The organism is Pantoea sp. SYBGC1 (genome assembly GCF_057197005.1).
Map to the genome: position 1 here is coordinate 57,672 of NZ_JBXUNM010000013.1, position 42,252 is coordinate 99,923.

The 42,252-nt window shown below is 56.7% G+C and carries 34 protein-coding genes (1 of these 34 cut by a window edge); 18 read left to right on the forward strand and 16 right to left on the reverse strand.

Going from position 1 to position 42,252, the window contains the following annotated elements; all coding sequences use genetic code 11:
- The 3 genes from AC2CF9_RS16905 to speA all read right to left on the reverse strand — a co-directional run.
- Positions 1–7,005 carry the start of an Ig-like domain-containing protein gene (locus AC2CF9_RS16905; RefSeq protein ID WP_484557523.1) on the reverse strand. The gene continues 7,593 nt to the left of window position 1, outside the view, so the window shows 7,005 of its 14,598 coding nt (coding positions 1–7,005); the start codon lies at positions 7,003–7,005; the stop codon falls past the left edge of the window.
- 303 nt (positions 7,006–7,308) lie between these two features.
- Positions 7,309–7,998 (reverse strand): EAL domain-containing protein, encoded by a 690-nt coding sequence (locus tag AC2CF9_RS16910; RefSeq protein ID WP_150018518.1) that lies wholly within the window; start codon positions 7,996–7,998, stop codon positions 7,309–7,311.
- Positions 7,999–8,664: 666 nt separating this feature from the next.
- On the reverse strand, positions 8,665–10,644 hold the full coding sequence (gene speA / locus AC2CF9_RS16915) for a biosynthetic arginine decarboxylase (protein ID WP_039380074.1): 1,980 nt from the start codon (positions 10,642–10,644) through the stop codon (positions 8,665–8,667).
- A gap of 785 nt (positions 10,645–11,429) precedes the next feature.
- Between speA and metK the strand changes: the two genes are divergently transcribed.
- From metK to ruvX, 8 genes are all read left to right on the forward strand, one after another.
- Positions 11,430–12,581 (forward strand): methionine adenosyltransferase, encoded by a 1,152-nt coding sequence (gene metK, locus AC2CF9_RS16920; RefSeq protein ID WP_071668584.1) that lies wholly within the window; start codon positions 11,430–11,432, stop codon positions 12,579–12,581.
- Positions 12,582–14,172: 1,591 nt separating this feature from the next.
- The gene (locus AC2CF9_RS16925) at positions 14,173–15,567 is read left to right on the forward strand and encodes a sugar porter family MFS transporter (protein WP_071668585.1); all 1,395 of its coding nucleotides are present in this window, start codon (positions 14,173–14,175) and stop codon (positions 15,565–15,567) included.
- Between the two features lie 98 nt (positions 15,568–15,665).
- Positions 15,666–16,178 carry a SprT family zinc-dependent metalloprotease gene (locus tag AC2CF9_RS16930; protein ID WP_150018549.1) on the forward strand — a complete coding sequence of 171 codons (513 nt, stop codon included), beginning with the start codon at positions 15,666–15,668 and terminating at the stop codon, positions 16,176–16,178.
- Between the two features lie 79 nt (positions 16,179–16,257).
- Positions 16,258–16,962: a deoxyribonuclease I gene (gene endA / locus AC2CF9_RS16935; RefSeq protein WP_484557524.1), complete on the forward strand. Its 705-nt coding sequence runs from the start codon at positions 16,258–16,260 to the stop codon at positions 16,960–16,962.
- Positions 16,963–17,036: 74 nt separating this feature from the next.
- On the forward strand, positions 17,037–17,768 hold the full coding sequence (gene rsmE, locus AC2CF9_RS16940; protein ID WP_039380081.1) for a 16S rRNA (uracil(1498)-N(3))-methyltransferase: 732 nt from the start codon (positions 17,037–17,039) through the stop codon (positions 17,766–17,768).
- Positions 17,769–17,864: 96 nt separating this feature from the next.
- Positions 17,865–18,809: a glutathione synthase gene (gene gshB / locus AC2CF9_RS16945; protein WP_039380084.1), complete on the forward strand. Its 945-nt coding sequence runs from the start codon at positions 17,865–17,867 to the stop codon at positions 18,807–18,809.
- 86 nt (positions 18,810–18,895) lie between these two features.
- Entirely contained in the window at positions 18,896–19,459 is a 564-nt protein-coding gene (locus AC2CF9_RS16950) for a YqgE/AlgH family protein (protein WP_150018517.1), read from the forward strand.
- The gene (gene ruvX, locus AC2CF9_RS16955) at positions 19,459–19,875 is read left to right on the forward strand and encodes a Holliday junction resolvase RuvX (protein ID WP_150018516.1); all 417 of its coding nucleotides are present in this window, start codon (positions 19,459–19,461) and stop codon (positions 19,873–19,875) included. Before AC2CF9_RS16950 ends, ruvX begins: the two co-directional genes overlap by 1 nt.
- Before the next feature lie 108 nt (positions 19,876–19,983).
- Here ruvX and AC2CF9_RS16960 read toward each other — a convergent pair whose 3' ends face one another.
- Positions 19,984–20,991, reverse strand: coding sequence for a type IV pilus twitching motility protein PilT (locus tag AC2CF9_RS16960; RefSeq protein WP_484557525.1), 1,008 nt, complete (start codon positions 20,989–20,991; stop codon positions 19,984–19,986).
- A 15-nt stretch (positions 20,992–21,006) separates the two neighbouring features.
- On the opposite strand from AC2CF9_RS16960, the gene AC2CF9_RS16965 reads away from it, so the two are divergent.
- The 4 genes from AC2CF9_RS16965 to hemW are packed head-to-tail and all read left to right on the forward strand — an operon-like array spanning position 21,007 to position 24,018.
- Positions 21,007–21,714 (forward strand): YggS family pyridoxal phosphate-dependent enzyme, encoded by a 708-nt coding sequence (locus AC2CF9_RS16965; protein WP_150018514.1) that lies wholly within the window; start codon positions 21,007–21,009, stop codon positions 21,712–21,714.
- A 12-nt stretch (positions 21,715–21,726) separates the two neighbouring features.
- A complete protein-coding gene (locus AC2CF9_RS16970) occupies positions 21,727–22,281 on the forward strand; it encodes a YggT family protein (RefSeq protein WP_039380096.1) in 555 nt (184 codons plus the stop codon).
- A 20-nt stretch (positions 22,282–22,301) separates the two neighbouring features.
- A complete protein-coding gene (locus AC2CF9_RS16975) occupies positions 22,302–22,895 on the forward strand; it encodes an XTP/dITP diphosphatase (protein ID WP_484557526.1) in 594 nt (197 codons plus the stop codon).
- Positions 22,888–24,018: a radical SAM family heme chaperone HemW gene (gene hemW / locus AC2CF9_RS16980; protein WP_484557527.1), complete on the forward strand. Its 1,131-nt coding sequence runs from the start codon at positions 22,888–22,890 to the stop codon at positions 24,016–24,018. The genes AC2CF9_RS16975 and hemW overlap by 8 nt, the downstream gene beginning before the upstream one ends.
- A gap of 31 nt (positions 24,019–24,049) precedes the next feature.
- Here the strand turns inward: hemW and AC2CF9_RS16985 are convergent, their stop codons facing one another.
- The 3 genes from AC2CF9_RS16985 to trmB all read right to left on the reverse strand — a co-directional run bounded on the left by AC2CF9_RS16985 (position 24,050) and on the right by trmB (position 26,148).
- Complete coding sequence (locus AC2CF9_RS16985) at positions 24,050–24,763, reverse strand: YggN family protein (protein WP_150018511.1); 714 nt, start codon at positions 24,761–24,763, stop codon at positions 24,050–24,052.
- 339 nt (positions 24,764–25,102) lie between these two features.
- Positions 25,103–25,429, reverse strand: coding sequence for a YggL family protein (locus tag AC2CF9_RS16990; protein ID WP_150018510.1), 327 nt, complete (start codon positions 25,427–25,429; stop codon positions 25,103–25,105).
- A complete protein-coding gene (gene trmB / locus AC2CF9_RS16995; RefSeq protein ID WP_039380104.1) occupies positions 25,429–26,148 on the reverse strand; it encodes a tRNA (guanosine(46)-N7)-methyltransferase TrmB in 720 nt (239 codons plus the stop codon). The genes AC2CF9_RS16990 and trmB overlap by 1 nt, the downstream gene beginning before the upstream one ends.
- Positions 26,149–26,302: 154 nt before the next feature.
- Between trmB and mutY the strand changes: the two genes are divergently transcribed.
- From mutY to mltC, 3 genes are read left to right on the forward strand one after another with little or no spacing between them, the layout of a single operon-like run.
- Complete coding sequence (gene mutY / locus AC2CF9_RS17000; RefSeq protein ID WP_150018509.1) at positions 26,303–27,388, forward strand: A/G-specific adenine glycosylase; 1,086 nt, start codon at positions 26,303–26,305, stop codon at positions 27,386–27,388.
- Positions 27,388–27,660: an oxidative damage protection protein gene (locus AC2CF9_RS17005; protein WP_039380106.1), complete on the forward strand. Its 273-nt coding sequence runs from the start codon at positions 27,388–27,390 to the stop codon at positions 27,658–27,660. The genes mutY and AC2CF9_RS17005 overlap by 1 nt, the downstream gene beginning before the upstream one ends.
- Positions 27,661–27,714: 54 nt before the next feature.
- Positions 27,715–28,794: a membrane-bound lytic murein transglycosylase MltC gene (gene mltC / locus AC2CF9_RS17010; RefSeq protein WP_484557528.1), complete on the forward strand. Its 1,080-nt coding sequence runs from the start codon at positions 27,715–27,717 to the stop codon at positions 28,792–28,794.
- Between the two features lie 49 nt (positions 28,795–28,843).
- Here the strand turns inward: mltC and AC2CF9_RS17015 are convergent, their stop codons facing one another.
- The gene (locus AC2CF9_RS17015) at positions 28,844–30,991 is read right to left on the reverse strand and encodes an ornithine decarboxylase (RefSeq protein ID WP_484557529.1); all 2,148 of its coding nucleotides are present in this window, start codon (positions 30,989–30,991) and stop codon (positions 28,844–28,846) included.
- Positions 30,992–31,152: 161 nt separating this feature from the next.
- Here AC2CF9_RS17015 and acuI point away from each other — a divergent pair, with 161 nt between their 5' ends.
- On the forward strand, positions 31,153–32,154 hold the full coding sequence (gene acuI, locus AC2CF9_RS17020; RefSeq protein ID WP_150018506.1) for an acrylyl-CoA reductase (NADPH): 1,002 nt from the start codon (positions 31,153–31,155) through the stop codon (positions 32,152–32,154).
- Positions 32,147–32,428 carry an Rdx family protein gene (locus AC2CF9_RS17025; RefSeq protein ID WP_039380110.1) on the forward strand — a complete coding sequence of 94 codons (282 nt, stop codon included), beginning with the start codon at positions 32,147–32,149 and terminating at the stop codon, positions 32,426–32,428. Before acuI ends, AC2CF9_RS17025 begins: the two co-directional genes overlap by 8 nt.
- Positions 32,429–32,462: 34 nt before the next feature.
- On the opposite strand, the gene AC2CF9_RS17030 is transcribed toward AC2CF9_RS17025, so the two are convergent.
- The 6 genes from AC2CF9_RS17030 to AC2CF9_RS17055 all read right to left on the reverse strand — a co-directional run bounded on the left by AC2CF9_RS17030 (position 32,463) and on the right by AC2CF9_RS17055 (position 37,465).
- Entirely contained in the window at positions 32,463–33,254 is a 792-nt protein-coding gene (locus AC2CF9_RS17030; RefSeq protein WP_484557530.1) for a siderophore-interacting protein, read from the reverse strand.
- 160 nt (positions 33,255–33,414) lie between these two features.
- Complete coding sequence (locus AC2CF9_RS17035; protein ID WP_223810722.1) at positions 33,415–33,558, reverse strand: cytochrome P450; 144 nt, start codon at positions 33,556–33,558, stop codon at positions 33,415–33,417.
- Positions 33,559–33,808: 250 nt separating this feature from the next.
- Complete coding sequence (locus AC2CF9_RS17040) at positions 33,809–34,675, reverse strand: helix-turn-helix domain-containing protein (protein ID WP_150018503.1); 867 nt, start codon at positions 34,673–34,675, stop codon at positions 33,809–33,811.
- Between the two features lie 191 nt (positions 34,676–34,866).
- The gene (locus AC2CF9_RS17045) at positions 34,867–35,013 is read right to left on the reverse strand and encodes a DUF2474 domain-containing protein (RefSeq protein WP_369826793.1); all 147 of its coding nucleotides are present in this window, start codon (positions 35,011–35,013) and stop codon (positions 34,867–34,869) included.
- 22 nt (positions 35,014–35,035) lie between these two features.
- Complete coding sequence (cydB, locus tag AC2CF9_RS17050) at positions 35,036–36,040, reverse strand: cytochrome d ubiquinol oxidase subunit II (RefSeq protein ID WP_484557531.1); 1,005 nt, start codon at positions 36,038–36,040, stop codon at positions 35,036–35,038.
- A complete protein-coding gene (locus AC2CF9_RS17055; protein ID WP_039380115.1) occupies positions 36,041–37,465 on the reverse strand; it encodes a cytochrome ubiquinol oxidase subunit I in 1,425 nt (474 codons plus the stop codon).
- A gap of 833 nt (positions 37,466–38,298) precedes the next feature.
- Between AC2CF9_RS17055 and treF the strand changes: the two genes are divergently transcribed.
- Positions 38,299–39,957, forward strand: coding sequence for an alpha,alpha-trehalase TreF (gene treF, locus AC2CF9_RS17060; RefSeq protein ID WP_484557534.1), 1,659 nt, complete (start codon positions 38,299–38,301; stop codon positions 39,955–39,957).
- Between the two features lie 46 nt (positions 39,958–40,003).
- Here treF and AC2CF9_RS17065 read toward each other — a convergent pair whose 3' ends face one another.
- Positions 40,004–40,828: an alpha/beta fold hydrolase gene (locus tag AC2CF9_RS17065; protein ID WP_484557532.1), complete on the reverse strand. Its 825-nt coding sequence runs from the start codon at positions 40,826–40,828 to the stop codon at positions 40,004–40,006.
- A 123-nt stretch (positions 40,829–40,951) separates the two neighbouring features.
- Positions 40,952–41,923: a diguanylate cyclase domain-containing protein gene (locus tag AC2CF9_RS17070; protein WP_484557533.1), complete on the reverse strand. Its 972-nt coding sequence runs from the start codon at positions 41,921–41,923 to the stop codon at positions 40,952–40,954.
- Positions 41,924–42,252: the final 329 nt, after the last annotated feature.

Here is a 42,252-nt window from a genome sequence, read left to right on the forward strand (position 1 = left end):
GATAGTAAAGTTATAAGGCGCGGATTCAGGTCCGACGTTACCGGCCGGGTCGGTGACACTGGCGGTCAGGCTGTGTGAGCCCGCTTCCAGCGCCGTTTCAGGCGCGACGCTCCAGCTGCCATTAGCGCCGACGGTAGCAGAACCGATGATGACGCCATTATCCCGCACGATCACCAGACTATTCGGTTCGGCGCTGCCGCTTAACACCGGCGTGGTGTCATTAGTCGCGCCGCCGGCAGCCACCGGTATGGCAGGATCGGCCTCATCGTTTGACAACTGCAGGCCGGCAGGTTCGGCAGGCGCTTCGGTATCCACCGTGAAATCGATGGCGGCAGAAGGCTCGCTGACATTACCTGCCGGACTGGTTACCGTCGTCGTCAGGCTGTGATCGCCCTCACTCAGCGCCGGAATCGGGAAGGTCCATGCACCGCTGCTGTCCACCAGCACAGTCCCCAGCACGGTGTCACCGTCCAGGATAGTCACGGTGCTGCCTTCCTGTGCGGTGCCGCTCAGGACTGGCGTGGTGTCATTGGTCGCGCCGCCGCTGGTCACCGGCTGGTTCGCGGTGCCGTTATCGCTAATGAGTTCCACACCACCTGCCGCTGGCGGTGTGGTCAGGTCGATAGTGAAGTTGATAGCCGTTGACGCCGGTCCGCTGTTGCCCGCGGCATCGGTCACCACGGTCGTCAGGCTATGCGCGCCCGCTTCCAGTGCCGGCTCAGGCGTAAAGGTCCAGCGACCGTCTGCATCGACCTGTGCCGTTCCAGCCAATTCATCGTTATCGTAGATAGCGACCGTGCTACCGGGTTCCGCGCTGCCGCTTAACTGTGGCGTTACGTCGTTAGTCACGCCATTGATCGGCAGTGGCGTGGTGCCATTATCATTCGTTAGCTGCAGATCGTTTGCGACTGCCGGAGCGGTAACGTCAACGTTAACCACGACTGGCTCAGAAGGAGGGCTGGTGTTGCCCGCAGGACTGGTCACGGTAGCAGTCAGGCTATGGCTGCCCTCACTGAGCCCGATCGGCGGCGTAAAGGTCCAGGTGCCAGTGTCGCCCACGCTGACCGTGCCGAGTTCAGTGGTGCCATCAAACACTGCGATCGTACTGCCTGCTGGCGCGCTGCCGCTAATCGCTGGCGTGGTGTCATTGGTAAAGCCACCTGCAGCAATCGGTACCGGCGCGGTGCCGCTATCGTTGCTCAGCGTGACCGCTGCCGGTGCCTCTGGCAAGGTAAGATCGATGTTGATCGGTAGCGCTGCTGACGGCTCGCTGCTGTTACCGGCCGCATCCGTCACCGTGACCACCAGATTATGATCGCCCGGAGAGAGTGCTGGTGAGGTAAAGCTCCAGCGGCCATCGTTACCGACCACTGCGCTACCCAGCGTGTTGTTGCCGTCGCTGATCGTCACCGTACTGCCAGGTTCGGCGCGTCCGCTAATCACCGGCGTGGTATCGTTGGTAACGCCGTTATTGATCGCGACTGGCGTGCCGCTCTGATCGGTGCTGATCAGCAGATCGCTGGCAACCGCCGGCGGCGTGGTATCAATAGTTATCACCAGCGGCGCTGATGCCGGGCCGGTATTCCCGGCAGGATCGGTTACGGTAGTGGTCAGGCTGTGATCGCCTTCGTTCAGCGCATTGTCCGGCGTAAAGCTCCAGTTACCGTCGCTGGCGACAATCGCCGTTCCCAGCTCATTCGTGCCATCTGAAACGGTGATAGTGCTGCCCGGCTCAGCGGTGCCGCTCAGCACCGGCTGCGTCACGTTGGTCACGCCACCGGCGCTAATCACATCGCCATCGCCGTTACTCAGCTGCAAGCCACCGGCTGCCGCTGGCGGCACGGTGTCAACAATCACCACCACTGGCGCAGATGGCGTGCTGATGTTGCCTGCCGCGTCACTTTGCGTCGTGATCAGGCTGTGGTTGCCCTCACTCAGCGCTGGCAGAGTAAAGCTCCAGTTGCCGGTATCATCCACCGTGACGCTGCCCAGCGGCGTGCTGCCATCAGAAATGGTCACAACGCTGCCCGCTTCCCCGCTGCCGCTTAATACCGGCGTGCGGGTGTTGGTGGTTTCACCCGACGGAATTTCTGTGCCCGCTCCGTTCTCCAGCACCAGGCCACCCGGTGCGCCCGGTGCAACGGTATCAATGGTGATAATGAGAGTGTTACTTTCCACCACGGTTCCGGCGCTATCGGTGTAGGTGGCGCGGAAGGCATAGGTGTTATCCTGCAGCGGATTCGGGGTAAAGGTCCAGAGGCCAGCACTGCCCGCAATGACGCTGCCAATCTCAACATCTCCGTTAAACAGCGTGACCAGCACACCCGCTTCAGCGCGACCGCTGAGCACTGGCGTGGTGTCCTGCGTGCTGTCGTTATTCGCCAGTACCACCAGCGTACTGCCGTTGTTATCAGCCACCACCAGCAGTTCACTGGTTGGCGGAATACCTGCATCCACCGTCAGGTTAAAGGCTGGCGATGCCGGGCCAACGTTACCGGCAGCATCGGTGACCGTGGTGGTGAGCGAATGCGCCCCGTTAGTCAGCGCAGCCGGGGTAAAGCTCCAGCTGCCGTCGTCACCTGCCGTTACTGTTCCCAGCAGCGTACTGCCATCGTAAATGCTGATGAGCGAACCGGCCTCTGCGGTGCCGCTTAGTACCGGAGTACTGTCAGCTGTGGTGGCACCGCTGCTCAGCGGAACACCAGTGCCACTGCTGTCATCGCTGACCAGCAAGTCGCTGATGACAGCAGGTGCAGTGGTATCAATGGTGAAGTTCAGCGCCGGCGTGGCCGGGCTGGCGTTGCCTGCGGCATCGGTGACCACCGTGCTCAGGCTATGACTGCCATCAGCCAGGGTTGGCAGCACAAAGCTCCAGCTACCGCTGGCGCCCACGGCCACGCTGCCCAGCAACGTGGTGCCATCCAGGATAGTAACAATGCTGCCCGCTTCCGCCTGACCGCTAAATAAGGGCGTGCTGTCATTAGTGGCGATGCTGTCGGTAATGGGTACCACCGTACTGCCCGCGTCATTGCTCAGCGTCAGCTCGCTGGCTGCTGCCGGCGCCACGGTATCGAGCGTGATGGAGAGCGCGGCGCTTTCAATGGTATTGCCGTTACCATCATCAAAGTTGGCGCGGAAGGTATGCACGCCATCCTGCAGGCTCTGCACCCGGTAGCTCCATTGACCATTAGCATCTGCAGTTACTGAGCCCAGTACCGTCGCGCCATCATACAGCGTCACCACGCTGTTTGCGCCAGCAAGACCGGTCAGCAGCGGCGTGCTATCGTTGGTAATATCACCGTTGTTTAATTGCTCCAGCGCGTTGCCGCTCTCGTCATATACTTCCAGCGACAGCGAAGCCTGCGGTGCGTCCGCGTTTATGGTCAGTGTAAAGTCAGAGCTCGCCGGACTCACGTTGCCTGCCACATCGGTGACGGTGACAGTGAGCGTATGCAGACCGTTACTCAGCGCTGGCGTCGTGAAGCTCCAGTTGCCGTTACTGTCTACGGCCACAATGCCCAGCAGTACCTCTCCGTCATACACGCTGACCTGACCATCAGGCTCTGCTGTACCGCTAAGGGTCGGGGTACGATCGTCAGTAGTATCGCCGGAGGTTAACGCGCCCTGCTGAGCGCCCACGTCGTCGCTGACCAGCAAATCAGCGATCGCCGCAGGCGGTACGGTATCGACGATGATGTTTATTGCAGGCGAGGCCGAACCGGTATTGCCTGCGGCGTCAGTTACGGTAGTAGTGAGACTGTGCGCGCCTTCGGTCAGCTCAGGCGTGGTGAAACGCCAGCTGCCATCAGCATTAACCGCTGCTGAACCCAGTATTGTATCGCCATCACTGATGGTCACTATGCTGCCAGGTTCTGCCGTTCCGCTGAGCAGCGGCGTGTTGTCATTGACGTTACCGTTAGCTGCGATCGGTACCTGCAGGCCACCGCTTTCACTACTGACGATAAGATCTGCCGCAGCGGCTGGCGGTGTAGTATCCACGCTAAAGTTAACCGGGACTGATGCCGGGCCACTATTGCCGGCAGCATCGGTGGCCGTCGCCGTCAGGCTGTGGTCACCCTCAGTCAGTACTGGCGTGGTGAAGCTCCAGCTGCCGTCTGCATTGACCGTAGCGCTACCCAGCACCGTGTCATTATCGCGCACGGTAATGATACTGTCGGGTTCCGCGCGGCCACTCAGCACTGGCGTGGTATCGTTTGTGGCTGTACCTGCGCCAATCGGTACTGCGGTTTCGCTCTGGTCATTGACAAGTTGCAGGCTGTCCGGCGCGGCAGGCACCGTACTATCGATGGTAATAGTGATGGTTGGCGTCTGCGAGATCGCCCCGTTATCGTTAATGCTGCCGTAGAAACTGTGCGGTCCATCATCCAGTGCGCCCACCTGATACACCCACTGCCCGTCTGCACCTGCGGTGACGCTGCCCAGTTCGGTCGTTCCGTCGAAGAGCGTAACGATGCTGCCCGGCGCCACAACGCCGCTCAGAATTGGCGTGTTATCGCGCGTGCTTGCACCATCAGCCAGAGTAACCAGCGTATTGCCTGAGTCGTCGGTGATCTGCAGCTCGCTGGTGGCCGGCGGCAGAGCAGCATCAACCGTAAAGTTAACGGCTGAAGACGCCTCGCTACGGTTGCCCGCTGCATCTGTGACGAAGGCGGTCAGGCTGTGTGCTCCGTTGCTCAGCGCTGGAGTGGTAAAGTTCCAGCTGCCATCCGGGTTCACAGCTGTGCTGCCCAGCAAGGTACCGCCGTCGTAGATCTGTACAATGCTGCCAGGCTCGGCCTGGCCGCTTAGTTCCGGCGAGCTGTCATCAATGGTTGCGCCGCCCGCTACCGGGCCAATTTCATCACCGACGCTGTCAGTCAGCACCAGCTGCGAGGCGGCCGCTGGCACAATGGTGTCCACTGCAAACTCAATCGGCTCAGAGGCCGGACCGGTATTGCCCGCCGTATCGGTCACGGTAGTGGTCAGGCTATGATCGCCTTCTTCCAGTGCCGGCACCGGAAAGCTCCAGCTGCCATCACTGCCCGCGGTGACGCTGCCGATAGCAGTTTCGCCATCATAGATAGTTACTGTGCTGCCCGGTTCCGCGCTGCCGCTCAGCACTGGTGAAGTATTATTGGTCGCGCCACCGCTGATGATTGGTTGCGGCGTGCTGCCGCTGTTGTTAATCAGCTGCACATCACCTGCAACAGCAGGCGGTGTGGTATCAATACCAAATTCAATTGGTGATGAAGCCGGGCCGGCATTACCGGCTGCGTCTGTAACCACGGTGGTCAGGCTATGATCGCCCTCACCCAGCGCAGGCGTAGTGAAACTCCACTCGCCGTTGTTGCCTGCAGTCACCGTTCCAAGCTCGATGTCACCATCGCGAATGGTCACGGTGCTGCCGGGTTCCGCTGTGCCGCTCAGGGTTGGCGTGGTGGTGTTGGTCACTCCGCCGGAAAGGATCGGCTCAGACGTAGTGCCCACGCCATCCGAGAGATTCAGATTGCCCGCACCTGCAGGTGGTACGGTATCAATGATGAGCGTAATGGCTGGGGTTTGCGTCACGTTACCGCTGGCATCCGTAACAGTGGCTGAGAACGTATAGCTGCCATCAACCAGTGAGTCCGGCGTAAAGCGCCACTGCCCATCCACACCCGCTACTACACTGCCTATTGGCGTTGTGCCGTTATACAGTGTGACAAGGCTGCCTGGCGTAGTTACGCCGGTGAGCGCGGGTGTCGAATCAGAGGTGCTGGTGCCATTTGGCAGCAATACCGCCGTTGCGCCACTGTCATCGTAAATTTCCAGCTCGGTAGTAGCGGGCGGCAAAGCGGTCTGTACAGTAATGTCATAAGGCGTGGAAGGTGCGCTGATATTGCCAGCCGCATCGGTCAGCGTCACGGTCAGGCTGTGGCTGCCGATACTCAGCTCTGGTGTGGTGAAGCTCCAGTTGCCGTTCGCCCCGACGACGGTGGTACCCAGCAGGGTCTGTCCGTCATAAACAGTGACGATGGTGCCCGCTTCGCCGCGACCGCTCAACACCGGTGTCCTGTCATCGGTAGCAGAACCCTCAGGAACGGGTGCAGGTGTACCGCTATTATCTGTGAGCGTTAATTCCGTAGCGGCAGCTGGCGGCAAGGTGTCAACGATAAATGTAATGCTACTACTGGCCGAACTGGTATTACCCGCAGCATCCGTGGCCGTGACGCTCAGGCTATGCTGGCCTTCGCCCAGCGTTGAGGTGGTGAAACTCCAGCTGCCATTTGCGCCTGCTGTCGTACTGCCAATCAGCGTCGTACCGTCGTAAATGCGGATAATCGCACCCGCTTCGGCGGTGCCGCTCAGCGTTGGCGTATTATCTGCGGTTGCTGTACCGTTAGTGATTGCACCCTGTTGATTGCCGGCATTGCTGATAATCTGCAGATCGGTTACGGCAGCCGGTGGCGTGTTATCGCCTCCACCGTTATCACCTCCGCCATTACCTCCGCCGTTATTGCCGCCACCTCCGCCAGGATTGTTGCCTCCGTTACCGGGATTGGTGCCGCCGCCGGAATTATCCGCATCATCGCCACCGCCGCCGCCGCCGCCGCCGCCGCCGCCGGTCGCAAACAGCGCCCCGATACCGGCCAGGGCCGCGCCACCGATACCGAAGGCGGCAATCGTGCCGTTATCCGTTACGTTTTCTGCCAGCAGACCTTCTGTACTGTCGATTGACACATACTGAAAGCCCTCTGTGCCGGGATCCTCAACCCACCAGAGCGCACCGCGGTCATCTTGCAGGACCAGATCGCTGTCGCCATTGGCGCTGTAAAAATCATGAATAACAAGTGTTTCACCTGATTTAGTTGTTACGACTAAATCGTTACCATTGCGTGTGAAAGCCTTAATGTCAGCCTGATTCAGGTTAAGTTTAACCACACTGGGTGCGGTCAGCGTAATCTGAGTACCGCTCACTTCGTTAGCAATCGTCCCACCTTTGGGCGTGATAGAGATATTGTTCATGTTATCGGGATCCCGCGCAGATATAAGTTTATGAGCGTTACTGGCACGCCCGGTATCATCAGATACCGCTTGCTATCGCAAGTAATTCAGGGAATTACTCACATCCTTCATCGGCTGCTCTTATTCCGGTAAAAGAGTAAGCGCAGCGCAGAATAGGTTTAATCGCGTATTCAGAAAGGACATCAGGCGTTATGCGGAATACAGAAGCGTTATTCATAGGTGATAATAAGCGAAGCAGGCACGCTTAATTTTCACCTGAAATCCCTTTCTGCGCAGACCATAATCGCAAAGCTGTGTGCTGAATTACGCAAATAAATCATCAAGATAAACACTCTGCCAGTGGTAACCCTGCATGCCATAAACAGGCTTATGCGCAAGCAGGTCCACATAGTGTTGATTTTCAACACCCTCAACAATGACGCCGCGGCATAATTGATTAAGGTGATTAAGCAGAATGTCAAAGGTGCGGTCTTCGCTGAATTGCCAGAAAAACGCTTTATCAATCTTGACGATCTCAAATATTCCGCTGTCAAGCATGGTCAGGCTTGAATAACCCGGACCAAAATTGTCAAGCCAGAGAGGAGCGGGCGTAATTTTTGCTACGCCTTTCAGGGTCAGCAGATCCTCGCTATTAAAACGCGAGGTAAAAAATGCAGAGATTTCGAGCCGCAATAATGCAACAGACGCCAGTTTTTTCTGAATGGTTTCATCTGCAAATATGCCGGCAACAATGTCTCTGTCTACGTTTACGCTAATAACCTGATTAAATCCCTGCTGGCTAAGCTGAATAATTTTTTCGACCTGGTGAAGGAATAGCTGCCACTTCTCATCGGCAGGAAGCAGAGAGAAAAAATGTTCTTCTCTGTCGGGATTGCATTGTGTGGTTATCGATTTTTTCTCTTTAAATCGTGTCAGCAGCTCCCACGAAGTTATCTCTCCGGTCAGACTGTGAACGGGTTCCAGCAAGAAAACCGGATTAAAACGCTCGGTCATGGCACCCTTCCTGAAGACGCTGCTGATAAAGCCCTAAAGATCAGACTTATTCATGTTATATAAAATAGAAACATCGACAAAATTTACTATAGCAACTGGAGATTAGCCTGCAATTTACATTTTGAAAAATAGTTTTCAGCTAAAAATGGTCCTGCAATGATAGCTAAAACCAATCATTTTCTGACAACCGTTCCGGTAATGCTCTATAACCGGCGCCCGGAGATAAGCCTGCGATCGTGCAAAGTGCGAGCATCAGCGCCTTATTCAGCCTTAAAATACTGATTTTAAGTCAAATTAATGTGAAAGCGCAGCATTGTTAATTTTTTATTTTAGTAATAACCGGCTATTTTTCAGGAAACCTGACATCAGTAAATGCGCCAGATGGATCATGACTAAAAACATCTCTTATTTATAAAAAACATAAATAAATTATGATTTAAGGATAAGCGAAACATAAGAAAATTTATTAATAAATAAGAAAAGGTAGAGTCAGGGTGAGCGATAATGGCAGAGGATATTGATTTTTAAGCCAAACTGACTGGGTAGTCGCTACAGAAAAAAACGAAGAAGTAGCGCTCGCGCAAAATAGTGAATTACGTCACAAACCAGAAAAAAATTTTACAGCAATAAAAAAGGGCCCCGCAGGGCCCGATACGTTATTACTGATTATTCATCTTCAAGATAGGTATAGCCATAAAGGCCGCTTTCAAACTCGGCAAGGAACTGCGATCGCAGCTCTTCATCTATATCCTGCTGCTGCTTTACCTGATCGCGGAATAGCGTCATCAGATCGTCCGGATTCAGCTGCACATATTCCAGCATGTCCGCGACGGTATCCCCTTCATCTGATAACTGCACTTCCACGCTGCCATCCTGGAAAGCAAACACATCTACTGCTTCAGTGTCGCCAAATAGATTATGCATGTTGCCGAGGATCTCCTGATAAGCGCCCACCATAAAGAAGCCCAGCATCGGCGGATTATCCACGTCATATTCAGGCATCGGCATAGTGGTTGCGATTCCGTCACCGTCAACGTAATGGTCGATTGTCCCGTCGGAATCACAGGTAATATCCAGCAGCACAGCGCGACGCTGTGGCATCTTGTTCAGACCTTCCAGCGGCATAACCGGGAAGAGCTGATCGATACCCCAGGCATCCGGCATCGACTGAAACAGAGAGAAATTAACGTAGATTTTATCTGCCATACGCTCCTGCAGCTCATCGATAATCGGGCGGTGTGCACGATTGCTCGGATCCAGATGCTGCTGGATGTAGTGACAAATGCTCAGATAAAGCTGTTCGGCCCACGCGCGCTGTCCCAGATCGTAGGTGCCGGATGAGTAGCCGGTATGGATATCAAACAGGTCCATCTGGCTGTCATGCAGCCATTCACGCAGCGAGCGGCGCACGTTGGGCTCATGCATCTCCTGCCAGGTGTCCCACAGGCTCTGAATCGGGCGCGGTGCATCCGTATCAGGCGCGACCGGCGTGCTGAATTCATTACGCTCTACGCCGATGATGTTAGAGACCAGCACGGTGTGGTGTGCCGTTACGGCGCGGCCTGACTCGGTGATCACCGTAGGATGTTCAAGGCCATGCTCTTCACAGGCGTCGCCAATTGCCCAGATAACATTATTGGCATACTCATTCAGGCCATAGTTTACCGAGCAGTCAGACTGGGAGCGGGTTCCTTCATAGTCCACCCCCAGACCGCCACCGACGTCAAAGCATTTAATGTTGACGCCAAGTTTTGCCAGCTCAACATAGAAGCGGGCAGATTCGCGCACGCCAGTCGCGATATCGCGGATATTCGCCATCTGCGAACCGAGATGGAAGTGCAGCAGCTGCAGGCTGTCAAGCCGGCCAGCTTTGCGCATGATATCCACCAGCTGCAGTACCTGTGACGCCGCCAGGCCAAACTTCGATTTTTCACCACCGCTTGACTGCCACTTACCCGAGCCCTGCGAGGCAAGGCGCGCGCGGATGCCGAGACGCGGTACCACATTCAGACGCTCCGCCTCTTCCAGAACCAGACGGACCTCAGTCATCTTTTCCAGCACCAGATAAACTTTATGGCCGAGCTTTTCACCGATCAGCGCCAGCCGGATATATTCACGATCTTTGTAGCCATTACAGACGATAACGGTCCGCGTTTTGCCCGCGTGCGCCAGTACCGCCATCAGCTCTGCTTTTGAGCCCGCTTCAAGGCCCAGCGGTTCACCCGAGTTAACCAGCGATTCAATGACGCGCTTGTGCTGATTGACCTTGATTGGATAAACCAGGAAGTAGTCGCCTTTATAACCATAGGATTCGCGCGCGCGCTTGAACGCCGCATTGATGGAGCGCAGGCGATGCTGCAGGATCTGCGGGAAACAGAACAGCGCCGGCAGACGCTGACCGTCAGCCTCGCGCTCTTTGACCAGCTTTGCCAGGTCAACCCGCACCTCGGGCCGATCGGGATCCGGACACACGCTGATATGGCCCAGCTCGTTTACGTCGTAATAGTTGTTGCCCCACCAGGCGATGTTATAGGTGCGCAGCATACGGCTCGCTTCCTGATCGCTTATCGCCACCTCCTGCATTGAGCGGAGGACACCCTGTTCGCCAGCTGACGAACCCTTGATATTCTTCATGTCGTCAGACATCGCGAACCTCAGTTTTCTGTTGAAATAGTAGAGAGTTATCAGGTACTGCTGGTGCGTTTGCGGCTAAAAACTTATTCATGCTGCGTGTCCCGCCTCATCAGGTTACCCCGGGTGTTACTGCCAGTAAGTGTAAAACATCGCGCTGCAGTCAGTGGAAATCCGATCGGATTTGGCACGGCTGCGGGTGTCAATCACGCGCCTGTGCTGATGCCGGACTTTAGCCGCAGTTTAATGGCTATGCATGTCGTCATGATTGCACGGCGGCAAACATCGACAGAAAGAACAGGAAGAGTGAACAGCAGAAAGAGAGGCCAGCGCGCCTGACATGCGCTGTGAACCAGAGAGCAGATGGGAACGGTTCATTACTTTACTCACCTCCAGCGCCTGCGGGCAGCATGCGGAAACGGAGCGGAAAAAAATCAGAGATGGTATCTGATCGTGCAACGCCTGACGGCGTCCTGGCATCAATAGCGGCGTTTTATACCGCCAGCCGGGTAAAATTGCAAAATCTTTGTCCCCGCCCTGCGCGCGCTGTCAGCAAAAGCTTCCAGTAAGCCGCTTTTTGAAACAAACCGAATCAGAAAAAGCTCTGGTAAAATGCACATCGGGTAACCTAAAATAGCCGTCCAGATGGTTTTCCATCTAAACTGAATAAGTTCCAGGCGGTGTGAGCCTGGCGTGCTGACACTCCCTGCTGCTCGTGGCTTTGCCTGAAGGGGCGCTAAGCAGGTTTTTCACTGGCGCTATGCAGTCGAATTCAACCCATTTCTAAGGTAAAGAACAGAATGGCTAAACACCTTTTTACATCTGAGTCCGTATCAGAAGGACATCCTGATAAGATCGCTGACCAAATTTCCGATGCCGTGCTGGATGCCATCCTCGAACAGGATCCGAAAGCGCGCGTGGCCTGCGAAACTTACGTCAAAACCGGTATGGTACTGGTGGGCGGTGAAATCACCACCAGCGCCTGGGTCGATATTGAAGAGATCACCCGCAATACCGTACGTGAGATCGGCTATGTTCATTCTGATATGGGCTTTGATGCCAACTCCTGCGCCGTACTGAGCGCCATTGGCAAACAGTCACCTGATATTAATCAGGGCGTAGATCGCACCGATCCGCTGGAGCAGGGTGCAGGCGATCAGGGTCTGATGTTTGGTTATGCAACCAACGAAACGGATGTGCTGATGCCCGCACCGGTTACCTATGCGCACCGTCTGGTGCAGCGTCAGGCAGAAGTGCGTAAAAATGGCACGCTGTCATGGCTGCGCCCGGACGCTAAAAGCCAGATCACCTTCCAGTATGATGGTGGCAAAATTGTCGGTATCGACGCTGTCGTGCTCTCAACCCAGCATTCAGAAGAGGTTTCTCAGGCCGATCTGCGTGAAGCGGTGATGGAAGAGATCATTAAGCCGGTGCTGCCTGCTGAGTGGATCAACGCCAGCACTAAATACCATATCAATCCGACCGGTCGCTTTGTGATTGGCGGCCCGATGGGTGACTGTGGCCTGACCGGCCGTAAAATTATCGTTGATACCTACGGCGGTATGGCTCGTCACGGTGGCGGTGCTTTCTCCGGTAAGGATCCGTCAAAAGTTGACCGCTCTGCAGCCTATGCAGCGCGCTACGTGGCAAAAAATATTGTTGCTGCCGGCCTGGCCGATCGCTGCGAGATTCAGGTTTCCTACGCTATCGGCGTGGCAGAGCCAACGTCGATCATGGTAGAAACCTTTGGCACTGAGAAAGTGCCGACCGAACAGCTGACGCTGCTGGTTCGTGAATTCTTTGACCTGCGCCCTTACGGTCTGATTCAGATGATGGATCTGCTGAAACCTATCTATAAAGAGACCGCCGCCTACGGTCACTTTGGCCGCGAACACTTCCCGTGGGAGCAGACGGATAAAGCCGCCCTGCTGCGCGAAGCCGCTGGCCTGTAAGCGCAAAGTATTCTGTTTAGTAGCCCGCTCTGTGCGGGCTTTTTTATGCCTGAACATCCCCCGCCGCGCTGATTTCGTAAATCATCCGGGCCAGGGGCGCATTAATGCGCCCCCTACGTTCCGCGTCGTTGTAGGGGCGGCATTTATGCCGCCCTGGTTGCGTACATCATCCGGACCAGGGGCGCATTAATGCGCCCCCTGTGTGCCGCGCCATTGTAGGGGCGGCATTTATGCCGCCCTGGTTACGTACATCATCCGGACCAGGGGCGCATTAATGCGCCCCCTACGTACCGTGCCATTACAGGGGCGGCATTTATGCCGCCCTGGCTGCGTATATCGTCTGAACCAGGGGCGCATTAATGCGCCCCCTACGTACCGTGCCATTGTAGGGGCGGCATTTATGCCGCCCTGGTTGCGTACATCTTCCGGGCCAGGGGCGCATTAATGCGCCCCCTACGTTCCGTGCCATTACAGGGGCGGCATTTATGCCGCCCTGGCTGCGTACATCTTCCGCGCCAGGGGCGCATTAATGCGCCCCCTGCGTGCCGCGCCATTACAGGAGCGGCATTTATGCCGCCCTGGTTGCGTGGATCATCCAGACCAGGGGCGCATTAATGCGCCCCCTACGTTCCGCGTCGTTAATCGTTGTGGTTGCGTGGATGATAGGTATTCACAGGGGCGGCATTTATGCCGTCCTGGCTGCGTACATCTTCCGGGCCAGGGGCGCATTAATGCGCCCTCTGCGTGCCGCGCCGTTACAGGAGCGGCATTTATGCCGCCCTGGCTGCGTGGATCATCTGAACCAGGGGCGCATTAATGCGCCTCCTACGTATCGCGCCATTACAGGGGCGGCATTTATGCCGCCCTGGCTGCGTACATCTTCCGGACCAGGGGCGCATTAATGCGCCCCCTACGTACCGTGCCATTGTAGGGGCGCATTAATGCGCCCCCTACGTTCCGCGTCGTTAATCGTTGTGGTTGCGTGGATGATAGGTATTCACAGGGGCGGCATTTATGCCGCCCTGGTTGCGTACATCTTCCGGGCCAGGGGCGCATTAATGCGCCCCCTACGTTCCGCGCCATTAATCGCCTCGTCAACGTGGGTCATGTTTAACCGTAGGGGCGGCATTTATGCCGCCCTGGCTGCGTACATCTTCCGGACCAGGGGCGCATTAATGCGCCCCCTACGTGCATTCTGCCGGGTGAAATCCCGTGATATAGCTGGCTTCAGGCTTTCCCGGGCATAAAAATTTTCACTGGCTACACTCTTATGACCGCTGTGATAACAAAGTGTTAACGATTACATTCTAAAACTCTTTTTTAATCTGTAATTTAGAGATTTTTCAGCGTAGTCATCACTCTGAAAATGCGTTATTTTCAGCGTCGTCTGATAGGCAATATTTAAAGCGATGTCAGAAACTTGAAGGGTGCTATACCTTACTGGCGAAGAGACTGTTCCGGGCAAAAAATGCTGGATTACAGGGTTTCGGCGTGTGTAAGCGGTTACATTCGTGTGATCGCGCTCACTTTTTATCGTGTACAGGTCTCTTAGCATTAATAAAAAACAAGACAAATAACTTTCGGAGGCTTTATGCCTGGTAATACTCACAAAAGCAGAACCTCAAACAAGGCGATGACCCTGTTTGTCTGCTTTCTGGCGGCGTTAGCCGGCCTGCTGTTCGGGCTGGATATCGGTGTCATCGCAGGTGCCCTGCCCTTTATCGCTAAAGATTTCAACGTTACTGCCCACCAGCAGGAGTGGATTGTCAGCTCAATGATGTTTGGCGCGGCGGTTGGTGCAATCGGCAGCGGCTGGATGTCGTCACACCTGGGTCGCAAAAAGAGTCTGATGGCTGGCTCTGTGCTGTTTGTTATCGGTTCGCTGTGGTCCGCTATGGCGCCAAACCCGGAGATGCTGATTGCTGCCCGCGTAGTACTGGGCCTGGCAGTTGGCGTGGCTTCTTATACCGCTCCGCTCTATCTCTCTGAAATTGCACCAGAGAAAATCCGCGGCAGTATGATTTCGCTCTATCAGCTGATGATCACCATCGGTATTCTGGGCGCCTACCTCTCCGATACCGCGTTCAGCGCATCCGGAGAGTGGCGCTGGATGCTGGGCGTGATTACTATCCCTGCGGTTCTGCTGCTGGTTGGCGTCTTCTTCCTGCCAAACAGCCCGCGCTGGCTGGCTGCGAAAGGTAACTTCCGCGATGCGCAGCGCGTGCTGGATCGCCTGCGCGATACCAGCGAACAGGCAAAACGTGAGCTGGATGAGATCCGTGAGAGCCTGAAAGTAAAACAGTCTGGCTGGCAGCTGTTTCAGGGCAACAGCAACTTCCGTCGTGCGGTGTTCCTCGGCGTGCTGCTGCAGGTGATGCAGCAGTTCACCGGCATGAACGTCATTATGTATTACGCGCCGAAAATTTTTGAAATTGCCGGCTTCGCCAACACCACGCAGCAGATGTGGGGTACGGTGATTGTGGGTCTGGTCAACGTTCTGGCGACCTTTATCGCTATCGGCCTGGTCGATCGCTGGGGCCGTAAGCCGACGCTGGTGCTGGGCTTTATGGTCATGGCGGCCGGTATGGGCGTTCTCGGCACCATGCTGCACCTGGGCATCCACTCTCAGGGTGCACAGTACTTCGCCGTGGCGATGCTGCTGATGTTTATCATCGGCTTTGCCATGTCAGCCGGCCCGCTGATCTGGGTGCTTTGCTCTGAAATTCAGCCGCTGAAAGGACGCGATTTCGGGATTACCGTCTCAACCACCACGAACTGGATCGCCAACATGATCGTGGGCGCCACCTTCCTGACCATGCTGAACACGCTGGGCAACGCGCCGACCTTCTGGGTCTATGCCGGCCTGAACCTGTTCTTTATTGTGCTGACGCTGGTGCTGATCCCGGAGACCAAAAACGTCTCGCTGGAGCACATTGAGCGTAACCTGATGGCAGGTAAAAAACTGCGCGACATCGGTCAGCAGTAATGTTTTTCTGAGTGACAAGGGCTGCCTGCGGGCGGCCCTTTTTTATGAGCGCGACTGCCCGCTGCCGCGTCAGCGCAGCGTATGGTATGCTGCCCGCCATGAAAACTACCCGCGTACCTGTCGCCTGTCAGCAGGCGGTCATGCGATCGCTGCGGCACTTTTTGCAGCTCGCCGCACAGCGCCTTGAATACACCTTTGACGAACCCGCACTGCTCTACCAGCAGCGCGGCACTGCCGCAGGGACCGCCTGGCTGGAGAAGTGGGAGATTCGGCTGAATCCGGTGCTGCTGCAGGAGAATCTGCAGGCGTTCACCGACGAAGTTGTGCCGCATGAGCTGGCGCATCTGCTGGTGTGGAAGCGCTTCGGGCGCGTTGCGCCGCATGGCAAAGAGTGGAAGTGGATGATGGAGACGGTGCTCGGCGTGCCGGCACGCCGTACGCATCAGTTTGCCCTGAATTCGGTGCGCACTAACACCTTCACCTATCGCTGCAGCTGTCAGCAGCATCAGCTTACCGTGCGCCGGCATAATCGCGTGCTGCGCGGGGAGAGTGAATATCGCTGCGTTCGCTGTGGTTCACTGCTGCAGCCCGGCGAATTCAGTAGCATATAGCGCGCTAATCCCATTTCCCCGCTCCGGTCATTCTGCTACCCTGCCGCACTTTTTTGGGTATCGGGTAAATTTCTGGAATATGTCTCGCAAAACGCTGTTACTTCTTCCTCTGCTGCTGGCACCGCTTAGCGCGTACAGCCTCAGCTTCTCTTCGTTTCATCAGAATAATTTTCGCCAGGCAAAAGTGGTCGCATCGCAAATTAACGCGGATGCGCCCGATTTCTACTGCGGCTGCACGATCAACTGGCAGGGAAAAAAAGGCGTGCCCGATCTTAAAAGCTGCGGCTATAGCGTACGAAAAAACGCCAACCGCGCCAGGCGCATTGAGTGGGAACATGTGGTTCCGGCGTGGGAATTTGGCCATCAGCGCCAGTGCTGGCAGGAGGGAGGACGAAAAAACTGCGCCAAAGATCCGGTATATCGCCGTATAGAGAGCGATCTGCATAATCTTCAGCCCGCTATCGGCGAGGTTAACGGCGATCGCAATAATTTCCAGTACAGCCAGTGGAACGGCGGGGAGCAGCCTTACGGGCAGTGCGCGATGAAAGTCGACTTCAAACAGAAGCTGGCTGAACCGCCTGCCCGCGCGCGCGGCGCCATTGCACGCACCTACTTTTACATGCGCGATCGCTATCAGCTGCGCCTCTCCCGCCAGCAGACTCAGCTGTTCAGCGCCTGGGACAAGCTCTATCCGGTCAGCGTCTGGGAGTGCGAGCGCGACAGTCGTATTGCTCAGGTACAGGGAAATCACAACCCGTATGTACAGCGCGCTTGCCAGCGCTAAAAGCGCTACCCTAAACTAGCTTATTATTTTTGCGCCGCATCACGGGATGCGGCAATAACGCTGGCAGGAACCGCATGCGTATACCCCGCATTTATCACCCCGAACCGCTCTCTGTTGACAGTGAAATCTTTCTTGAAGATGACGCGGCTAACCACGTTGGCCGCGTGCTGCGCATGGGCGCCGGGCAGATGCTTGAACTGTTTGATGGCACTAATCTGACTTTTAACGCCGAAATCACCCAGGCGGATAAAAAGCGTGTAAAAGTAAGGGTTCTTAGCGGTCAGCCTGATGACCGGGAATCGCCCTTGCATTTACATCTGGGCCAGGTGATGTCGCGTGGTGAAAAAATGGAATTCACCATCCAGAAATCGATAGAGCTGGGCGTAAACGTGATTACGCCCTTGTTTTCTGAGCGCTGCGGCGTGAAGCTGGATGCAGAACGACTGGCAAAAAAGATCCAGCAGTGGCAGAAGATTGCTATCGCTGCCTGCGAGCAATGTGGCCGCAACCGCGTACCGCTGATTCGTGACGCGATGACGCTGGAAGCCTGGTGTGCCGAAGCTGATGAGGGCATCAGGCTGAATCTTCATCCACGCGCCAGCCACAGCATCAACACCCTGCCACAACCGGTTGAGCGGGTGCGGCTGCTGATTGGCCCTGAAGGGGGATTATCTGCTGAGGAGATCGCCATGACGGCGCAGCAGGGCTTTACGGATATATTACTGGGGCCACGCGTGCTGCGCACGGAAACCACTGCCCTCACCGCTATAACGGCACTTCAGGTGAGGTTTGGCGATCTCGGTTAAGGGATAATTCGGGCCGTAAAAGAGACGCAGACTACTACACAGCACGACGCTTTCGCATGGAAGGACGTCGCTGATATCCCCTCTGAGGAGAGAATAATGATTAAGCTTGGCATTGTGATGGACCCGATTTCGTCTATCAATATTAAAAAAGACACCAGCTTCGCCATGTTGCTGGAAGCACAGCGTCGTGGCTACGAAATTCATTACATGGAGATGGGCGACCTCTCTCTGCGCGGCGGCGTCACCTACGCCCGTACGCGTCTGCTGAGCGTGGAGCAAAACGCTTCACAGTGGTATGAGTTTGGCAGCGAGCAGACTATCCCGCTGGCCGATCTCAACGTTGTGTTGATGCGTAAAGATCCGCCTTTTGACACCGAATTTATCTACGCGACCTATCTGCTGGAGCGGGCTGAAGAGCAGGGTACGCTGATTGTAAACAAGCCGCAGAGCCTGCGCGATTGTAACGAAAAGCTCTATACTGCATGGTTTGCGGATCTGACGCCGGATACGCTGGTCACCCGTAATAAAGAGCAGCTGCGCGCTTTCTGGCAGGAGCATGGTGATGTCATTCTGAAACCGCTCGACGGCATGGGTGGCGCATCCATTTTCCGCGTTAAGCAGGATGACGCAAACTTTGGCGTGATCACAGAAACCCTGACCAATCACGGCCAGTTCTTCTGCATGGCGCAAAATTATCTGCCGGCGATTAAAGAGGGCGATAAACGCGTTCTGGTCGTCGATGGCGAGCCGGTGCCTTACTGCCTGGCGCGTATTCCGCAGGGCGGCGAAACCCGCGGCAATCTTGCAGCGGGTGGTCGCGGCGAAGCACGTCCGCTTTCTGACAGCGACTGGGAAATCGCACGGCGCGTCGGTCCCACGCTGAAAGCGAAGGGGCTGATTTTTGTTGGCCTGGATATCATCGGTGATAAACTTACTGAAGTGAATGTCACCAGCCCAACCTGCGTACGGGAAATTGAAGCGGCGTTCCCGATTTCAGTTACCGGTATGCTGATGGACGCAATCGAAAAACGTCTGGGCTGAGGACGCAGCCGGAGTGCAAACTCCCTAACCCCTTTGATACCGGCGCTGCCGCACTGGCGCCGGTTCTCTTCGGTAAATGAGTGACAATGAATTTACAGCATCATTTTTTGATAGCGATGCCCTCTCTGCAGGATCCTCTGTTCAAGCGCTCGGTTGTCTATATCTGCGAGCATAATGAAGAGGGTGCGATGGGTTTGATTATTAATAAACCGATGGAGAACCTGACGGTAGAGGGTATTCTGAAGAAGCTCAAGATCACGCCGTCAGAGCGCGATCCGGCGATTAAGCTTGATAAACCGGTGTTTGCCGGCGGCCCGCTGGCGGAAGATCGCGGTTTTATTCTGCACTCTGCGCAGCATACCTATGCCTCCAGTATTCGCATCTCAGACAATACCGTGATTACTACCTCGCGCGATGTGCTGGAAGCGATCGGCACTGCTCAGCAGCCGGAGAATGTGCTGGTCGCACTCGGCTACTGCGCCTGGGAAAAAGATCAGCTGGAGAACGAGCTGCTGGAGAACGCCTGGCTTACGACCCCGGCCGACACGCATATTTTGTTCCAGACGCCGATTGCCGAACGCTGGCGCGAAGCCGCCCGCAGCATGGGTGTCGATATTCATAACATGACCAGTGATGCGGGACACGCCTGATGCAGAATGCAACGCTGCTCGGCTTTGATTTTGGCACCAAAAGCATCGGTGTTGCCGTGGGTCAGCAGCTCACCGGCACCGCGCGTCCGCTGACAGCGCTGAAAGCTCAGGAAGGCACGCCAGACTGGAACCTGATTGAGAAACTGCTGAAGGAGTGGCAGCCTGACTACGTGGTGGTCGGCCTGCCGCTGAATATGGACGGCACCGAACAGCCGCTGACAGCCCGCGCACGCAAGTTTGCGAGTCGTCTGCACGGCCGCTTTGGCGTACGCGTTGAGCTGCAGGATGAGCGCCTGAGTACCGTTGAGGCGCGCGCCGATCTCTTTGAGCGCGGCGGCTTTCGTGCGCTGCAGAAAGGACAGGTAGACTCACAGTCGGCCGTGATTATTCTGCAGGACTGGTTCGAAACCCACTGACGCTGCAAGCGGCATAAACGCGACAAAGCTCGCTCCGGTCAACAGGTGTAGCCGATGCCGGGAGCGGGCCGGGCGCACAGCTGCAGCATTGTTTCTGCCTCAGGTCCGCTATCCGCTTGCCTGGTCAATAATGCCCTCCGCGCGGCGTGCCTGTTCACTCTGCGCAAAGGTCTGCATGCCATGCTGCGCGCCGGTCTGCAGCACGCCCGGCAGCTGATGTCCTTTACCTTCACGGATCAGGCTGGCTACCGCAGGCGTGGCGATCAGCACCTCATACAGCGCAACGCGTCCGCCCGCTTTCGCTGCCACCAGCCGCTGTGCCACTACCGCTTTCAGACTGCCCGCCAGCTGCGTGCGCACCAGGTTTTTCTCTTCAGCCGGAAAGACATCAACCAGACGATCAACCGCCTGTGCCGCGCTGCGGGTATGCAGCGTAGCGAGCACCAGATGCCCGGTCTCAGCGGCGGTCAGGGCTAAACGGATTGTCTCGCTGTCGCGCAGTTCGCCCAGCAGAATAACGTCGGGATCTTCACGCAGCGCCGCTCTCAGCCCGTGCTGAAAAGAGAGGCAGTGCGTCCCCACTTCACGCTGCTGAATCAGCGAACGCTGACTCCGGTGCACAAACTCGATCGGATCTTCCAGGGTAATGATATGCCGCGCCTGCTGCTGGTTCAGCGCCTGTACCAGTGCAGCCAGCGTTGTCGACTTGCCGCTGCCGGTTGCGCCGCTAATCAGAACCAGCCCCTCCTGCAGCTGCAGAAGCTGCTGCACGGCCGGCGGCAGGCGCAGCTGCGCCAGCGGCGGGATCGTCTGCGCAATCAGCCGCAGCGCCAGTGATAATCCGTGCCGCTGGGTGAAAAGATTGGCACGCAGCCGTACGCCGCTGCTGAGCGTCAGGGCAAAGTCAGCCTGTCCGGTGACGTCAAGCTCCGACTGCTGCGCAGTACTGAGAAACCGCGAAGCAAACGTCTCCAGCCACGCAGATGGCAGCGGCGGCTGCTGCGGCACCGGCTCCAGCGCACCCTGCCGCCGCCAGTGCGGTAAATGTCCGCTGCACAGGTGCAGATCGGCGGCGTTATGCTTTACACTAAGGGCCACAATTTCATCTAAATCCATTTATTTCTCCTGACTATGACTTCCATTGAGCACAACTTACATCAGGTACGCGACCGTATCGCTGCCGCTGCCGTGCGTTGCGGCCGGGCGCCAGAAGAGATTACGTTGCTTGCAGTAAGCAAAACCAAACCTGCGAGCGCTGTCGCAGAAGCGGTTGCCGCCGGGCAGCGCGCGTTTGGTGAAAACTACGTGCAGGAAGGGGTGGAAAAGATCGCGGCGCTGACGACGGAAGGCGATCTGCAGTGGCACTTTATCGGTCCGCTGCAATCCAATAAAAGCCGTCTGGTAGCAGAACATTTTGCCTGGTGTCACACCGTTGATCGCCTGCGTATTGCGCAGCGGCTTAACGACCAGCGTCCGGCGCACTTACCGCCGCTGAACGTGTTAATTCAGGTAAATATCAGTGACGAAAACAGTAAATCTGGCATCATGCTGGAGGCTGTTCCGGCGCTGGCCGCCGCTATCGCCGCTCTGCCCCGCCTGAGCCTGCGCGGCCTGATGGCGATTCCGGCTCCCGAGCAGGATTATGCACGCCAGCTGGCCGTCTGCCAGCAGATGGCCAGTGCGTTTCATGCCCTGCAGCGCGACTACCCGGCCATTGATACGCTTTCACTGGGCATGAGCGACGATATGGAAGCGGCAATCGCGGCCGGCAGCACTATGGTAAGAATTGGCACCGCCCTGTTTGGCGCGCGGGATTATGCGCGACCTTCACAACAATAACTGAGGAACTCCATGTTAACACTGACGTTTTTAGTCAAAACGCTGATCGATCTCTACGTCATGGTACTGCTGCTGCGTATCTGGATGCAGTGGTCACGCTGCGACTTCTACAATCCGCTGGCGCAGTTTGTGGTGAAGATTACGCAGCCGGTGATCAAACCGCTGCGTCGCGTGCTGCCCGCTATCGGCCCCATCGATACCGCCTCGCTGCTGCTGGCGTTTGTGCTGACTACGCTGAAGTACCCGATTCTGCTGCTGATTCAGGTTGGCGCCTTCTCGGTTGATCCCACCAATCTGCTGGTAGGACTGCTGTCGCTGCTGAAGTCAGCCGGTAATCTGGTGTTCTGGGTCATTATCATCCGCTCGCTGATGAGCTGGATCAGCCAGGGACGCGGGCCGCTGGATCACGTGCTGATACAGCTTACTGAACCGCTGATGGCACCTATTCGCCGTATGCTGCCCGCTATGGGCGGTATCGACTTCTCCGCCATGATTGTCATTCTGGTGCTCTATGCGCTGAATTTCCTTGGCATGGACCTGTTCCCGGGTCTCTGGTATCTGCTGTAATTCGTTAATCTGGAACTGTTATGCAAAAAGTTGTTCTCGCAACCGGTAATCCGGGCAAAGTTCGCGAACTGGCCGATCTGCTCGCTGATTTCGGTCTGGATATCGTGGCGCAAACGGAGCTTGGCGTGGAGTCAGCCGAAGAGACCGGTCTGACCTTCATTGAAAATGCGCTGCTTAAAGCGCGTCACGCGGCGCAGATAACCGGCCTGCCGGCTATCGCGGATGATTCCGGTCTGGCGGTAGATGCGCTGGGCGGCGCGCCCGGCATCTACTCCGCACGCTATGCTGGCGCAGAAGCCAGCGACCAGCAAAATCTGGAGAAGCTGCTGCTGGCGCTGGAAAATGTGCCGGATGGCGCGCGTCAGGCGCAGTTTCACTGTGTGCTGGTCTATGTGCGGCACGCCGCTGACCCGGTGCCGCTGGTGTTTCACGGCAGCTGGGCGGGCGAAATTACCCGTACGGCGGCCGGTGAAGACGGCTTTGGCTACGATCCCATCTTCTTTGTACCGGAAGCGGGTAAAACCGCCGCTGAACTGAGCAAAGATGAGAAGCGTGCCCTCTCCCACCGGGGTAAAGCGTTAACGCTGCTGCTGGATGCGATGCGCAATGGCTGATTTACCGCCGCTAAGCCTCTACATCCATATTCCATGGTGCGTACAGAAGTGCCCCTACTGCGACTTCAACTCACACGCGCTGAAAGGCGAAGTCCCGCATCTGGAGTATGTACAGCACCTGCTGCAGGATCTTGAGCAGGACCTGCCTCTGACCGCCGGACGCGAGGTACGCACGATCTTTATTGGCGGCGGCACGCCAAGCCTGCTGAGCAGTCACGCGATGCAGACGCTGATGGATGGCGTACGGGCGCGCCTGCCGCTGGCGGCTGATGCGGAGATCACTATGGAAGCGAATCCCGGCACGGTCGAAGCCGATCGCTTCAGCGGCTACCAGGCTGCGGGGATCAATCGCATTTCCATCGGCGTGCAGAGTTTCAGTCCGCAGAAGCTGGAGCGGCTGGGGCGTATTCATGGACCGCAGGAGGCGAAACGCGCCGCTGAACTGGCCGCCGCGCTCGGGCTGCGCAGTTTTAATCTGGATCTGATGCATGGCCTGCCTGACCAGTCGCTGGAAGAGGCGCTGGACGATCTCCGTCAGGCGATCGCGCTTAACCCGCCGCATCTCTCCTGGTATCAGCTGACCATTGAGCCCAACACGCTGTTTGGTTCACGACCACCGCAGCTGCCGGATGATGATGCGCTGTGGGATATCTACGAGCAGGGGCACCAGCTGCTGACGGCTGCCGGCTATCAGCAGTATGAAACCTCAGCCTACGCGAAGCCGGGCTATCGCTGTGAGCACAATCTCAACTACTGGCGCTTCGGTGATTATCTCGGTATCGGCTGCGGGGCGCACGGTAAGCTGACGCAGGCGGATGGCCGCATTGTGCGGACGGTAAAAACCCGTCATCCACGCGGCTTTATGAAGGGCAACTACCTCGATAAGCAGCATGACGTAGCGAACGAAGATAAGCCGTTTGAGTTCTTTATGAACCGGTTCCGCCTGCTGGAAGCGGCGCCGCGCGCGGAGTTTCAGCGCTATACCGGGCTGGATGAGCAGGCAATTCGCCCGCAGATGGAGCAGGCTATCGCCGCAGGTTATGTCACTGAAAGCGCCAGCGAGTGGCAGATCACCGAGAAAGGCAAACTGTTCCTGAATTCGTTGCTGGAACTGTTTATGTAATCAGAGCGGCCCGGTGGCCGCTCTTTTTTTGCTAGTTAATACGCTTCACCAGCGTTTTACGCTGGTTTTCCAGCGCGATGACCCGGTTGCAGACCTCATGGCCAAAGTTCTGGAAATCGCGCTCCTGATTATTCCATTCAGTCTGAATCGACTGCTGCAGACCGCCCAGATTGCCCATCAGCGCCTGCAGCGGATTACTGCCGCTGGTCGCCTGCTGCGTGCCCATCTCATTCAGGCTATCCTGCAGTACGCCGCCCAGCGTGCTCTGTACCAGCTTCTGCCCGTCAGCGCGCACCTGGTTTATCGCCTGGTGGTGAAACGTCAGGCCATCCTGGCGCTGCTCAATGATGCGATTCATCTGCTGCTTCAGCTGGCCATCCAGCGTGGTCAGACGGTTGCGCACGTTGCTGTCGCTGCCCAGTTTTTCAACGATCACTTTATCCAGTGCGGCACGCCCGCGTTCGAGGCGCGTTTTAGCGCCGTTGCTGACCCACGGCAAATCGCGACGCAGCGCGCTCTGGTAATCAATCGCCTGCTGACGTGCCGCGTTATCAACGGTAATCTTTTTGCCGTTAAAGGTGACATCACCCTGTGGAGTCATCGTGAGATTGCCGTTGCTGCCGACAACCTGAACGCTTTGCGGGGTGATCACCACATCATCCTGCGGATTAACGCTGCACTGGTAGTCAGCGTGTGCCTGCGCTGCCGTCAGCAGTAGCGCGGCGAACAGAGCCTTACGAATCATGGGATCTCCTGAATGTGCTGTGCGGGGTAGATATTGTGCGGCCAATGGCGCGGTCGCTATTAATGGCGACCCTGCGGCACATTGCATCACAGGGGGCGCATTAATGCGCCCCTGGCGCGGTGTTTAAACGGGCGCCATGAATGGCGCCCCTACAGATTTTCGTACCGGCGCGGTATTTCAACGGGCGCCATAAAGGGCGCCCCTACAGATTTTCGTACCGGCGCGGTATTTCAACGGCGACCCGGCGGCACATTACACCGTAGGGGGCGCATTAATGCGCCCCTGGCGCAGTACATTACAGGTCGCGCCGTCATGCGCACCCGAATGTCGCACTACAACTTAGTCCCACCAGACGTCAAAGAGTTCCGTTATCTGGATATCAGATAATTCACGCCCTTCCAGCCACTTGCGCACCAGTTCACGATGCTCATCGGTGCACTTTCCGGTCTGCTGCATGCAGACCAGACCTTCCCACACCAGATAACCGCTGCCGTCATAGGCCAGACCGTTTGGATCGATCACCTCTGTAATAAACTGATCCAGCGTGGCATCAATCTGCTCTTCGGTGGTTCCGTCGGCAAAACGCCATGCTACGGAGAAACCCAGCTCCTGAAACTCATCAATATGCAGTTTCTTACGTAAACGACGACTACGCTGTACGGCCATTATTTTACCCTCTCAAACATCAGATCCCACACGCCATGGCCCAGTCGCTGCCCGCGCTGCTCAAATTTAGTCAACGGACGCGTCTCGGGACGCGGCACGTAATCCTGGGTGGCTGACTGATTAACGTAACCCGCTACGCTGTTCATCACCTCCAGCATATGGGTCGCGTAATCTTCCCAGTCGGTGGCCATATGGAACACGCCGCCAAGCTTCAGCTTGCGATGCACCAGTTCAGCAAACGGCGCCTGCACGATACGGCGTTTATTATGACGCGCTTTGTGCCACGGATCCGGGAAGAAAAGCTGCACCATACGCAGAGAGTTATCCGGGATCATATGCTCCAGCACTTCTACCGCGTCATGGCACATAACCCGCAGATTCTCCACGCCCGCTTCTTTCGCCGATGCCAGGCAGGCACCTACGCCCGGCGCATGCACTTCAATGCCCAGGAAGTTCTGCTGCGGATTATTTTGCGCCATGGTGACCAGCGAGGCGCCCATACCAAAACCGATCTCCAGCACCAGCGGTGCGTCGCGCCCGAACAGCGCGGTCATGTCCAGCGGCGCGGGCTGATACTCCACGCCCATCACCGGCCAGTATTGATCCAGCGCGAGCTGTTGGCCTTTCGTTAACCGCCCCTGGCGGCGTACGAAGCTGCGGATACGGCGCAGCGGCCGCCCGTTTTCATCAAATTCCGGAGTGATGACGTCATTTATCATGTTGAAGCCTGCTGGTTAGCCTGTTCGGGGAAACGGGCATTATGCAAAGTTAAAGGTCAGAAGCAAGCCTTTGCAATCTTCCGGTTTACACCCCTGACGCTCTGTGCTGCAATTCCTGCCTGATTGTAGAGTAAACACGGAAAATTTCCTTCATATGATGCAGGCGTCGCAATTCGCGCAACAGGTGCTCAGGTGGTATGACCGCTTTGGCCGCAAAACGCTGCCGTGGCAGCTGGAAAAGACGCCCTATAAAGTGTGGCTTTCCGAGGTCATGCTGCAGCAGACGCAGGTTGCCACGGTTATTCCCTATTTTGACCGTTTTATGGCGCGCTTCCCCACCGTACGCGATCTTGCTGCCGCGCCGCTGGATGAGGTTCTGCATCTCTGGACCGGACTCGGCTACTATGCGCGGGCACGCAACCTGCATAAAGCGGCTAAACAGGTCGTGGATCAGCACGGCGGCGAGTTCCCGCCCGACTTCACGGCGATTGCTGCCCTGCCGGGCGTAGGCCGCTCAACCGCCGGAGCGATCCTGTCACTGTCGCTTGGCCTGCACTTTCCGATTCTGGATGGCAACGTCAAACGCGTGCTGGCGCGCTGCTACGCCATCGGCGGCTGGCCTGGCAAAAAAGAGGTTGAAAAGCAGCTGTGGCAGATCAGCGAAACGGTGACGCCGGCGCAGGGCGTCAGCCAGTTTAATCAGGCGATGATGGATCTGGGTGCGCTGGTCTGCACCCGTTCGCGGCCAAAGTGCGAAATCTGCCCGCTCAATAGCGGCTGCGAAGCGTATGCCACCCAGCGCTGGGCTGACTATCCGGGCAAAAAGCCCAAAGTCACTCTGCCGGTGCGCAGCGGCTGGTTTTTACTGATGCAGGATGGCGATAATGTCTGGCTGGCGCAGCGTCCACCCACGGGACTGTGGGGCGGCCTCTACTGCTTTCCGCAGTTCAGCAGCGAGGATGCACTGCGGGAGTGGCTGACACAGCACGGTATTAGCGGCGACCTGCAGCAGCTGACGGCATTTCGCCACACCTTTAGCCATTTCCATCTGGATATTGTGCCGATGTGGCTGGCAGAGCCATCCGCCGGGTCGCTGATGGATGAAGCGGGCGGTCTCTGGTATAACTTAGCGCAACCACCGTCAGTGGGCCTTGCTGCCCCGGTAGAGCGTTTACTGCATGAATTACGCCATCCGCAGCAGCTGTCACTGTCATCGCGCGCGATCGAAGAGGAAGAGTAATGAGCCGCACCATTTTTTGTACCTATCTGCAACGTGACGCTGAAGGCCAGGACTTTCAGCTCTATCCCGGCGAGCTGGGCAAGCGCATTTATAATGAGATTTCTAAAGAAGCCTGGCAGCAGTGGATGTCGAAACAGACCATGTTGATCAACGAGAAAAAGCTCAACATGATGAATCCGGAAGATCGCAAAGTGCTGGAAAAGGAGATGGTCAATTTCCTGTTTGAAGGCAAAGATGTGCATATCGAAGGTTTTACCCCGCCAGAAAAATAACCGTTCCGGGCCTTCCTTTGAGGCCCGCTTTTTTGAGTCAGGCACAGATTCACGATGAATAAAAAACTGATAGCCCTGCTGGCGATCGCGCCGCTCTTGATCTCCTGCTCCGGACAAAAAAAATCGCAGTATCACGAAGAGTGGGTTAAAGATACCAACGGCTTTGACATTCTGATGGGACAGTTTGCCGCCAATATCGAAAATATCTGGGGCATTAATGAAGTTCTTATCGCCGGGCCGAAAGATTATGTGAAGTACAGTGACAACTACTACACCCGCAGTCACATCAACTTCGACAAGGGTAGTATCACCATTGAGACCATCTCCGGTACCGATCCCATGGCCAGCCTGCGCCAGGCGATCGTCACCACCCTGCTGATCGGCGACGATCCGGGCAATGTCGATCTCTACTCTGACGCCAACGATATAAAGATCAGTAAAGAGCCGCTGCTGTATGGCCAGGTGCTGGATAATACCGGGCAGCCGATCCGCTGGCAGGGGCGCGCCGCCAGCTTTGCGGACTACCTGCTCCAGAACAAACTGCAAAAACGCACCGCCGGGCTGCATGTGATCTGGTCGGTAACCATTCCTATGGTGCCGAACCATCTCGACAAGCGTGCGCATAAGTATCTGCCGATGGTGCGCAAATCTGCTGAGCAGTATGGTGTCGATGCCTCACTGATTCTGGCGATTATGCAGACCGAATCGAGCTTTAACCCCTATGCGGTCAGCCACGCTGATGCGCTGGGGCTGATGCAGGTGGTGCAGCATACTGCCGGCGTTGACGTCTTCCGCATGAAAGGTAAATGGGGCAAGCCTAGCCGCAGTTATCTGCTGGACCCGGAAAACAATATCGATGCCGGTACAGCTTATCTCTCACTGCTGCAGAAAAGTTATCTGGGCGGCATTCAGGATCCTACTTCACGTCGCTATGCGGTGATCACCGCGTATAACGGCGGTGCCGGCAGCGTGCTACGCGTCTTCTCCAGCGATAAAGATCGCGCATTTTCGCTGATCAACGATATGTCGCCAGCCGATGTCTACCAGACGCTGACCAGCCGCCATCCTTCTGCCGAGTCGCGTCGCTATCTCTATAAAGTTAACCAGGCGCAGCGCAGCTATCACCGCTATTAAGTGCGCCAGATTGTCGCGCCCTGCCCGGTCGGGTCAGGGCGCGATACATTCAGATCAGCATATTCGCCACCAGCTGCTTATAGCCGCTGCTCTGTTCCGCGATATAAACCCCCTGCAGCTCCGGTGAAAAACCCGGCAGCTGGTTGATGCCCGCTTCCAGCGCCAGGAAGTAGCGCTGTACCGCCCCGCCCCACACCTCGCCGGGCACGACGCACAGCACGCCCGGTGGATAAGGTAATGCCCCTTCCGCCGCGATACGCCCTTCCGCTTCCGCGACCGGCACCAGCTCCACTTCACCGCGGATATATGCCTGATGCGCATCCTGCGGATTGACCGCTACCGGCGGGAAACAGTCAGCGCGGAACATCGCTTTCTGCAGATCTTTAACGGCAAAACTGACGTAGAGATCGTGCATCTCCTGACAGAGGCGGCGCAGCGTATAGCCGCGATAGCGCTCCGCATGCTTGCGATACAGGCTCGGCAGCACTTCCGCCAGCGGTGCATCTTCGCGCACCTGCTGTTCAAACTGCTCCAGCATCGCCACCAGATGCGCCATCTTCTCTGCGCTTTCTGCCGGCGTCAGCAGGAACAGAATGGAGTTGAGATCGCACTTCTCCGGCACGATGCCGTTCTCACGCAGATAGTTCGCCAGTATGGTGGCCGGAATGCCAAAGTCGCTGTACGCGCCGCTGCGTGCGTCGATGCCCGGCGTGGTAAGCAGCAGCTTGCAGGGGTCAATCTGATACTGGCCCGGCGCATAGCCGCTGAAGCCGTGCCACTCCGCGTCGGGCTCAAAGCTAAAGTAAGCCGGATCGCGGGCGATAGCGGCGCTGTCTGCCTGCTGCCACGGCGCGCCGTGTACCTGAGCAGGCAGAAACGGTTTAATCATGGTGCAGCGCTGCAGGATCGCTTTACGCGCCTCAATGCCCTGTATGACACAGTCGTGCCACAGGCTGCGCCCTGCCTCGCCCTGGTGCATACGCGCGTTGATATCCAGCGCCGCAAACAGCGGATAAAACGGGCTGGTTGAGGCGTGCAGCATAAAGGCGTTGTTCAGCCGCTTATGCGGGCAAAAGCGCTGCTGACCACGGATATGATTATCCTTTTTATGGATCTGCGAGGTCTGCGAAAAGCCCGCCAGCTGTTTGTGTACTGACTGGGTGACAAAGATCCCCGGATCGTCTTCCGTCAGGGTAAGCGTCAGCGGTGAACCCGCCGCCATCAGCGGAATAAACTGTTCATAGCCGAGCCACGCGGAGTCAAACAGAATGTAGTCGCACAGATGACCGATGCGGTCCACCACCTGACGCGCGTTGTAAACGGTGCCGTCATAGGTGCCGAGCTGGATAATCGCCAGCCGGAATGGCCGCGCCTGCCTGGCGCGTTGGGGACTAACCTTTGCGATCTCTGCCCGCAGATAGTTTTCATCAAAACAGTGCGCGTCGATGCCGCCAATCAGGCCAAACGGATTCCGCGCCGCCTCCAGATAGACCGGCGTGGCGCCCGCCTGCAGCAGCGCGCCGTGATGGTTAGATTTATGGTTATTGCGATCGAACAGAACCAGGTCGCCGCGCGTCAGCAGCGCATTGGTGACGACTTTATTCGCGCTTGATGTTCCGTTCAGCACAAAATAGGTTTTGTCAGCGTTAAAGACGCGGGCTGCAAACTTTTGCGCATCTTTCGCCGAGCCTTCATGGATCAGCAGATCGCCCAGCCGGACATCTGCATTACACATATCAGAGCGGAACAGGTTTTCACCATAAAATTCATAAAATTGCCGCCCGGCGGGGTGGCGGCGAAAAAACGCCCCGCCCTGATGGCCCGGGCAGGCGAAGGTGCTGTTCTGCATATCGACGTAGCGCGTCAGGGTATCAAAGAAAGGCGGCAGCAGTGCCGCTTCATATTGCTGCGCAGCCTGCTCCAGCGCCTGCCACTCTTCAGCTGCGCCGTTGATTTCTCCGGTCACGCCAGGCAGCTCCAGTACTGCGCTATCAAACGCGTTCGCCACAAACACCGGCAGGTTGAATCCGGTCTGGCGCAGCAGCATCAGTACGCCGCTGCGCGTATCCGCCAGCGAGAGCACCACCGCGGCAACGTCGGTAAAGTCGGTCGTGTCGAGCGTCACGACATCGCGGGTGGTATTCAGGCTCAGGCCCGGCGCGATTGCCACGCTGGCGGCTATTTTCAATGGGTTCATAACTCAAATCCCCGGCATAACAGGATGAGTGGGTGCCAGTGGCACAGAAAGGAACGGCGTAACCAGTGCAGGAGACCCGCCGGTCGCGATAATGGCATTTTTTGCTGCGGCTCACAATCAGGGTTACTATTGGCTGCACACTTCCCATCGCCGGAGGCGGCATGTTCAAAGCATTGGTCATTGAAAATGATGCGCAGGGGTATCGCACCTCCCTGCAGGATCTCTCCGAGCAACAGCTTCCCGATCGGGATGTTATCCTCGATATCAGCTACTCCACGCTGAATTACAAAGATGCGCTCGCCATCTGCAACAAAGGGCCGATCGTACGCCAGTTTCCCATGGTGCCAGGCATCGACTTTGTGGGCCGCGTGACCCACAGCCGCCATCCGGCGTGGCAGCAGAACGATCTGGCGCTGCTGACCGGCTGGGGCGTGGGTGAAAAGCACTGGGGAGGACTGGCGCAGAAAGCCAGCGTCTCCGGCGACTGGCTGGTCAGCGTGCCGGATGCGCTCAGCCCGCAGCAGACGATGGCGATAGGCACCGCCGGCTTTACTGCGATGCTCTGCGTGATGGCGCTGGAAAAACAGGGCATCACTCCGCAGCACGGCCCGGTGCTGGTAACGGGAGCCAGCGGCGGCGTAGGCAGTTTTGCGGTGAGCCTGCTGGCGCGCCTGGGATATGAGGTGGTCGCCGCCAGCGGACGCACGGCTGAGCGCGACTACCTGTGCAATACGCTGGGCGCCACAGCGGTAATCGATCGTGCTGAACTCAGCGAACCGGGTAAACCGCTGGCAAAAGAGCGCTGGGCCGCCGCCATTGATACCGTGGGCAGCCACACGCTGGCCAACGTGCTGGCAGGGATGCGCCGCGACGGCGTGGTGGCCGCGTGCGGAATGGCGCAGGGGCTGGATCTGCCGGGCAGCGTGGCACCCTTTATTCTGCGCGGCGTCACGCTGACCGGAATCGATAGCGTCATGTGTCCGCAGCCGCTGCGCCAGCAGGTGTGGCAGCGGCTGGCAGAGCAGGCCGACAGCGCGCTGCTGCAGCAGATAACCCGCATCATTCCGCTCAGCGAAGCGCAGGCGGGCGCCGAACAGCTGCTGGCGGGCAAGGTGCGCGGCCGGCTGATAGTGGATTGTCGTCAGGGAGTTAACGATGTCTAAGCCCGCGATTACCCTGCACTACTGCACCCAGTGCAACTGGATGCTGCGTTCAGCGTGGATGGCTCAGGAGCTGCTGCAGACGTTCAGCGACGATCTCAGCGCGGTCACGCTGCAGCCTGGTACCGGCGGCGTATTTGAGATCAGCGTGGATGGTCAGGTTATCTGGGAGCGCAAACGCGACGGCGGCTTTCCGGATGCGGTCACGCTGAAACAGCGCGTGCGCGACTACTGCTGGCCGGATCGCTCGCTGGGCCATGCCGACAAACGGCGCTAGCGCCGCTCGCCGGCAGCGGGATATCTGCCGCTGCTTACTTTTCAGATGACTTTTGATGCCAGTAGGCGACGGCGCGGACAAAGTCCGTATCCGCGCCGCGCTGCTGCGTAAAATAGTCGCTGAGCTGCTTCACCGCATTGCCTTCTCCGGTCAGCCAGACAAAATAGTCATCGCCGGTGAAATCGATGGCAGCCAGCTCTGCCGTCAGCTGCGCTGGCGTAGTGGCCGCCATACGGTTGCTGCCCAGCCAGTGAACGGTAACGCCCTCCATCTCTCCCAGATAGTCGCGCCCGATAGCAGCATCCGTAAACGCCAGCAGGTGAACGCGCTGCGCCTGCAGTTCCGCATAGCGCCGCTTAAAAGCAGGCAGCCCGGTTTCATCGCAGACATAGACCTGGCAGGCGTAATCCACCGGCATAATGCAGGAGCCGCGCGGCCCGCCCATCGCAATCCGATCGCCAGGCTTAGCCGCAGCTGCCCAGCCGCTCGCCACCCCGTCATCATGCATATAGAAATCGAGCGTCAGAGCGTCGACGCCGTTAAACGCCAGCGGCGTGTAGTCGCGCGCGGCGGGACGCACGCCCTCAGGCCAGACGATGCCCTCTTCGCTCAGCTGCGGCAGCGCAACATCGCAGCCCGGCCCGGAGGGGAAAAAGACTTTGATATGATCGTCAAACGAGGGGGAATGGAAGCCTGCCAGATCGGCCCCGGTAAACACAATGCGCCAGAAAACACCGGCAACACGGGTTTTGCTGGCTACTGTGAGATGACGAAAGCGCAGCTCATTACGCACTCGCTGCGGTGCACGACTCTTTTTCTGTGACAATTCACTTCTCCCGGCAGCGGCAGCAGCGCACTCCACCTGTACCGCCACGCTAAATTAATGTAAATAATTCTCATTACATGGCGAAACGATAGCGGTGACCGCGCCGGGAAACAATGTCGAAAAATGCGGTTGCCGCATTAGCGGAGAGCGGCGGCAGGTGTCAGGCGTGCAGATCGCTGCAGCAGAGAGAAGCGTTCTCACTGTTTTCATACTGAGGCAGTGCGTTGTCACCCACAATTTCCTGCTGAGCACAGCGCTGCTGGTGCGGATGCAGGCCGCCGGGGGGTGAAAATGGCTCAGCCATTTGCGCACCGGCCAGCGATGAAAAAACGGCAAGCGCCGCGGACAAGAACAACGGTAAAAGTCGCATGATGATTTTGGGTTTCATGTAAAGATCCGGAGCGGACCGGGAATGCAGAGAGCCATCCAGCCTGATGCTGCGCTGCCAGCGCATGGCGCGGCAGGTCAGGCTTCGGAGCAGAATTTTACGCCGCTACCGGCGCAGGGTTTATAAAATTGTGCGGTTTGTCACGTTTCGCCGCACAATTTGCTGTTTATTCCAGTGCTACCGGAATATGAAAGGTGCCCTGCAGCAGCTGCGGCGTACTGTATTTCAAATCGAGCCTGAGCAGATCCTTACCGGGCCGGCGCGCCACGCCGAGCGCGGGCAGATGGTTGTAGTAAATCTCGGCGGTGAAGGCGTTGATCTCTTCCGGCGCGCCATGCCAGTCGATCTCTGCATACAGCCCGCTCTCGCCGGTCCAGTTCTGCACATGCTGTGGCAGAACGTCAGCGTGCTCACTCTCCAGCGCCTGAAACAGGCTGATATGCTGCTGATCGAGCGAGCTCACGCCGGGACTGAACTGAAAACCGAGCCAGCCGCGCGTGGCGTGCTGACCGGCAAAGGCGATAAAGTCGCGTGTATACTGCGCCACAATATGGTTGTGATGGTCAATATATTCGCCAAAGCGGCACTCCCACTCCACCACCTCTCCGCTCAGACGGATTTCCGGTTTCTCAGCGAGCCGTGTTTTAACCCACGGGCGCGGTGCAGAGATGCGGCTGTGAAAGGCTTTCATGCGCATTTCCGGAATACGGCGGTAGGCGCCAGGCGTCAGCGAAAAATGACTTTTGAAAACACGGGTGAAATTTTGCTGATTATCGAAGCCAAAACGCACGGCGATGTCGATCAGCGGCATGCTGGTTAAGCGAAGCGCCATGGCGGATAAAGTCAGGCGGCGTTTACGCGTGTAGGAGGCCAGCGTCTGGCCCGTCATCTCCTTGAACATGCGCTGCATATGCCATTTGGAATAGCCCGATTTCAGGGTGATAAGATCGATATTAAGTTCATCGGTCAGGTTGGCTTCAATCCAGTCAACCAGGTCAGAGATATACTGCTTTTTCAGGTTCAGGCTAAGCATGGTTCTAATTGAATGAGTCAGGAAAGCGCGCATTAATGCGTTATTTGTCACATAAATATAACAAAATCGCCTAACCAACGTAAGGAAGAGTAAAGGATCCGCTGAGGGTGGCGCACTAATTGCTTAGGTAACTAACTTTTTACGAAATGCGAGCGGCACGCTGCGCTGTGCCGCTCGGCTGCAGACAGATATTAATGCGAACGCATACCTGCCGCGGTCATCATCATACGAAACAGGGATGCCACCACGCCGAGTGCCAGCACGCTTGCACCATAGATGATCACCAGCCACATTACCCGCTTCCAGAGCGGCGCTTTATGTTCAGTGTGCTGTTTCATGTTGCTGACCTCCGTTTGCATCTCAGTGGTATCCTGCGTCAGCTTTGATTTTTCCGCGGAACACATAGTAGCTCCAGAAGGTATAGCCCAGAATCATCGGAATAATCAGCAGGCTGCCCACCAGCATAAAGGCCTGGCTCTGCGGCGGCGATGCCGCTTCCCAGATGGTTACGGATGGCGGAATAATGTTTGGCCAGACGCTGATGCCAAGCCCGGAGAAGCCGAGGAAAATCAGCGCCAGCGTCAGCAGGAACGGCGAATAGTGCGCCTCGCGTTTGATGGCGCGCATAATGCCCCACGAGCAGAGCAGAACCAGTACCGGCACCGGCAGGAACCAGAACAGGTTCGGCCGGGTAAACCAGCGCTGCGAAATCGCTTCGTGAGCAAACGGCGTCCACAGGCTGATAATGCCGACGATCACCAGCAGCGCAATCACCAGCGGCGTAGCCAGCGCAGACATTTTACGGTGCAGTTCATTTTCGGTTTTCATGATAAGCCAGGTGCAGCCCAGCAGCGCATAGGCCACAACCAGACCCACGCCGCAGAACAGCGGGAACGGGGCCAGCCAGTCCAGAGCTGAACCGGCGAACTCACGTTCTTTAACCGGGAAACCGTTGATCATCGCACCGACCGCCACGCCCTGGCTGAAGGTCGCCAGCAGCGAACCGGCAATAAACGATTTATCCCAGAATGCACGGTGCTCTTCAGTCGCCTTGAAGCGAAACTCAAACGCCACACCGCGGAAAATCAGGCCGATCAGCATAGCCGTCAGCGGGATCGCCAGTGCATCAGCGATCACCGCATAGGCGAGCGGAAAGGCACCATACAGCCCTGCTCCGCCCAGCACCAGCCAGGTTTCATTGCCATCCCAGACCGGCGCCACGGTGTTAACCATCATGTCGCGCTCAACGGCATCTTTGTTAAACGGAAACAGAATACCGATGCCCAGGTCAAAGCCATCCATCACGATATACATCAGCGTGGCAAAGACGATGATGGCGAACCAGATAACGGAAAAATCGATCATTTATTTACCCTCCTGCGAAGCATCCAGGCTCTCATGTGCAGCAGAGAGCGGGCGCGCTGGCGTCTTATCCTGACCCGGACCACCGTGACGGACATCTTTTCCTTCACCGGTGTGCGGACCTTTCTTGATCAGGCGCATCATATAGACATAGCCCACGCCAAACACCGATGAGTAGACCAGGATAAAGGCCAGCAGGCTGATACTCATATGCAGGTCGCCATGCGCTGAAACCGCATCGATTGTGCGCTGCACGCCGTAAACCACCCACGGCTGCCGTCCGATTTCAGTGGTGAACCAGCCAGCAAGAATAGCGATCAGGCCCGATGGTCCCATCAGCAGCGCAAACCACAGGAACGGTCGTGAGCTGTAGAGGCGCTGTTTATAACGCAGCCACAGGCTGAACACGCCGAGTGTGATCATCAGCAGACCCATCGCCACCATGACGCGGAACGACCAGAAGATCACCAGCGAATTAGGCCGATCCTCTTTCGGGAAAGTTTTCAGTGCCGGAACCTGTTTATCAAGACTGTGCGTCAGGATCAGGCTGCCGAGATAAGGGATTTCCAGCGCATACTTTGTACGCTCCTCTTCCATATCCGGAATACCAAACAGGATCAGCGGCGTGGCTTCACCCGGCGGGTTTTCCCAGTGTCCTTCAATGGCAGCAATTTTTGCCGGCTGATGCTCCAGCGTGTTCAGGCCGTGCGCATCGCCAATCATCGCCTGGATCGGAGCAACAATCAGCGCCATCCACAGCGCCATTGAGAACATCTTGCGGATCGCCGGGTTGTCATTGCCGCGCAGCAGATGCCATGCCCCGGACGCGCCCACAAAAAAGGCGCTGGCGAGGAATGCCGCCACCGACATATGGAACAGCCGATAAGGGAATGAGGGGTTAAACACAATTTTGAACCAGTCTTCCGGCACCACAATACCATTCTGGATGATGTAGCCCTGCGGCGTGTGCATCCAGCTGTTTGATGCGAGGATCCAGAACGTGGAGATCAGCGTACCCAACGCGACCATACAGGTGGCAAAGAAGTGCAGACCAGGCCCGACGCGGTTCCAGCCAAACAGCATGACGCCGAGGAAGCCCGCTTCAAGGAAGAAGGCGGTCAGCACCTCATAGGTCAGCAGCGGACCGGTAATACTTCCGGCAAACTGCGAGAACCCGCTCCAGTTGGTCCCGAACTGATAGGCCATAACCAGACCTGAGACCACCCCCATACCGAAGTTCACCGCAAACACTTTCGACCAGAAGTGATAGAGATCGCGATAGGTTTCATTACGAGTTTTCAGCCACATCCCCTCAAGCACCGCCAGAAAGCTGGCAAGCCCGATAGTGATGGCCGGGAAGATAATATGGAAGGAGACAGTAAACGCGAACTGTATCCTGGCCAGATGAAAAGCATCTAATCCAAACATTGCTTACCTCATTGCCACAAAATTACGCGGAATTTTTACTTATTATTAACAAAGATGGCGCGCAGAATAATTTCTGCTACACCGTCATCAATTCCCGCCAAATGTGAGAAACCCGGCAGGAACAAACGGAAAAGAGGGAGTGAATAAAACTATACCAGTAAACCTTGATTAAGATCATTGTTTTTGCGAGAAACTATTTGTTTAAAATCACTGAGTTAAGGTTAATTATCCTGCTCTATTGTGACAATGTTGTTATTAAGCTTAGCGGCTGTAAAAGAGATCGCTTCTTTAAGCAGTTCATTTAATTGTTAATTGCGGTAACAACCAAAACGGCAGCCTGATCTCTGCGCCAGCGCAGTGTAAAAATTATTGCACGGCCGTTTTTTAGTTAAATTAAAATTAAAAAAAACCTGTTTATAGCGAAAGGTAATTAATAACGTTTTTGCTTAGCGCCTGTTCTTCTGGCACAAAATTTATCGCAGCGGGATCCTGCGTCTCTTCCGGAGGCACAGACGCCCGGATGGCTAAAGCATGTGAACCGGATGTCGGAAGCAGAAAACGACCGCATAAATTGATCAAGAAAAAAGGGCGAGCGGCGCCTGAAACTGGCGATTTTCTTATTTGCAGATTAATCCGGCGCGCTTTCTGAAGGTATATTTAAGAAACACCTTAAATATCTCTAAATACAGGCCGTTGTTAATATTGTAAAAAAGGCAAAAACGGCGATCCATCGACAATATTTATTACGTTCATAGATATTTCGCATTGTTGTCTGCAACCGCGAACCCTCTATAATTTGTCTTTTGAGCAACCAGGAATTTCAGGAGGCCGTTATTAATACTAACCACCAGCCACGCCAGGTGTTCGGTGAACACGAAGCCCATGCTGATCTGGGGTATCAATACGATCCTCATGAGTTCGTGCGTGAAGGCGCAGAAGATTCGGAGCCAGAACCTGAGCTGATTCAGGGACTGCCGGCACCGGATGCGCTGACGCCTGCCGATCGCTATCTGGAGATGTTTGAACATGTTCAGACCTCTCATATTTTTGCTGACAGCAAAACGTTTCCCGACTGCGCGCCTAAATTCGATCCGCTGGATATTCTTATCCGCTATCGCCGCCGCAAGCGGGCAGGCGATCTCGATCTGGAAAAGTTTATTCATGAGCACTTTTACCTGCCGCAGGTAAATGAGAGCTTTTATGTCTCAAATCCGGATAAAACGCTGAAAGAGCACATCGATGATCTGTGGCCGGTGCTGACAAAAATGCCTCAGCAGCATATGCCACACTCCTCGCTGCTGCCGCTGCCAAAACCTTACGTGGTACCCGGCGGCCGCTTTGGCGAAACCTATTACTGGGACTCCTATTTCAGCATGCTGGGGCTGGCGGATGCCGGGCGTGACGATCTGCTGCGTCATATGGCGGACAATTTTGCCTGGCTGATCGATAACTACGGTCATATTCCTAACGGAAACCGTACTTACTATCTCAGCCGCTCACAGCCGCCGGTGTTTGCCCTGATGGTGGAGCTGTTTGAAGAGGATGGCATTCGCGGTGCCAAACGCTACCTTGACCAGCTGATGAAAGAGTATCAGTTCTGGATGGATGGCGCAGGTGAGCTGATGCCGCATCAGGCTTATCGTCACGTTGTGCGCATGCCCGACGGCTCTCTCCTCAACCGCTACTGGGACGATCGCGACACACCGCGTGATGAATCCTGGGTGGAAGATGTGGAGACGGCCAGCAAGTCGAGCCGTCCGGCTAATGAGGTTTACCGCGATCTGCGTGCCGGTGCTGCATCCGGCTGGGATTACTCTTCACGCTGGCTGCGCGATCCGCAGCGTCTGGCGAGTATCCGTACCACGCAGTTTATCCCGGTCGATCTCAATGCGTTTCTCTACAAGCTGGAGCTGATGATCTCCACGCTATCGCATGCCCGCGGTGAAGAGCTGACGGCGCTGGCGTGGCAGAAAAAAGCGGATGCGCGTAAGCAGGCGATTAACCGTTACCTCTGGGATACCACCGCAGGCGTCTATCGTGACTACGACTGGCGCAACGAGCGGTTTGGCGCCTTTACCGCCGCTGCGGTTGTACCGCTGTTCCTCGGCCTCGCTTCGCCTGAGCAGGCGCATCTGCAGGCGATTGCGCTGCGCCAGTTGCTGCTGACGCAGGGCGGACTGCTGACCTCGATGGTGGAGAGCGGCGAGCAGTGGGATGCGCCCAACGCCTGGGCACCGCTGCAGTGGATGGCCGTGGTAGGACTGAATCACTACGGTGAAGAGACGCTGGCCACTGAGATTGCGGTGAACTGGCTGACTACGGTGAAAAATTTCTACTCGCTGCATCACAAGCTGGTTGAGAAATATGATATCAGCGGCGATCGGGCGCGTCCGGGCGGCGGCGGTGAATATCCGCTGCAGGACGGTTTCGGCTGGACCAACGGCGTGACGCGCCGTCTGCTGACGATGTATGGTCATCTGCTGGCAGATTAACTCTGCCCTGCCGTTCAGAGGAGGTCGCCCGCAGGCGACCTTTTTTTTATTTCTGCTGCTGCAAAAAGGCGAGCAGATCGGCGTTCAGCCGATCCTGATGGGTAACCGCAAAGCCGTGCGGTGCATTGTCATACACTTTCAGCTGCGAATGCTTAATCATCTCATGCGCCAGCTTGCCGGTCGCCTCAAAGGGTACAACCTGATCGTTACTGCCGTGGATCACCAGCGTGGGCACATCGACTTTAGCGATATCATCCCGGAAGTCCGTCTCTGCAAACGCCGTAACGCAGTCGATAGTCGCTTTCAGCGAAGCGAGCAGCGCGATATTGAGCGTCTGGGTCAGCACCCCGTCTGAAACCTGCTGTCCGGCGTTCAGACCATAAAACGGCGTGGCAAAATCGCTGATAAACTGCGCGCGATCCTGACGCAATCCCGCCCTGATATCATCGAACACCGCCTGTTCCGGGCCTTCCGGATGATCCGCTTTCCGGCCAAACACCGGCGTCACGGCACCCAGCAGTACCAGCGATTTTACTTTCGCGCTGCCGTAGCGGCCAATGTAGCGCGCGACATCGCCCCCACCCATTGAAAACCCTACCAGCGTAATCTCTTCCAGCTGGAGATGTTCAATCAGATCATGGATATCATCAGCGAAGGTATCGTAGTTATATCCTTCCCACGGCTGCTCTGAGCGGCCAAAACCGCGACGGTCAAACGCGATAACGCGATAGCCCCGCTCCGCGAGGAAAGTCAGCTGGCTGTCCCACATATCCGCATCCAGCGGCCAGCCGTGGCTGAACAGCACTGGCTGGCCGCTGCCCCAGTCTTTGAACCAGAGCGTAACGCCATCTTTAGTCTGAAAGGTGCTCATCTCATTCTCCGTGTATGGCCGATAACAGGCAGTTTTATTGCCAGCAGAGATCGCCGCGGCAATGTCCACAGGCAAGTTTAGGCGCATTACGCGAATAAGGGTTACAGCGGATGCATTTAAGGGTTAAACGGCGCGTCTCTCCTGCCCGGAGGCAGCGAGCCTGATCCCCTGCTTTCCATTACGCTTCACCTGATACATCGCCTCGTCTGCCCGTTTCAGCGCATCATCAAAGCTCTCTTTCGGCTGTACCGGTGCCACGCCGATTGAGGCACCAATCTGTGCGAGGCCGTTATCCACATCAAACGGCTGCAGCGCCGCCTCCAGCACCGCCTGCGCCAGAATCCGTACTTTAGGGTAATCAATCAGGAACGGCATCAGCAGCACAAACTCATCACCGCCGAGCCTGCCCGCCAGCACCACAGGCGGCAGAGCGTCCAGTATCCGCTGGCTGAGCTGGATCAGCACTTCATCACCGCTGCGATGACCGAGGGTATCATTGACATGTTTGAAGTTGTCCAGATCGATAAACGCCACGCAGAGCGGCCCTCCGGCCTGCATCTGTGCAAACTGAACGGAGAGCGCATGGCGATTGGCGAGACCCGTCAGCGGATCGTGATGCGCCAGCAGCGCGAGCTGAGCCTCATAGTTTTTCTCTTTGGTCATATCGATATGCGTACCGGTCACACGCAGCGCATTACCCGCCGCGTCCCACTCGCTGACGCGACCGCGATCCAGCACCCAGGTGATTTTGCCATTTTTGCCAATCATACGGTGCAGCGCCTCATACCACGGCGCCCGCCCTTCGATATGGTCGTAAAACGCCCGCAGTACCTCATCCGCATCTTCCGGATGCAGGCACTCCCGCCAGGCCTCAAAGCGCGCTTTGGTCTCTTTCGGCTGAAAGCCAAGCATCGCCCCCCAGCGCCGGTTAAATATCACCAGTTTGCCGCTGGGAATGTCCAGCTGCCACAGGCAGAGTCCGGTGCCATCCAGCGCGGCGCTGAGTTTATTGCGCGCATCATGCGCAATGCGCTTCAGGCGCGCGTTGTGTTTTTTCAGGTTCTGGATCTGCTGACGCAGGGCTTCTTCAGACATAGTGAGTTATGGTGAGAAAATAAACGCTATTTTGCCTGTCCTGAATTTTCTGTAAACAGACGAGATGAAAAGCCGACGAGTTTCGGAAAATTGTCCCAACCGCAGAAGTAATAGCGCATTATCTGCCGGTTTTCAGTTTGCTTTGTCTGTTAAGAAGGGGCGTTGGTGCGCTGAGCAGCGCGGGGCTGAGGGAATAGCGCTAAGCAGCGCGGGGCTCTGAGGGAATAGCGCTAAGCAGCGCGGGGCACTGAGGGGGTTCCGCCCGCCAGGCTTCCGGCAGTTTCAGCGGCGTTCCCGCACGCGGACGGGCTAAGGGGCGGGTGGGCGCG

What these genes read in the sequence shown, in the direction of transcription:
- AC2CF9_RS16925 (WP_071668585.1), top strand. Translation starts at nt 14,173, where the DNA reads ATGCCTGGTAATACTCACAAAAGCAGAACCTCAAACAAGGCGATGACC.
- ruvX (WP_150018516.1), top strand. Translation starts at nt 19,459, where the DNA reads ATGCAGAATGCAACGCTGCTCGGCTTTGATTTTGGCACCAAAAGCATC.
- metK (WP_071668584.1), top strand. Translation starts at nt 11,430, where the DNA reads ATGGCTAAACACCTTTTTACATCTGAGTCCGTATCAGAAGGACATCCT.
- speA (WP_039380074.1), bottom strand. Translation starts at nt 10,644, where the DNA reads ATGTCTGACGACATGAAGAATATCAAGGGTTCGTCAGCTGGCGAACAG.
- AC2CF9_RS17045 (WP_369826793.1), bottom strand. Translation starts at nt 35,013, where the DNA reads ATGAAACAGCACACTGAACATAAAGCGCCGCTCTGGAAGCGGGTAATG.
- mutY (WP_150018509.1), top strand. Translation starts at nt 26,303, where the DNA reads ATGATGCAGGCGTCGCAATTCGCGCAACAGGTGCTCAGGTGGTATGAC.
- AC2CF9_RS16975 (WP_484557526.1), top strand. Translation starts at nt 22,302, where the DNA reads ATGCAAAAAGTTGTTCTCGCAACCGGTAATCCGGGCAAAGTTCGCGAA.
- AC2CF9_RS16990 (WP_150018510.1), bottom strand. Translation starts at nt 25,429, where the DNA reads ATGGCCGTACAGCGTAGTCGTCGTTTACGTAAGAAACTGCATATTGAT.
- AC2CF9_RS17025 (WP_039380110.1), top strand. Translation starts at nt 32,147, where the DNA reads ATGTCTAAGCCCGCGATTACCCTGCACTACTGCACCCAGTGCAACTGG.
- acuI (WP_150018506.1), top strand. Translation starts at nt 31,153, where the DNA reads ATGTTCAAAGCATTGGTCATTGAAAATGATGCGCAGGGGTATCGCACC.
- rsmE (WP_039380081.1), top strand. Translation starts at nt 17,037, where the DNA reads ATGCGTATACCCCGCATTTATCACCCCGAACCGCTCTCTGTTGACAGT.
- AC2CF9_RS16970 (WP_039380096.1), top strand. Translation starts at nt 21,727, where the DNA reads ATGTTAACACTGACGTTTTTAGTCAAAACGCTGATCGATCTCTACGTC.
- AC2CF9_RS17035 (WP_223810722.1), bottom strand. Translation starts at nt 33,558, where the DNA reads ATGGCTGAGCCATTTTCACCCCCCGGCGGCCTGCATCCGCACCAGCAG.
- gshB (WP_039380084.1), top strand. Translation starts at nt 17,865, where the DNA reads ATGATTAAGCTTGGCATTGTGATGGACCCGATTTCGTCTATCAATATT.
- AC2CF9_RS16985 (WP_150018511.1), bottom strand. Translation starts at nt 24,763, where the DNA reads ATGATTCGTAAGGCTCTGTTCGCCGCGCTACTGCTGACGGCAGCGCAG.
- AC2CF9_RS17005 (WP_039380106.1), top strand. Translation starts at nt 27,388, where the DNA reads ATGAGCCGCACCATTTTTTGTACCTATCTGCAACGTGACGCTGAAGGC.
- AC2CF9_RS17055 (WP_039380115.1), bottom strand. Translation starts at nt 37,465, where the DNA reads ATGTTTGGATTAGATGCTTTTCATCTGGCCAGGATACAGTTCGCGTTT.
- AC2CF9_RS17065 (WP_484557532.1), bottom strand. Translation starts at nt 40,828, where the DNA reads ATGAGCACCTTTCAGACTAAAGATGGCGTTACGCTCTGGTTCAAAGAC.
- endA (WP_484557524.1), top strand. Translation starts at nt 16,258, where the DNA reads ATGTCTCGCAAAACGCTGTTACTTCTTCCTCTGCTGCTGGCACCGCTT.
- AC2CF9_RS16950 (WP_150018517.1), top strand. Translation starts at nt 18,896, where the DNA reads ATGAATTTACAGCATCATTTTTTGATAGCGATGCCCTCTCTGCAGGAT.
- cydB (WP_484557531.1), bottom strand. Translation starts at nt 36,040, where the DNA reads ATGATCGATTTTTCCGTTATCTGGTTCGCCATCATCGTCTTTGCCACG.
- mltC (WP_484557528.1), top strand. Translation starts at nt 27,715, where the DNA reads ATGAATAAAAAACTGATAGCCCTGCTGGCGATCGCGCCGCTCTTGATC.
- AC2CF9_RS17015 (WP_484557529.1), bottom strand. Translation starts at nt 30,991, where the DNA reads ATGAACCCATTGAAAATAGCCGCCAGCGTGGCAATCGCGCCGGGCCTG.
- AC2CF9_RS16960 (WP_484557525.1), bottom strand. Translation starts at nt 20,991, where the DNA reads ATGGATTTAGATGAAATTGTGGCCCTTAGTGTAAAGCATAACGCCGCC.
- AC2CF9_RS16910 (WP_150018518.1), bottom strand. Translation starts at nt 7,998, where the DNA reads ATGACCGAGCGTTTTAATCCGGTTTTCTTGCTGGAACCCGTTCACAGT.
- AC2CF9_RS16965 (WP_150018514.1), top strand. Translation starts at nt 21,007, where the DNA reads ATGACTTCCATTGAGCACAACTTACATCAGGTACGCGACCGTATCGCT.
- AC2CF9_RS17040 (WP_150018503.1), bottom strand. Translation starts at nt 34,675, where the DNA reads ATGCTTAGCCTGAACCTGAAAAAGCAGTATATCTCTGACCTGGTTGAC.
- AC2CF9_RS17070 (WP_484557533.1), bottom strand. Translation starts at nt 41,923, where the DNA reads ATGTCTGAAGAAGCCCTGCGTCAGCAGATCCAGAACCTGAAAAAACAC.
- trmB (WP_039380104.1), bottom strand. Translation starts at nt 26,148, where the DNA reads ATGATAAATGACGTCATCACTCCGGAATTTGATGAAAACGGGCGGCCG.
- hemW (WP_484557527.1), top strand. Translation starts at nt 22,888, where the DNA reads ATGGCTGATTTACCGCCGCTAAGCCTCTACATCCATATTCCATGGTGC.
- AC2CF9_RS16930 (WP_150018549.1), top strand. Translation starts at nt 15,666, where the DNA reads ATGAAAACTACCCGCGTACCTGTCGCCTGTCAGCAGGCGGTCATGCGA.